Source organism: Rubrivivax gelatinosus IL144, assembly GCF_000284255.1.
GTDB lineage: Bacteria > Pseudomonadota > Gammaproteobacteria > Burkholderiales > Burkholderiaceae_C > Rubrivivax > Rubrivivax gelatinosus_A.
Window position 1 is genome coordinate 1,220,197 of record NC_017075.1, and the last position, 54,591, is coordinate 1,274,787.

Sequence of the window (54,591 nt, forward strand, 5' to 3'; positions counted from 1 at the left end):
GCCGCACCGCAAGCCGATCCCGCTGGTCGCGCCCGGCGACCGCATCGGCCAGCCGACCTTCCGCGTCAACCCGGACAAGATCGTCGCCATCGTCGAGACCCACGCCGCCGACCGCAACACGCAGTTCAGCGCGCCCGACGAGAACTCGCGCCGCATCGCCGGCCACATCCTCGACTTCCTGCAGCACGAGGTGAAGAAGGGCCGGCTGCCGCCGGAACTGCTGCCGCTGCAGTCGGGCGTCGGCAACATCGCCAACGCCGTGCTCGCCGGGCTGGAGGACGGCCCGTTCGAGAACCTCACCGCCTACACCGAGGTGCTGCAGGACGGCATGCTGCAGCTGCTCAAGAGCGGCAAGCTGGCCTTCGCCTCGGCCACCGCGGTGTCGTTGTCGACCGACGCGCTGAAGGAGTTCCGCGAGAACCTGGCCTTCTACCGCGAGCGCATCCTGCTGCGCCCGCAGGAGATCAGCAACCACCCCGAGGTCATCCGCCGCCTGGGCATCATCGCGATGAACGGCATGATCGAGGCCGACATCTACGGCAACGTCAACTCTACGCACGTGATGGGTTCGCAGATCATGAACGGCATCGGCGGCTCGGGCGACTTCGCGCGCAACGCCTATCTGTCGATGTTCATGACGCCGTCCACCGCCAAGGGCGGCGCCATCTCCTGCATCGTGCCGATGGTCCCGCACGTCGACCACACCGAGCACGACGTGCAGGTGGTGGTCACCGAACAGGGCCTGGCCGACCTGCGCGGCCTGTCGCCCAAGCAGCGCGCCGAGACGATCATCGAACGCTGCGCCCACCCCGACTTCAAGCCCGCGCTGCGCGACTACTACCGTCGCGCGCTGAAGGGCTCGCCGGGCCAGCACACGCCGCACCTGCTGGATGAAGCCTTTTCCTGGCATCTGCGCGCCCTCGCCGGGCGCGGTATGTAAGCCGCTTCGCTACAGGTCCAGCACCAGCCGCGCGCCGACGGCGCGCGAGACGCAGGGCGTGAAGTCGCCGGCCGCACGCTCGGCCGGCGTCAGGAAGGCGTCGCGGTGCTCGGGCTCGCCGGAGAGCACCCGCGTCACGCAGGTGCCGCAGACGCCCTGGCCGCAGGAGGTCGGCACGACGACGCCGGCCGCGGCCAGCGCCTGCACCACCGTCTGCCCGCGCCGCACCTGCACGCGGCGGCCGCTGCCGGCCAGCAGCAGCTCGAAGTCGGCGTCGTGCGGCGCGACCTCCACCGTGGCACCGAAGTGCTGCTGGTGCAGCCGCGCCTCGTCCCAGCCGGCGGCGCGCGCGGCGCCCAGCACCCAGGCCATGAAGCCTTCCGGGCCGCAGACGTAGAGATGGGTCTCGGCCGGGTGTGCGTCGAGCACCGGGTCCAGCGCCGTCGGTGCCGCCTGCGGGCCGTCGAGGAAGTGCCAGAAGGTGCGCGGCGCCCAGCCCGAGGCCAGGATGCGCCGCCGGAACGCCGCCCGCGCCGGCGAACGCGCGCAGTAGTGCAGCTCGAACGAGGCGTCGGCCACCGCCAGCCGGTCGGCCATGCCGACCAGCGGCGCGATGCCGATGCCGCCGGCCACCAGCACGTGGTGCGCGGCCTCGTGCGCCAGCGCGAAGCGGCTGCGTGGCGGCGCCAGCCGCAGGCGCTGGCCGACCTGCGCCTCGTCGTGCAGCCAGGCCGAGCCGCCGCGCGAGGCCGGCGCGCGCAGCACGGCGATGACGTAGCGGCCGGCGTCGCCCGGGCCGTTGCACAAGGCGTACTGGCGCGTCAGCCCGTTGGGCAGGTGCAGCTCGACGTGGGCCCCGGCGGCGAAGGCCGGCAGCGTGCCGCCGTCGTCGGCGACGAGCTGGAACACGGTCACGTCGGCGGTCTCGGCTTCGCGGTGCGCGATGCGCACATCGATCTCGGCCCCGCGGGCCGAGGCGCCGGCCGCGGGCGGCGCCAGTTCGGAGGTGGTCGGCATCGCCGCTCGCGGGCAAGCGCCGGGCCCGGATTTACGGCTTGAAACCACACCGTTCTCAACGCGCGCCGGTCCCCGGTCGAAGCACCGTGGACCGCCCACTTCCGGCTGCGGCGATCACAACAGAGAAACGGTCACCATGAGACTCCTCCCCTGCCTCCCCCGTGCCGTCGCCGCCGCAGCAGCGCTGGCCACTCTCGGCCTGGCTGCCGGACCGGCGGCTGCCGCCGACGACTGGGCGGCGCGCCGCGTGCTGGTCTCGCCGCGGGCCGGCCTGCCGGCCGGCGACTTCCGTGCGCTGCTGGCGGTGCACGGCGGCCAGGCGCGCAAGATGGGGCAGAGCGAGCTCTACGTCGTCGACCTGCCGGCCGGCGTCTCCGAACGTGCCGTGCAGCAGCGCCTGGCGCGCCACCGGCTGCTGAAGTTCGCCGAGCTCGACCGCCGCATCGCCCCGGCCTACGCCGTCAACGACCCGTATCTGGGCAGCGAATGGCATCTGGCGACGATCGGCGCGTCGGCGGCCTGGGACCTGTCGCAAGGCGCCGGCGTGACGATCGCGATCCTCGACAGCGGCGTCGACGGCAGCCACCCGGATCTGGCGCCGCGCATGGTCGCCGGCTGGAACTTCTACGACGGCAACGCCGACACCAGCGACGCCAACGGCCACGGCACCGCGGTCGCCGGCGCCGCCGCGGCGACCAGCGACAACGCCGCCGGCGTCGCCGCCGTCGCCGGCAAGGCGAACCTGATGCCGGTGCGCATCGCCGACGCCAACGCCTACGCCTACTGGAGCACCGTCGCCCAGGGCCTGACCTGGGCCGCCGACCACGGCGCGCGCGTCGCCAACATCAGCTACAACGGCGTCGCCGGCAGCTCGACCGTCGCCAATGCCGCGAACTATCTGCGCAGCAAGGGCGGCCTGGTCGTTGTCGCCGCCGGCAACGACGGCACCGACCCCGGCTTCGCGGCGACGACGGCGATGATCCCGGTGTCGGCGACCAACAGCGCCGACCAGCGCACGAGCTGGTCGAACTACGGCGCCTTCGTCGCGCTGGCCGCGCCGGGCGAGGGCATCTGGACGACCAACCGCGGCGGCGGTTATTCGGCCTGGAGCGGGACCTCGTTCGCGAGCCCGATCACCGCCGGCGTCATCGCGCTGATGATGGCCAAGCGGCCCGACCTGCCGAACACGACGATCGAAAGCCTGCTCTACGCCAGCGCCAAGGACCTGGGCGCGGCCGGCCGCGACACGACCTACGGCTGGGGCCGCGTCGACGCCGCAGCCGCCGTGGCGGCCGCCGCAGCCGCCGCGCCGGCCGCCGACACGACGCCGCCGACGGTGGCCATCGCCTCTCCGGCCAGCGGCAACAGCGTCGCGGGCACGGTGAGCGTCGACGTCTCGGCCAGCGACAACGTCGGTGTCGCGCGTGTCGAACTCAGCGTCGGCGGCAGCACGATCGGCATCGACAGCGCGGCGCCGTTCGCCTTCGCCTGGGACACGACCAGCGTCGCCAACGGCAGCCGCTCGCTCGTGGCCACCGCCTACGACGCCGCCGGCAACCGCGCCAGTTCGGCGGTGGTGACGGTGAACGTCGCCAACCCGGTGTCTGCCCCGGCGACCGACACCACGGCGCCGAAGGTCGCGCTGGTCAACCCGGTGGCCGGCAGCGTCAGCGGCACGGTGACCGTCAGCGCCAGCGCCAGCGACGACAGCGGCGCCGCCGGCATCCGCCAGCAGCTCTACGTCGACGGCAAGCTCGCCGCCAGCGGCAGCGGCGCGACCCTGTCCTATGCCTGGAACACCAAGCGCGTGAAGCTCGGCAGCCATGTGCTGAAGGCGGTGGGCACCGATGCGGCCGGCAACACGGCATCCGTCTCGGTGAGCGTGACGGTCGTCCGCTGAGCTGTCGGTCAGCTTTACACGAGGGCGCGGCCGGCGCCGCGCCGGCGCTCCTCCTCGTTTCAAGACAAAGACTTAGCGCGGCTGGCAGGCTCCTTGCAAAGTGGTGACCAAATGTCACGAATGCCAGGGATGCCAATGAAAAAGAAACTGATTGCGCTTGCGCTCGCCGCCTGCGGCGCTGCTGGCGCCTGGGCCACGCCGGTGAGCTTCAGCGGCTCGCAGCGCAACCTGTCGGCCACGGTCTCGTTCGAGAACGTCGGCAACCAGCTCCGCGTGGTGCTCTCCAACACCTCCCAGGCCGACGTGCGCGTGGCCGACCAGGTGCTCACCGCGGTGTTCTTCGACCTGGGCGGCGGCGTCTCGCTGACGCCGGTGTCGGCGATCAGCGGCGGTGCGACCTACATGGGCCGGGACAAGGTCAGCGATGCGGGCAGCAACGTCAGCGGTGAATGGGCGTTCGACGGCGCGATCCTCGCTTACGGCGCCCACATGGGCATCTCGAGCTCCGCTCTGGATTCCCTGTTCGGTGCGAAGGACCGTTTCGACGTCAACTCCAACCTGTACGGGCCGCCTTCGCCGGACGGGCTGCAGTACGGCATCACGTCGCCCGGCGATGACCGCAGCACGGGCACCAAGGGCAATGGCGGCGTCTTCAACAGCCCGCTGACCAGCGGCTCGGTGGTCTTCCTGTTCGACGTGACGGGCACGCTGGACCTGAACGCGCTGTCCAAGATCACTTTCCAGTACGGAACCGCGCTCGGCGAACCCAACTTCACCGGCACCCTGGACAACGGCGGTGGCGGTTCCGAGGTGCCCGAACCCGCGACGCTGGCGCTGGCCGGCAGCGCGCTGCTGGGCCTGGCGGCGGCACGCCGCCGTCGCCGCGGCTGACGCCCTGTCACCCCGCCCCGGAAGCCCGCGTCGCGGGCTTCTTTCATTTGCGGCCGTCGCGTCCGGCATCGGAGGGACGCGGCGCGTCGAGCGCCCGGGGGCGCTCCCTAGAATGGCCGCTCGTTTGCGTGTACGCGACGAGAGGAGATCGATGCCGACTTATGCGCAGTTGCAGGAGCGCATCGCGCAACTGCAGACCCAGGCCGAAGCCTTGAAGCGTGCCGAGCGTGCCGACGTCGTCGCGCAGACGCGCCGTGTCATCGCCCAATGGGCGTTGACGCCGCAGGAGCTGTTCGGCCGCGCCGCACCCAGCAGCGAGCCCAAGTACCGCGACGCGCAAGGGCGGGTCTGGGGCGGGCGCGGCCCGCGGCCGCACTGGCTGCGTGAAGCCATCGCCGCCGGCGCGCGGCTCGAGGACTTCCTCATCGACGACGGCGCCGAGGCGCCGCGCCGCAAGCGCGCCTGACGTCCCTCATCCGGGTGCAGCCGAGGGCGGTGCTAAGCTGCCCGGCTCGTTCACGCGCCGCCTGGCGCCCAAGGAAGTCCCATGCCCGGATTGCTGCCTGACCTCGATCCCGACGGCCTGCTCGAGTACTCGGTCGTCTTCACCGACCGCGCCGTCAACCACATGTCGCAGAAGTTCCAGCGCGTGATGCGCGACCTGTCGGCGACGCTCAAAGAGGTCTACGGCGCGCACGCCGTGGCCATCGTGCCCGGCAGCGGCACCTTCGGCATGGAAGCCGTGGCGCGCCAGTTCGCCACCGGGCGCAAGGCGCTGGTCATCCGCAATGGCTGGTTCAGCTACCGCTGGACGCAGATCTTCGAGATGGGCGCCATCCCCGCCGAACACGCGGTGCTGAAGGCGCGCCCGGTCGCCGAAGGCGCCAGGCAGCCCTTCGCGCCGGCGCCTGTCGCCGAGGTGGTGGCGACGATCCGCGCGCAGCGCCCCGACGTCGTCTTCGCGCCGCACGTCGAGACCGCCGCCGGCATCCTGCTGCCCGACGACTACCTGAAGGCGGTCGCCGACGCGGTGCACGAAGTCGGCGGCCTGTTCGTGCTCGACTGCATCGCCTCGGGCGCGGCCTGGGTGGACATGCGCGCCACCGGCGTCGACATCCTGATCAGCGCGCCGCAGAAGGGCTGGAGCGGCTCGCCCTGCTGCGCCTTCGTGATGTTCAGCGAGCGTGCGCGCGAAGCGATCGGCGCGACCACCAGCACCAGCTTCGCCGCCGACCTGAAGAAGTGGCTGCAGATCGTCGACGCCTACGAGTCCGGCGGCCACGCCTACCACGCGACGATGCCGACCGACGCGCTGACGCGCACGCGCGACGTGATGCTCGAGACGCGCGAGATCGGCTTCGCCAAGCTGCGCGACGCGCAGTTCGAACTGGGCCGCCGGGTGCGTGCGCTGCTTGCCGAACGCGGCCTGCCCAGCGTCGCCGCGCCGGGCTTCGAGGCCCCGGGCGTGGTCGTCGCCTACACCGACGACGACTCCATCCAGACCGGCAAGGCCTTCGTCGCCCAGGGTCTGCAGACCGCCTCCGGCGTGCCGCTGATGTGCGACGAGCCGGCCGGCTTCAAGACCTTCCGCATCGGCCTGTTCGGCCTGGACAAGCTGCTCGATGTCGACGCCGCGGTGGCGCGGCTGGTGAAGGCGCTGGACGCGGTCAAGCCGGCCTGAGCTCGGGCCCGGCGGGCCCGAGCCCCGGCCCGCCGGTTGCCAGCACCTGCCATGCGCCGCCTGCTTGCTCCCCTGCTCGTCGCCGCCGCCCTGAGCGGCTGCGCGGCGATGAAGCCGCCCCAGCCCGGCTGGACCGAAACGCAGACGCTGGCCCACTGGGGCCCGCCGACCTCGCGCTACGCGCTGGCCGACGGTCTGACCCGGCTGGAGTACGCCACCGGGCCTTTCGGCCGCACGACCTGGATGATCGACGTCGCGGCCGACGGCCGCGTTGTCGCGGCGAAGCAGGTGCTGACCGAAGAGAACCTGATGGCGGTGCAGGGCCGCCTGCCCGGCATGTCGCGTGACGAGCTGCTGCGCACGCTGGGCCGCCCGGGTGAACGCCGCGGCGGCGGCTGGCAGGGCGGCGAGGTCTGGTCCTGGCGCTACGCGACCAACGAATGCTGGTGGTTCCAGAGCTCGATCGGCGACGACGGTATCGTGCGCGACGGCGTTTTCAGCCCCGACCCGCGCTGCGACCACCCGTCCGACCCACGAGACTGAGCCCATGATCGTCTACGGCATTCCCAACTGCGACACCGTCAAACGCGCCCGCGCCTGGCTCGCCGAGCAGGGCCGCGACTACACGTTCCACGACTTCAAGAAGGCCGGCGTGCCCGAGGCGCGGCTGGACGCCTGGATCGCCGCGCTCGGCTGGGAGCCGCTGGTCAACCGCCAGGGCACGACCTGGCGCAAGCTCGACGAAACCGTGCGCGCCGGCATCGTCGACGCCGCCTCGGCGCGCGCGCTGATGCTGGCCCAGGCCAGCGTCATCAAGCGTCCGGTCGTCGAGTGGGACGACGGCCGCATCACCGTCGGCTTCGACGCCGCGCGCTGGGCCGGCGCCTAGAGTTCCAGCTCGAACTCCGCACCGGCGACGACGCGGCCGTTGACCTGGACGTCGACGCGGTGCGCGCCGGCGAAGTAGCGACGCGTCGTGACAGGCTTCATCGAATGGCGCCTGGCCAGCGCGAGCGTCGCGCCCGCGGGCAGTTCCAGCTGCCAGCCCTTGAAGACCTTGGGCGTGCGCCGGCCGTCGGCCTTGACGTGGTGCACCAGGTAGTCGACGACGAGGCGCTGCGCCACCGCCGTGCGGCTGGCCAGCGTCAGCGACAGCGCCAGCGTCTCGCCGACCGCCAGCCGCGGCGGCGCCAGTTCCAGCACCGCGTCGCCGACGAAGTCTTCGCCGTGGCCCCACAGCGCCAGCATCGCGGCGTCGCCCTTCTTCACCAGCGTGCGGCTGGCGTGGCGCAGCAGCGCGCGGCGTTCGCGCGTCGCGCCGGGCAGGTGTTCACGCACCCAGTCGACGACGATCTCCGGGTGGTCCTTGGCGATGTCGTTGAGGTGGTTGGCGACGCTGCGGCGCACGAATTCGCTGGGGTCGTCCTGCAGCCGGCGCAGCAGCGGCAGGCTGGGCGACGGGTCGGCCACCAGCGCCGCCAGCCGCAGCCCCCAGGGCAGGCGCGGGCGCGTGCCTTCGCTGACCAGGCGGCGCACACGTTCGTCGGGGTCCTCGGCCCAGCGCGCGAGCGTCGCGTAGACCAGCGCCGGGTGCTCGACGATGAAGGGCCGGATCGCGAACTCGGCGGTGAAACGCTGCGTCAGCCGGTGCAGCGTCGCCAGCGCACGTTCGGGGTGGGCCAGGCCGCGGCGTGCGACGTATTCGCCGACCGGCCACAGCGCCCAGCTCTCCAGCCCGTCGTCGCCGGCCATCGCCGCGTCCAGGCGGTCGGCGGCGGCGCCGAAGTCCTCGGGCAGCGTCGCTTCCAGCGCGGCGCAGAGCTGCAGCGTGCGCGCCTTCAGCTCCAGCGCGTCCAGCCCGTCGGCGGCCAGGCGCTCGAAGGCGGCGGCGTCGAAACCCGGGCCGGCGGCCGCCAGGCGCGCGGCCATCTGCGCCACGAGTGCCGGGGAGATGAAGTTCTTGAACGGTTCGGCCATGCGCCGACGATAGCCTGCCGGTGCCTGCGCTAAGCTCGGCGGCTTCGCCGCGCCCGCGGCCCCTGCCTCGCATCACCCATGTTCACCGGCATCGTCCAAGGCATCGCCACCGTCGCCGCGCTCGCCGACCGGCCCGGCCTGCGCAGCTTCACGCTGCGGTTTCCGCCCGGCTTCGCCGACGGCCTGGCGATCGGCGCCAGCGTCGCCGTCGACGGCGTCTGCCTGACCGTCACCGAACTCGTCGGCACCGACGGCGCGCGCTTCGACGTCATGCAGCAGAGCCTGTCGCTGACGACGCTGGGCACGCTGGCCGAAGGCAGCCGCGTCAACGTCGAACGCGCCGCCAAGGACGGCGCCGAGATCGGCGGCCACCCGCTGTCGGGCCACGTCGACTTCACCGCCACGGTGGCCGAGGTGCGCCAGCCCGAGAACAACCACGTGCTGCGCATCGCCGTGCCGGCGCCGTGGATGCGCTACGTCTTCCCCAAGGGCTACATCGCGATCAACGGCGCCAGCCTGACGGTGGCCGAGGCCGACCGCGAGGCCGGCTGGTTCGAGGTCTGGCTGATCCCCGAGACGCTGCGCCAGACGACCTTCGGCGAGAAGGCGCCGGGCGCCGCGCTGAACGTCGAGATCGAGCGCGCGACCCAGGTCTTCGTCGACACCGTGCGCGCGACGCTGGAAGAGCGCCTGGGCCCGCTGCTGCCGGCGCTGGAGTCGCTGCTGCGCGAGCGCGGCCTGAACCCCGAGGCGCTGGCCGGCGGCGCGCCCAAGCTGCCCGGCTGACACCCTCGCGAACCTTGCGACAATCGCGGGTCGCCCGGCCGCGCCGCGCCCCGAATCCTCTTCGTCCCTTCGAGCCCGCACCATGTCTGCCACGATCCTCCAAACCCTGCCCGTCGGCGAACGCGTCGGCATCGCCTTCTCCGGCGGCCTGGACACCAGCGCCGCGGTGCACTGGATGCGCGCCAAGGGTGCCATCCCCTGCGCCTACACAGCAAACCTGGGTCAGCCCGACGAGAGCGACTACGACGCGATCCCGAAGAAGGCGCTGCAGTACGGCGCCGAGAAGGCGCGCCTCGTCGACTGCCGCGCGCTGCTGGTCGCCGAAGGCATCGCCGCGATCCAGTGCTCGGCCTTCCACATCAGCACCGGCGGCGCGACCTACTTCAACACCACGCCGCTGGGCCGTGCCGTCACCGGCACCGCGCTGGTCGTGGCGATGAAGGAGGACGACGTCAACATCTGGGGCGACGGCAGCACCTACAAGGGCAACGACATCGAGCGCTTCTACCGCTACGGCCTGCTCGCCAACCCGGCGCTGCGCATCTACAAGCCGTGGCTGGACCAGACCTTCATCGACGAGCTCGGCGGCCGCAAGGAGATGAGCGAGTACCTCGTCGCCAACGGCTTCGACTACAAGATGAGCGTCGAGAAGGCCTACAGCACCGACAGCAACATGCTGGGCGCGACGCACGAGGCCAAGGACCTGGAGTTCCTGAACAAGGGCCTCACGATCGTCAACCCGATCATGGGCGTGGCCTTCTGGCGCGAGGACGTCGAGGTCAAGGCCGAGACCGTCAGCGTGCGCTTCGAGGAAGGCGTGCCGGTGGCGATCAACGGCCGCACGTTCGCCAACGCCGTCGAGCTGTTCGAGGAAGCCAACCGCATCGGCGGCCGCCACGGCCTGGGCATGTGCGACCAGATCGAGAACCGCATCATCGAGGCCAAGAGCCGCGGCATCTACGAAGCCCCGGGCATGGCGCTGCTGCACATCGCCTACGAGCGCCTGGTCACCGGCATCCACAACGAGGACACGATCGAGCAGTACCGCCTGAACGGCCGCAAGCTCGGCCGCCTGCTCTACCAGGGCCGCTGGTTCGACCCGCAGTGCCTGATGCTGCGCGAGACCGCGCAGCGCTGGGTGGCGCGCGCCATCACCGGCGAGGTCTGGATCGAGCTGCGCCGCGGCAACGACTGGTCGCTGCTGGACACGCAGAGCCCGAACCTGACCTACGCGCCCGAGCGCCTGTCGATGGAGAAGGTGGAGAACGCCGCCTTCACGCCGGCCGACCGCATCGGCCAGCTGACGATGCGCAACCTGGACATCGCCGACACGCGCGAGAAGCTGGGCGTCTACAGCCGTACCGGGCTGCTGGGCAGCACCAGCGACGGCGCGATCCCGCTGCTGTCTTCGCCCGAGGCCGAATGATCACGGCCTGCGCACGATGAACAAAGCCGCCCTCGGGCGGCTTTTTCTTTGCCGTGGCGGACGCCTCAGTCCTTCACGGCGTGAACGGACGATGCCGGTCGCTTCGCGCCCGGCGCCTCAGTCCTGCTGCGGCCGTCCGACGATTTGCACGTCCAGGCGGGGTTCGGCCAGCTTCTGGTCGATGCGGCTCTCGACGAAGATGTGCTTGGGGTCGACGCCGCGGTCGGCGAGGAAACGTTTGACCGACTCCAGCCGCCCCGGCGTCAGCGCACGTTCGTCGCGGTTGCTGCCATCGATCTTCCACGGGCCGGTGGGCACCAGCAGCGCCACCTCGACCTGCAGGCCCAGCGCGTCGAGCACCAGCTCGGCCAGGCGCTGGCGGCCGTCGGCCGAGAGCTTGTCGCCGTCGAACAGGCCGCGGGCGGGCAGCGACGCGGTCTGCGTCTTCACCTCGCTCTTCTGCGTGCTGGGCACGAGCGGCGGTACGGGCTGGTCGCCCGGCGCCGGCATCGCGGCGCCTGCGGCCAGCAGGCACAGCAGGGCGAGGGACAGGCGGGGGGCTTGCATCGGTGTTTCTCTCGAATGGGAAGGTCTTCCGCCCCATTCTGCACGCCCGGCGCGTGCGAGGCACGCACCGCAGCGTCGCGCGCTTGCGCATCGTTGCACGCGAAACGACGGTGCGCGGCCCGCACCCTGGCGGGCCGCGCACCTCAACGCCCTTGCGCGTCGACGCGGATCGACGCGAACCAGGCGGCCAGGTTCTCGATGTCGCTGTCCGACAGCGGCTTGGCGATGACGTTCATCACCGGGTGCTGGCGCTGGCCGTTGCGGTAGTGGCGCAGCTGCGTCTCGAGGTACGCCGCGGGCTGGCCGGCGAGGTTGGGCGCCTCCGGATGCACGGCCACGCCCATGGTCCCGTGGCAGACGCTGCAGGCCTGGGCCTTGGTGCGCCCGGCCGCGACGTCCTGCGCCGCGGCCGGGCCGGTGGCCCCCAGCACGGCCCCCAGTACGGTCACCAGCACGGCCGCCACCACGGCGGCCAGCCACCAGGGCAGCATCGTCACGGCGCCTGGTAGCTGACGCGGTAGATCGCGCCGGCGAAGTCGTCGCTGATCAGCAGCGAGCCGTCCTTGGCCATCGCCACGTCGACCGGGCGGCCGCGGTAGATGCCGCTGGCGTCCAGCCAGCCTTCGGCAAAGACCTCGGTCTTGTCGGCCGTGCCGTCGGCCTTCAGCGAGGTGAAGAGCACGCGCGCGCCGATCGGCTTGGTGCGGTTCCACGAACCGTGCTGGGCCGAGAAGAAGCCGCCGCGGTACTTCTCGGGGAAGGCCTGGCCCGTGTAGAAGGCCATGCCCAGGTCGGCCGCGTGGGCGTCGGTGTAGACCTGCGGGTCGGTGATGTTGGGCGGCAGCGGGTCCTTGTCGTAGCCGAACTCGGTGATGCGCGTGCGGCCCTGCTTCCACGGGTAGCCGAAGAACTGGCCGGGTTTGGTTGCGCGGTTGATCTCGCCGGTGGGGATGTCGTCGCCCATGCCGTCGGTCTGGTTGTCGGTGAACCAGAGGCTGCCGTCCTTGGGGTTGAAGTCCATGCCCACCGAGTTGCGCACGCCGGTGGCGAAGACCTCGCGGCCGCTGCCGTCGAAGGCGTTCATGCGCACGATGCCGCCGATGCCCCACTGGCGGTACAGGTCCAGCTTGTCGCGCGCCGGCACGTTGAAGGGCTGGCCCAGCGTGACGTAGAGCTTGCCGTCGGGGCCGACGCGGCAGGTGCGTGCGCCGTGGTTGAAGCTCTCCTCCTCGGGCGGGATCAGCTTGCCCTGGCCGACGACCTCGATGACGGCGACGTCCGGGCCTTCGTAGAAGAACTCGGCGGCCGGGAAGTTGAGCACGCGGTTGTGCTCGGCGACGATCAAGAAGCCGTCCTTGGTCCAGCAGACGCCGTTCGGGTTGTGGAACTTCAGGCTAGGCGCGAAGGACTTCACCTCGTCGGCGACGCCGTCGCTGTTGCGGTCGGTGACGGCCCAGACCGTCGTCTTGCGCGTGCCGACGAAGAGCATGTTGGTGCTGGGCGCCACCGCCATGTGGCGCGCGTCGGGCACGACGGCGAAGAGCTCGATCGAGAAGCCCGGCGGCAGCTTGATGCGCTGCAGGTTCTGCCGGATCGCGTCGGCGTTGCGCCCGGTCTGCGGCACCTGCGGGATGTTCAGGTCCGTCGTCGCCACCTTGAACTGCTTGAGCTTGTCGATCGCGGTCTGCGCGCCGGCGCTCGGCACGGCGAGCACGAACGCGGCGGCGGCGGCAACGCAGGCCAAGCGCGGCGGCTTGGGGCGCGGGTGGCGGATGGGCATGGCGGTCTCCTCTCGTGTTCTCCAATGGACGAAGGCACCGGTTTCGGCGCAAGGTCCGCCGTCTGCAACCGCCGTTCCACCGGGGGTTCACCCGCGGTCCGCTCGCCCCGCACGAGGCAGGCGGCCGTGCCCCGGGTGTCGCGCCGCGCGACACCGGTCGTTCACGGTGTCCAGAAACGAAACAGCCGGGCGTCAGCCGGCAGGAGGAGCTGTCGATGCAACAGGAGCTCTGCGCGGCCGACCCGGCGCTGGCCCGCCGCGCCGCCGCCCTGGTGGTCGAGGGCGGCCCGCCCGACACGCTGATCCTCGACAGCTGGGCGCGCTGCGCCGCCGCCGGGCTGCAGGCCGGCGCCGCGGTGCAGGTGCCGGTGGTCGACGGCGGCGAACTGGCGCGGCGCCGCGAGCGCGCCGGCGGCGTGCGCCGGCTGGCGCTGGCGCAGATGGAGGCGCTGGTGCCGCAGATCGCCGGCTCGAACTTCCTGCTCGCCTTCGCCGATGCCGACGGCGTGATCCTCGACCTGCGTACCGACTCCCGTTTTTGCATGGACGACGGCGACGGCATCGTCACCGGCAGCCGCTGGCGCGAGGCCGACGCCGGCACCAACGGCCTGGGCACCGCGCTGGCCAGCGGCCAGGCGGTGGCGGTGACCGGGGGCGAGCACTTCTTCGAGCGCCTGGGCCGCATCTCCTGCACCGCCGCACCGGTGCACGACGTCGACGGCTCGCTGGCCGGCGTGCTCGACGCCTCGTCCTACGTCGCCGCACGCCAGCGCCATACGCTGGCGCTGGTACGCATCGCCGCCGTGCAGATGGAGAACGCGCTGCTGCGCCAGCGCATGCGCGGCCGCTGGGTCGTGGCGCTGGCGACGCGGCCCGAGTTCCTGGGCACCGCCAGTGAAGGCCTGCTGGCCTTCGACGACGCCGGCCGGCTGCTGGCGGCCAACGCGCGCGCGGCGCAGCTGTTGCACGGCGCCGCCGCCGCGGGCACGGCCTGCGAGGCGCTGCTCGGCGAACGCTGGGAGGCGCTGGTCTCGCGCTGGCGCCAGGACGGCGCGGCGCCGCTGCGCGCGGCCGGCGGCCTGGCGCTGCACGCCGCCGCGGTGGCGCGCCCGCCGCAGGCGCTGCCGCGGGCCTCCCGCCCCGCCGCCGTCACCGCCGCGCCGGGCGTCGTCGCCGACGACCCGGCAGTGGCCGAGGCCTTCCGCCTCGTCGAGGCGGCGGTGCGCATCACGGCGCCGATCCTGATCCAGGGCGAGACCGGCTGCGGCAAGGAGCTGCTGGCGCGCCACGCGCACGTCGCGAGCGGGCGGCGCGGGCACTTCGTCGCCGTCAACTGCGGTGCCTTGCCCGAGGGCCTGCTGGAGGCCGAGCTCTTCGGCCACGTCGGCGGCGCCTACACCGGCGCGCGCCGCGAGGGTAGCGTCGGCCTGGTGGCCAGCGCCGACGGCGGCACGCTGCTGCTCGACGAGATCGGCGAGCTGCCGTTGGCGCAGCAGGCGGCGCTGCTGCGTTTCCTCGACGATGGCCTGGTGCGGCCGGTGGGCGGCACGGCCAGCCGGCGCGTCGACGTGCAACTGCTGGCCGCGACCCACGTGCCGCTGGCCGAGGCCGCCGCGGCACGGCGTTTCCGCCCCGACCTGCTGTACCGGCTGGACACGGTGCGTGTGGAGCTGCCGCCGCTGCGCCGGCGCGAGGACTTCTGCGCCGCGGTGCGCAGCGTGCTGGCGACGCTGGACGGCGCCTCGCGCATCGACGACGAGGCCGTCGCCCGGTTGGCGCGGCACGACTGGCCGGGCAACTTCCGCGAACTGCGCTCGCTGCTGACGCGCGCGCTGCTGCGCCGCGGCGGCGGGCGGCTGGGGCTGGCCGACGTCGAGCCGCTGCTGCCGCCGCTGGCGCCCGCCGCGGGCTCGGCGCTGCAGCAGCAGGCCAGCGAACGCGTGCGCCGCGTCTTCGAACGCTGCGGCAACGTCAGCCGCACGGCGCGCGAGCTGGGCATCTCGCGCACGACGGTCTATCGCCACCTGCGCGCACCGCTGGCGCGCTGAGACCGGACGCGCAAGGCCGGAAGGCCTTGCACGCCTGTCGAAGGCCAGAGCGCGATTTCACGCGCGAGGGCTGAGGCCGGCGGCTACGCTTTGTTGCAAGCGGGGCGGGTTTCTTGACGCGGCGTGAATGGGGCGTAATGGCGTGCGTTTGCAATGGCAGCCATCGTCGAACAACCCGGAGAACCCGCGATGAAGAACCTGTCCCTCGTCTCGCTGGCCGCCGTGCTGGCGCAGGCCGGTGCCGCCGGCAGCGCCCAGGCGCGTGAACGCGCCGTGCAACGCGAGGTCTCGCGCAGCGACGGCCACGTGCAGAGCACCGTCACCGGCGCGGAAGGCCGCAGCTTCACGCGCGACACCACGCGCGCCGACGGCGACAAGTCGACGACGATCACCGGCGCCGACGGCAAGACCGTCAGCCGCGAGGTCGACCGCAGCGGCAACGACAAGACCGTCACCGTGACCGGCGCCGACGGCAAGACCGAGACGCGCACCGTGCCGCGCCGCCGCCTGCGCCAGCCGTAAAACCGGCGCCGGGGCCGTGCACGCTCAGCCGTGCGCGGCCTCGAACTCCTTCATGTAGGCCACCAGCGCCTGCACGCCTTCGATCGGCATCGCGTTGTAGATCGACGCGCGCATGCCGCCGACGATGCGGTGGCCCTTCAGCTGCACCAGCCCGCGTTCGTCGGCGCCCTTCAGGAAGGCGGCGTCGAGCGCGCTGTCGTGCAGGCGGAACGGCACGTTCATCCACGAGCGGCAGTCGCGTGCGATCGGGCTCGAGTAGAACGAGGTCGAGTCCAGGAAGTCGTAGAGCAGCGCCGCCTTGACGCGGTTGTGCTCGGCCATCGCGGCCAGGCCGCCGCGCGCCTTGAGCCAGTTGAACACCAGCCCGGCGATGTAGATCGCGTAGGTCGGCGGGGTGTTGTACATCGAGCCGTGCTCGGCGACGACCTGGTAGTCGAAGGCCGTCGGCGTGCAGGGCAGGGCGCCGCCGAGCAGGTCTTCGCGCACGATGACGATCGTCAGCCCCGAGGGGCCGATGTTCTTCTGCGCGCCGGCGTAGATCAGGCCGTAGCGCGAGACGTCGATCGGGCGCGACAGGATGTCGCTGGACATGTCGGCCACCAGCGGCACGCTGCCGACGTCGGGCGTCCAGTGGTACTGCACGCCGCCGATGGTCTCGTTGGTGCAGATGTGCACGTAGGCGGCGTTCGGGTCGAGCTTCCAGCTGTCGCGCGCCGGGATCGCCACCGAGCCGCCTTCGGCGTTGCTGGCGACGACGTTGACCTGGCCGTAGCGGCGGGCCTCGGCGATCGAGCGCCGGCTCCATTCGCCGGTGTCGACGTAGTCGGCGCCGGCGTGGCCGCGCAGCATGTTCATCGGCACGATGGCGTTCTCGGCGATCGCGCCGCCCTGCATGAACAGGATCTTGTAGTTGGCCGGCACCGCCAGCAGCTCGCGCAGCAGCGTCTCGGCTTCTTCGGCGATGGCCATGAAGTGCTTGCCGCGGTGGCTCATCTCCATGACCGACATGCCGCTGCCGTGCCAATCCAGCATTTCCTCCGCGGCCTGGCGCAGCACCGGTTCGGGCAGGGCGGCGGGGCCGGCGCTGAAGTTGTGGACGCGGCGCATCGGAAGCATCTCCTGGCAGTGGCTTGAAGCCGGGATTATCCCGGGCGCGCGGGGCCGCCGGTCTGATCCCGGTCGGCACGGCGTCGGCGGGGCTTCGGCGGCGACGGTCCGCGTCTTGAGATTGGTCAATGTGCGCGGGGCGCGCGGACCTAGACTGGATTCGAAGCCCCGCCCCCGGGGCGCCAAGAGGAAGCGAGATGTTCAAGCACCTGCTCGTGCCGGTCGACGGCACCGAACTCTCCGAGAAGGCCGCGCAGACCGCGATCGACCTGGCCGCCAAACTGGGTGCCGCGCTGACTGCCTTCGTCGCCGAACCGATGCCGCCGCTGCCCAACATGGGCAGCAGCCCGGCGGTCTACAAGCGCGATGCCGATGCGCACATGGCGCGCACCGAGCAGCACGCGCGGCAGGTGCTGGCGCGCATCGGCGAGCGTGCCGCCGAAGTCGGCGTCAAGTACCAGGGCAAGTTCCTGCGCACCGACGCCATCGACCAGGCCATCGTCGACGCCGCCAAGGAGTTCGACTGCGACCTGATCGTGATGGCCACCCACGGCCGCGGCGTGTTCGGCGAACTGCTGTTCGGCTCGCACACGAAGAACGTGCTGTCGCGCTGCAAGGTGCCGGTGCTGGTGCTGCACTGATGAGCACCTGAGCCGCGCTCAGCGGGCCGGCGCCAGCCGGTCCAGCGGGCTCTGCACCGCGTAGCCGCCCAGGCGCAGCACGTGGGTGTAGATCATCGTCGTCGCGACATCCGAGTGGCCCAGCAGCTCCTGCACCGTGCGGATGTCGCTGCCCGACTGCAGCAGGTGCGTCGCGAAGCTGTGGCGCAGCGTGTGCGGCGTGGCCGTCTTGGCAATGCCGGCGGCCTGCAGCGCCCTGGCGAACGCACGCTGGAAGGTGCCCGGCACCAGGTGATGGCGGCGCACGACGCCGCTGCGCGGGTCCACCGAATGGCCGCCCTGCGGAAAGACCCAGAACCAGGCCCAGCTCGAACCGGCGCGCGGGACCTTGCGCTCCAGTGGGTCGGGCAGTTGAACGCCGGCGTGGCCGGCCGCCGAGTCCTCGGCCCAGACCGCATGTACGGCGCGCAACTGTTCGCGCAACGGTGCCTCCAGCGTCGCCGGCAGCGTCACGACGCGGTCCTTACCGCCCTTGCCGGCGCGCACGACGATCGCGCGCTGGGCGAAATCGATGTCCTTGACGCGAAGCTGCAGCGCTTCGGTGATGCGCAGGCCAGTGCCGTACAGCAGCTCTCCCAGCAGCCGGTGGGTGCCGTCCAGCCGGTCCAGCACGGCGGCCACCTCGGCGGGCGACAGCACCACCGGCAGCCGGCGCTTGGGCACCGGGCGGCCGATCTCGTCCATCCACGGCAGCGACTGGCCGAGCACCTTGCCGTAGAGAAAGAGCAGCGCCGACAGCGCCTGGCGGTGCGTGGACACCGACAGCCCGCGTTCGGCGGCCAGGTGGCAGAGAAAGGCCGCGACCTCGGGCCCGGCCATCGTCGCCGGGTGGCGCAGCCCGTGGAAGCGGATGAAGGCCTTGGTCCAGTGCACGTAGGCCTGCTCGGTGCGCAGGCTGTAGTGGCAGTTGCGCAGGGCGTCGCGGAGCTGGTCGAGCAGGCGGCGAGGGGCGGGGGATCCGGCGGCGGCTGCGGCCGGGGTCGTGGGCATCGGGCCTGCGCCCGAGGGCGTGGCGGCTGATGCAGGACAAGCGGTGGACGGCGCCATCTCGGCCTCCCTTGGCAAGCCGGCGAACGCCGCCCAGAATGAGCTGTAACCGACGCCGCTTTTGTCTCCACTTTTACGTCGCTGCCGGACTCGGTCAACAGGGAGAAAAGTGTGGTCCGACAGGCACTTGATGCGCCCCGCCTGGGGGCTGTTACGCGGGCGTTGGGTGTGATAAACGGCAGTGGGACGCCGCATACAACACGTTAGGCCTCGCATGCCACTTGATCAGTCACTCGTCGATGCCGCAATTCAACAGGCGCTCGCCAGGTTTCCGTCTGGCTACGCGGGCGCCGCGGCGGTCCGAACAGAGTCTGGCCAAGTACTAACCAGCGTTTGCTTCGACGCGCCCAACACTGGCGCCAGCTTGTGTCATGAAACCGGCGCGTACTGCGAAGCCAATCGGATCGGCGCTACCGTTGTAGCCTCTGTATGCGTCTCTCGCAGCGAGCCCGGTAGGCCATTCCTCATCCTTTCTCCATGTGGCATCTGCCAAGAGCGACTTGCATTTTGGGGACCCAAGGTCCAGGTTGCTGTGGCGGTGCCTGGGAAGCCCGGTCAATGGCAATCCAAGCTCCTCTCCGAGCTTCAGCCTCACTACTGGGGCAACGCTGTTGCTGACGCTGGCGAGTGAGTATTTCAGTCGCCAGGGCCACCGCCGAAAAGCGAGGCCTAACCCCTTGCTCAAGCGGAGCCCCAACGGCACGCCACCAGGCCCCGGCCACAGGTACGGTGTACATTTTCTGTGGCCGGGGCCTGGCGTCGTTCCGTCGGGCCCCGCTTAGCTCGAACGTTAGGCGTCATGAATGTAGCGCTGTGGCTCTTGCTCTACGTATCCAATACCGCGTTCGTTTTTTGGGTGGTTTGGGGTGGTGGTGCTGTCTGGTTTGAAGGTTGGCGGTCTCTTGCTATTGTCGACTGGCTTTTCGCCTACAGATGGAATTCCGAACAGATCGCGCTTTACACATTGATTTGTTGGGTTGGCCATACCGTCTGGTTCATGGTCGGGCTGTTTGTGCCCGAGGCGCGGGCGTTCTACTGGTAGCAAGAAGACTCAAATGCTGAATTCTGTTTATGCGGTACGGAATCTGCTATTCGGTGAGTATGCGGTGGCGTCGCACTGGTTCGCAAATTTTGATGCGGCGCTGACGCCTAACAAGTCGTTCGAGTGGACGTTCGCCAGCTGGCAGCCATTGAGCCACATTTCATTCTGGCCCAATGGCTGTCAGCCGGTGCCCGCCGCTTAACTCCGACGTTAGGCCCCAAAACATGTGCGCCTGCTATTTCCGTGCTCAGGGTGAAGACTTCGACGTCGATGCGTTTCTTTCCGAGTCACCTTGGAAGAACATGGCTGCTGTCTTCCGAAAGGGCGAAGCCAAATCAAGAGGCCAAGGCCAACGCGAATATTCCAATCTATCGATCATCGTCGTCGAAGACGAGAACGCCACCGTTGCACAGCAGGTTGCTGAATGTCGCAACTTCATCCGAGATCATTCGGAAGAGTTGCGAAGGCTACAACTCCACACCGGAGCTAAGGCTCGCTGGTTCAGCCTTGCATACTACCTGCCCATTGGAGAGGTGTATGCCATTTGCCCGTACTTTGAATCTGAATTCTTGGAAGAACTGGTAGGCGTCGGTGCAGAGTTCGAGTTCAACGTCTTTTGCACTTCCGTCGAGTAGCGGCAACGAAATGCGCTCACTTAGTGTCAGGTTCGGCTTGTGGCCTAACACCTCAGTCGAGGCGAAAAATTGCAGCAAGCTGCAATTTGCGCCTCACCTCGAAAGTTAGGCCGCTCTATGAAGCTGCCGTTTCCGTCAAGCTTCACGATCGTCCGGTTCACAGCCTTGGTGGTGTTCGTTGTTTCGGCGTTCTTCCTCGACAGTCGCTTCAGCATCCTCACCTTCCTTGCTTTTGTCGTCTTTCTAGGCTGCGCCGTCGTTGCTATGCGGAAGGCCCGAAAGCAATTCGATGTCCGCGGCTTGAAGCGATTGCGCGACATCTTTCCGAGGAATGGCGGCCGATGAACAATGCATGTCGATCATCGCGGGCGCGTTCGCACGGGGGCTCGCGTTGTTGGTATGTCGCCTGCGTTGATGCCGCGCGGGCTAACTTGTCATCGCAGCGGACGACCTTCAGTCGCCGTTGAATTTCAACGTTAGGCCACGGATGGAGATCACTGCAGCTCAGACAGAACCCGGTGAGCTCGCGGCGATTGCTGCAGAGGCAGCAGACTTGCTCGCTGGCCAGCGGTTTGATGACCTGTCGACAAGATTCGGATATGCCGTAGCGTTCGGTCGGGAGCTTGCTCCGGCCCTAAAGGCCGATCTCACCACCTGCCTAGACGAGCTGGGGGCTGACCGCCTGTCCTTGGTGGCGCCCACCATACGCATTAGCCGCTTCGAGCCTGGCTCGGAGTTCGTGGCTCTGGCCGAGTGCCTACTCGCGGCAGAGCCCCAAGGCCGCGTACTCTTGGAGCTCGTGGTTACTGGCCAAGGGGAGCAGCTCCACGTTACCTTGGAGCAAGTCTCGGCCGTGGCCTAACAATTCGTCCAAGCCGACGTCGCTTCGCGGCGCGGCTTAACTCAGGTGTTAGGCCTCTCAGGAAATTCATGACCACGCCAAGTTCAATCAGCCAATTTCTTGCACTTCAGCAGTCAGGGATGCTCGGAGATTTTCGGGGCGAAGGAACGACCTGCTTGATTGCGACAACACCGGCCCGCCTTGCGCAGCATTCCAAGATGTATGGCTGGTCAATTTCGCATCTGGGTGGTGTGCGACCTAAGTCTGCCGTGGTCATAAAAAAGCCTGACTCCGAGCCTGAGTTGTGGGTTCGTGCCAACTACCGAGGGTATCGCAGAGCATTTCTTCGATTCCTTGATCAACACTACGGACTTCGTGAAATCAATATTCCTAAGTCGCTGCAAGTGGATCATTTGCAGCCATCTTCTCGCTTGAATGAAGGCTCCAAGCACTACTTCGTGCGTCTCGCGCTGATAAAACGAAGTATTAATGCATCGTATGGCGCAGGCTGCGAGCGATTGCTAAACGACCGAGAACGCGAGCGAGAGTTGATTGGTGGTATTCATATGGACTGGATGGCTTATCTAAAGATCAGAGGTATTCGCCTTCCCGCCAAAGCTAGTGGCACGGATTCCTGGAAAATATGGGCGTGGCAGTGCTCAACATCTTTGGCGTCGGAAGGTTTTGACGCGATCCTTACATATGTAGGCCTTACTACTATGCTTAACCTTGCGTTCAGAGACACATGGCAACCACTTTCGCCACACTCGTCCTTCAGGGCCGAGGCAAATGCTCACCCATCCTATGCCTGTGCCCCACAACTGGCCGAGGCCTAACATATCATTCAACCGGACCGCCAAAATGCCGTTTTTCGTTCAACCGCCGTGCGTGGCGGCCAGTTAATTAAAACTACAAGGGCATCCTCGCCTGTCAAGCAAAAAGAATCCTTGATGAATCGATCACCGATTCATCAAGGCACTTTGACTGTGTGCTGCCGTTGCGCTGCCTGACGGCAAAATAACCAAGGTGCGGACTGCACAACTACAACCGGCCTTGATGCAGCGATCGATGCTGAGGGCCCTGATGAAGGACGCGCAGGGGGCCGAGTTCGGACGCAGGGCGGCCGGTGGCCGGCCTGCACCACACGAGGGGCCGGGCTACTGGCCCGGCGCGGCCTGCAAGGGCCATTCGTTAGCCGCGGTCGCCATCACTGGCGCCGCCTGGAGTTAAACGAGCACTCCCCGCGCAGGTCCAACCTTGATCCATCAACGCAGGCGTCACGCGGTGGCAGAAACGGATTCGAGGGCGCCTTTCTCCGATGAGGTTGGCGGTTGGCTTGGGCGGCGCGGCTTGTGTTCAGGCCATGGGCTTGAACTCTTCGCCCTTGGCGAGCATCGCCCAGGCCATGCGCACGTTCTTGGCGGCGATGGCGACCACGGCCTTCCAATAGCCGCGGCGCTCGGCCAGCGCGGTGGCCCAGCGGCTCAGCCGGTCGTGCTTGTTGGCTGCGGCGGCCAGCACGGCGCGCGCTCCCATGATGAACAGCGTGCGCAGGTAGGCGTCGCCGGCCTTGGTGATGCGCCCGAGCCGGTTCTTGCCGCCCGAGCTGTACTGGTCGGGTGCCAAGCCCATCCAGGCGGCGAGCTGGCGGCCGTTGGCGAAGTCGTGGCCGTAGCCGATGCTGGCCAGCAGCGCGCTGGCGGTGGTCGGGCCGATGCCGGGCATGACCATGAGAGCGCGGGCGCGGTCGTCGGCCTGGGCCATCAGCCGGATGTGCTCGTCGTACGCGGCCACGCGCTCGTCCAGGCGCTGCAGTTCGGCCAGCAGGTCGCGGCACACGGTCTGCACCCAGCCGGGCACGGTGTCGAGCTGCTCGCCGGCGCGGCTGCGCACCGTGGCGGCTTTGAGCGGCAGCACGATGCCGAACTCGCTGAGCACGCCGCGCAGGCGGTTGATGACCGCCGTGCGGGCGCACACCCAGCCCTGGCGCGCCGTATGCACCGCCAGGCGCGACTGCGCCTGCGTTGACTTGACCGGCACGAAGCGCATCGCTGGGCGCTGCAACGCCTCGCAGATCGCGGCCGCGTCGGCCGCGTCGTTCTTGCCGCGGCGCCCGCTCATCCGGGCGGGCACGACGAACTTGGGCGCCATCAGCCGCACCGTGTGGCCGAACTCCTGGAAGCGGCGCGCCCAGTGGTGCGCGCCCGAGCAGGCTTTCATGTCGATGGTGCACGGCGGCAACTTGGCCACCGCTTCGAGCAACTGGTCGCGACGCACGGCCGGGCGCACCAGCGCAGGTTTGCCGCGCTCGTCGACACCGTGCAGGGCAAACACGTTCTTGGCCAGATCGATGCCGAGAAACAGAATCGTCATGGACATCTCCTTGCGTCAGCCGGGTGGAGGATCAGATTTCGCAACCCCATCGTCGTATCGGGCGGCCGTCCTTGCCTGAGGGATAAGCTCGGGCGGGTGGGCGCTATGGGGATGTCCCTTCCATTCGTTGGGCCGCACAATCATGTTTTCGAGCGCGCCTCCGTCTATTCACGCATATACACAGTCCAATGCGATCTAGACTCATATCAGTCACAGTGATCATTGCGCTGGCCGCTGCAGTTGTAGGCTATTGGCTCAATCAACTACGACCAGAAGCAGAGGTTAAGGAAGCCGTGCGTCAACTCCTCACGGACCCGGAGTCCGCTCAATTCAGAGATATGGAACGCAACTCGAAGACAGGGGCTTGGTGCGGTACCGTCAACTCTAAGAACAGACTCGGCGGCTACGTCGGATTCAACAGGTTCGTAGTTTTGCCTGACAAGAAAGTTCTCTTGGATCCCAAAGAACTACCAATACCGGAAAAATCTAGCGACATCGTTGTGCGCGGGGCTGAAATTGTCGACTTCATTCAGCTGCTCAAAGTTCACTGCCAAAAGCTCTATGCGCAGTAGCGGTTCGGCGCGGCCTCTCAAGAAACTCCTCCCAAGTGATTGATGTAGGAGGGATTTTCTGGGCGGTGGCTGAGGCTTGGCCTGCAAATAAAGATCGATGGCAGCGAGTACGGTTATTGCGTCTTCAAGGCCGGAAGCACGGAACTCGTGGTCGAGAAAGTTGCGGAAGACGCACCCGAAGAGGAGAGGATCCTGGTCGGACGATTCACCGGCTTGTCGTTCACGGTTCAAGATGTCGAAGCCTCGCATCGAGAGCTGGCCGGGCGGGGAGTGCACTTCACCGGCCCACCGGAAAGACAGTTCTGGGGCGGTACCCTCGCGACACTGCAAGATCCGTCGGGCAATGAACTTCAAATCGTTCAGTACCCCGCCATGGCGTGAATCTCGACGGGGGGCGCTGCGGCAAGCCGGCTCAAGCCCCCGTCGCTAACGCCATGCGCCACATCCATTCCCGGGCGCTGCGCGTGCAGGACAATGCCGGCCTCAGCCCATGCACCACACCCTCTTCGACACCCCGGGTGTCAACCATTTGCTCCGCGGCCTCTCCCGTCTGATCCTGCGTCTGCAGGGTTGGACGGTCGAGGGGGCTCTTCCCAAGGAAGCGAGCAAGTGCGTGCTCATCGCGGCACCGCACACCAGCAACTGGGATCTGCCGTACACGCTGATGGTGGCGTTCTGTCTGCGCCTGCGCATCTACTGGCTGGGCAAGGCGAGCCTGTTTCGCTGGCCCTTCGGGCCGGTGATGCGCTGGCTGGGCGGCGTGCCGGTCGATCGCAGCAGGAGCAACAACCTCGTCGCCTCGGCCGCGGCGGCCATCGTCGCGGCGCAGGGCCCTTTGCAACTCGTCGTGCCGCCCGAAGGCACACGAGGCAAGACCCGTCACTGGAAGACCGGGTTCTACTTCATCGCGCTCGAGGCGAAGGTTCCTATCGTCCTGGCCTACATGGACTATGCGCGCAAGGTCAGCGGCTTGGGCCCGGTGTTCGAACCGACAGGCGACATCGACCAGGACATGCAGGAGATCAAGCGCTTCTATGCCGGAGTCCGAGGCCGCAATCAAGACCAGTTCGCATCGGACTGAAGCCATGGCAGCAGTCGCTTTGCGCGGCTCGCTTCAGCGCGGCCTGTCACGAACAGCTCGGCGTCGCGTCCGTTCCGCCTTGTCGATGCCTGCGGTTCGACGTGGTGCGGCGCCTCGCAGCTGAGACCGGCGCCGCCGCACGCCTGACTTCCCGTCTCCCGTTTCCCCACCCCGCACCATGCCCGGCCCTGACCTCGACATCCCCCGCATCTTCAACGTCATGGAGAGCGCCCACCGCATCCACAACCCGTTCACGCCCGACAAGTTCGCCACGCTGGGCGCGGCCTTGCGTCTGCAGCCGGGCATGCGCGTGCTGGACCTCGGCTGCGGCTCGGGCGAGATGATCTGCACCTGGGCGCGCGACCACGGCATCACCGGCACCGGCGTCGATATGAGCCGGCTGTTCAGCGCCCAGGCCCGGCAGCGCGCCGAGGAACTGGGCGTTGCCGACCGCGTGCGCTTCATCCACGCCGACGCAGCGGGCCATGTGGCCGAAGAGAAGGTCGACGTCGCCTCCTGCGTCGGCGCCACGTGGATCGCGGGCGGCGTCGCTGGGACCGCTGAACTCCTGGCGCGCAGCCTGCGTCCCGGCGGCATCCTGCTGATCGGCGAGCCGTACTGGCGCCAGCTGCCGCCTTCGGACGCGGTCGCCCAGGGCTGCCTGGCTCACGCGGTCTCCGACTTCCTCGTGCTGCCGGAGCTGCTCGGGTCCTTCGGGCGCCTGGGCTACGACGTCGTCGAGATGGTGCTGGCCGACCAGGACGGCTGGGACCGCTACGAGGCGGCCAAGTGGCTGACGACGCGCCGCTGGCTCGAAGCCCACCCCGACGACGAGCTGGCGCCCGAACTGCGCGCCAAGCTGGCCACGGAGCCGGTGCGGTATGCGACCTACACGCGCGAGTACCTGGGCTGGGGCGTGTTCGCGCTGATGCCGCGGCTGGGCGCTGCGGTCTGAGAGCCTAGGAGCCGAGAGCCGGAGAGGCGCGTGCCCGCGCGTTATCGTCGCCCGCTGGTCCGCAGTCGCCAGGAGTCGATGCCGTGAACGCCCGTGTCGTATCCGTCAGCCGCGACGCCGCGCACCGTTTCTCCAAGCCGGTGGTGCCGGCCATCACCTTGCTGGCCAGCCTCGGTGTGGAGGGCGACGCCCATTGCGGCGCCACGGTGCGCCATCGCTCGCGCGTGACGCAGAACCCGGATCAGCCCAACCTGCGCCAGGTGCATCTGATCCCGGCCGAACTTTTCGCCGAACTGCGTGGCCGGGGTTTCGATCTGGCCCCGGGCGATCTGGGCGAGAACATCCTGAGCGAAGGTCTCGACCTGCTGTCGCTGCCCGCTGGAACGGAGCTTTTGATCGGGCCGCAGGCCCGGGTGCGACTGACCGGGCTGCGCAACCCGTGTTCGCAGATCGATGCTTTCCGGCGTGGCTTACTTGGGGCAGTGCTGGCGCGGGCGCCCGACGGCCAGCTCGTGCGCAAGGCGGGAGTGATGGGCGTGGTGCTGGACGGTGGCGTCGTCTCTGCGGGCGATGCCATCGAGGTCCGGCTGCCACCCTTGCCGCACACTCGGCTGGACCGGGTCTGAGACCTCCTCGCCCCGGCCCCTCGCGACAACCGCGTCCGCGTGGTCGTCTCCGTCGGTGAACGCCGCCCCAGGTCCTCTGCTGCCATGCTCCGTTTCATCGTCCCCGCCGTCTCCGCCCTCGGTGTCCTCTTCGTCGTGCTGCTCGGCACGGCGCTGCCCGAGGTCGTCGCCTCGCATTTCGGCCCCTCGGGCCGGCCCGACGCCTTCATGCCGCGGCCGGTGTTCGTCGCGCTGATGGCGGCACTCGTCGGCGGCGTGCCGCTGCTGGTGTGGTGGCTGCAGCTGCGCAGCATCCGCGCCGGTCGGCTGCACATCCCCCATGCCGACTTCTGGCGCTCGCCGGCGCAGCTCGCCTCCACCGACCTCTGGCTGCACCGGCATGCCGCGGCCATGGCTGTCGTGACCACCGTCTTCCTGTGCAGCGTGTACGCGATGGTCGTGGCGGCCAACCGCCAGCCGGTGGTCGCGCTCGGCGATGCCTCGTTCTGGCTCGCGCTGCTCGCCTACATGGCGTTCATGGGCCTGTGGGTGCTGCGCCTGCACCGGCGCTTCCGCCGTCCCTGAGGCGGCCGGCGCGTCCAGGCGCCGGGCACGATTCCTGCCCTCGCGGCCGGTGGACATGGCGGCCGGTGCTGCGCCGCCGCGCGTCCACCGCCTGCAGCATGGACCGGGAACTCCAGATCACCGCCTCGCACCTGCTGGCCGCGCTGGCGGCCGGCGGGGTGATCGGGCTCGAACGCAGCTTCCACGGCCGCCCGGCAGGGTTTCGCACGCACTCGCTGGTCTGCCTGGCGTCCAGCCTGCTGATGCTGGTGACCACCTCGCAGGCGAGCTGGATGCCCGGCATCGCGCCCGAGGCGATCCGCACCGACCCCACGCGCATGGCGCAGGGCATCATGACCGGCATCGGCTTCCTGGGCGCCGGGGTGATCTTCAAGGAGGGCCTGTCGGTGCGCGGGCTGACGACGGCCGCGTCGATCTGGATCACCGCTGCGATCGGCATCCTGGTCGGCGTCGGCCTGTACGTGCCGGCGGCGATCGCCACCGCGCTCACCCTGATCACGCTGTCGGCCTTCCGCTGGGTCGAAGCCTGGCTGCCGTCGCACTTCTACGCCCACTACCTGGTGCGCTTCGAGCGCGCCCAGGCGCTGTCCGAGACCGCCGTGCGGGCGCTGCTCACCGAGCACCGCTTCTCGGTCGCCAACGTCAGTCACCGTCTGTCCGACGACGGCCGGCTGGTCGAGTACCGCATGGTCATCCGCACGCGTTCGCCGGAGAGCGTCTCCGGGCTGTCCGACGCGATGCGCGAGCTGCCGGCGGTGCACTCGTTCCGGATCTCGCCGACCGGGGACTGAGCGCGCGGCTGCCCCGGCGGCCCGCGGCCGTCAACTGCGCCGCGCGAGCAAGCGCAGGCGAATCGCTTCGTTCGCGGCCGTGGGCGCCGTCGGCAGACTCGCCGACTTTTCACGATGTCCGCCGCCCCGCCCGTCTTGCACGCCCCCACCGCCGACGCGAAGCACGGCGGCGCTTCGCCAGCCCCGAGGCCCCAGCTCGACGTGCGCCACGCGGTCGCGGTCTGCGTCGGCATGGTCATCGGCGCCGGCATCTTCAAGACCTCGCCGATGGTGGCGGCCAGCCTCGCCAGCGACACCGCGGTGTACGCCGCCTGGGTGCTGGGCGGCGTGCTCTCCTTCATCGGCGCGCTGTGCTTCGCCGAGCTGGCCTCGGCCTTCCCCGACCCCGGCGGCGACTACCACTTCCTGCGCCTGGCCTATGGCCGCCGCGTCGGCCTGCTGTTCGCCTGGTCGCGCTTCGCCGTCATCCACTCGGGCTCGATGGCGCTGCTGGCCTTCGTCTTCGGCGACTACCTCGACCAGCTGGCGCACCTCGGGCCGTATGGCAGCGCGGTCTTCGCCGCGGCGGTGATCGTCGTGCTGCTGCTGCTCAACCTGCGCGGCATCCGCGTCGGCGTGGGCACCCAGCTCGGGCTGATGCTGCTGGTCGTCAGCGGCTTGCTGGCCGTCGGCGCGGCCGGGGCGGTGCTGGCATGGCAGGGCGTGGCACCGGCCACGCCGCTGACGGCCGCTGCCGGCGCGGGCCGCCCGGCCTGGGGCGAGGCGCTGGTCTTCGTGTTCCTGGCCTACGGCGGCTGGAGCGACGCCGCCACGCTGTCGGCCGAGATGCGGGACACGCGCCGCGGCATCGTGCAGGCGCTGCTGCTGGGCCTGACGCTGGTGGCCGCGCTGTACCTGCTGGCCAACTGGGCCTTCCTGCGCGGTCTGGGGCTGGCCGGCATGGCCGCCAGTTCGGCCCCCGCCGCCGACCTGCTGCGCCGCGCGGCCGGGCCCTGGGGCGAGGCGGCGATCGTCGGCGTCGTCGCGGTGACCTCCATCACGGTGATGAACGCGGTGCTGATCGCCGGCGCGCGCACCACCTACGCGGCCATGCGCGACCTGCCGCGCCACACGCCGCTGGGTGACTGGGATGCGCGCCGCGGCACGCCGCGCGCGGCGCTGCTGGCGCTGGGCGCCGTGGCGCTGGCCCTGGTGGGCCTGGGCACCGCCACGCGCGGCGGCTTCGCGACCATGGTCGACTACCTGTCGCCGGTCTACTGGTTCTTCCTGCTGCTGTCCGGGGGCGCGCTGATCGTGCTGCGTCGCCGCCGTCCCGAGGCGCCGCGGCCTTTTCGCGTCCCGCTCTTCCCGCTGCTGCCGCTGCTGTTCATGTCCGGCAGCGCCTACCTGCTGTGGTCCAGCCTCGTCTACGTCAAGGCCGGCGCCGTCGCCGGGCTGGTGGTGCTGGCCGTCGGCGGGTTGCTGCTGTGGCCGCTGCTGCGGCCCGGCCGCGGGGTTCCCGACGATTCGACCCACAGGAGCTGAAGCGATGACTCTCGCCCATCCGCAGTCGCGGCGCCGCCGCGCGATCCTCGGCGCCAGGCCGCCGGTCCTGGCGCCGCTGGCGCTGGCCCTGGCGGCGCTGTCCCCGCCGCTGCAGGCCCAGTCTGCTGCCGACGATCCCGAGCAGATCACGATCGTCGGCTCGCGCGTCAAGGGCCGCACCGTGTTCGACAGCCCGGTGCCGATCGACCGCTACACCGCGCGCGAGGTCGAGCAGGCCATCGTCGGCAGCGGCGAGCTGGGGGCCGCGCTGCAGGCGCTGTCGCCGTCGATCAACCAGCCGCGCGCCTCGGTCAGCGGCGCCGTCGATTCGGTGCGCGTGGTGCAGCTGCGCGGCCTGGCGCCCGACCAGGTGCTGGTGCTGGTCAATGGCAAGCGCCGCCACACCAACGCGGTCGTCGACCTGGAAGGCATCTTCCAGGGCACGGTGCCGGTGGACCTGAACACCATCCCGGCCAGCGCGATCGAGCGCATCGAGATCCTGCGCGACGGCGCCGGCGCGCAGTACGGCAGCGACGCCATCGCCGGCGTCATCAACATCGTGCTCAAGGGCGGCGGCCAGGGCGGCGGCGCCTCGCTCAGCTACGGCGCCAACCACACCGACTTCAAGCCGCTGGGCCGCACGCTCACCGACGGCCAGACCCTGCAGCTGGCGGGCGACCAGGGTTTCACGTTCGCCAACGGCGGCACGCTGCGCGTGGGCGCCGAGCTGCAGCGCAAGGCCGGCACCAACCGCGCCGGGCTGCGCGACCCGGACGCCGCCTGGTGGGCGCTGGAACCCCAGGATCTGGCGCTGGACGGCTCGGTGCGCTTCAAGACCGGCGACCCCGAGGTGCGCGCCGTCAACAGCTTCGCCAACGCGACGCTGCCGCTGGCCGGCGGCGCCGAGGCCTATGCCTTCGCGACGCTGGCGCGCCGACGCAGCGAGGGCGCGGCCTTCTTCCGCTACCCCAGCGAAGACAGCAACGTGCCGGCGATCTATCCGGAGGGCTACCGCCCCGAGACCACCGGCCGCCTGACCGACATCGGCGCCGTCGCCGGCGCCCGGCTGAACGCGGGCGACTGGGCGCTGGACACCAGCCTGCGTCTGGGCCGCAACGACTTCGACTACGGCGTCGACCACTCGCTCAACGCCTCGCTGGGCGCGGCCAGTCCGACCCGCTTCCATCTCGCCGACTTCCGCTCCGAGCAGTGGAGCGCCAACCTGGACGCCACGCGCACGCTGGCGCTGCCGGGTCTGGCCAAGCCGCTGAACCTGGCCGTCGGCGCCGAGTGGCTGCGCGAGGGCTACCGCACGCAGCCGGGCGACGCGGCCTCGTACGCCGCGGGCCCGGTGACCGGCGTGACGCCCGGCGCGCAGGCCGGCCCCGGCCTCAGCCCGCAGGACGCGGTCGACATCTCGCGCCACGTCGCCTCGGTCTATGTCGATGCCGAGGCCGACATCGCCCGCGACTGGCTGCTGGCGGCAGCGCTGCGCTACGCCGACTACTCGGACGCCGGCAGCTCCACGACCGGCAAGCTGGCCGCGCGCTACGCGCTGACGCCGCAATGGCTGCTGCGCGGTTCGGTCAGCACCAGCTTCCGCGCGCCGGCGCTGGCGCAGCAGGGCTTCCGCTTCTCGTCGCTGAACTTCAACAGCGACGGCAGCGGGCTGCAGAACCGGGCGCTGCTGCCGGCCTCCGACGCGCTGGCACAGGCCTTCGGCGCGCAGGACCTCAAGCCCGAGAAGTCGCACCACCTGAGCGTCGGCACCGCCTGGCGGCCGACGAAGGAGACGACGCTCAGCGTCGACGCCTACCGCATCCGCGTCGCCGACCGCATCACGCTGTCGAGCAACCTGGAGAGCGCCGCCGTCAGCGCCTATCTCGCCAGCATCGGCCGCAGCGACATCCAGAGCGTGGCCTTCCTCACCAACGCGCTCGACACCACGACCCGCGGCGTCGACGTCGCCGCCAGCCACGAACTGGCCTTGGCCGAGGGCACGCTGACGCTCAACGCCGCGCTGAACTACAACCGCACGCGGCTGGACGCGGTGCGCAACAGCTCGGCGGCGCTGGCCGCGATCGACCCGACGCTGACGCTGGTCGGCGGCGAGGCGCAGCTGCGCGTCACCCACGGCTCGCCGCGCAGCAAGCTGATCCTGGGCGCCGACTGGCAGGGCCAGCGCTGGGGCGTGACGACACGCGCCACGCGCTACGGCAGCGTCTGGGCCTATTCGTACGACGATCGTGCCGACACCGTCGACGGCACGCTGGCGCAGAAGCTGGGCGGCACCTGGGTCGTCGACCTGGAGCTGCAGTTCAAGCCCGAGCGCGGCCTGACGCTGGCGCTCGGCGCCAACAACCTGTTCGACCGCTATCCGTCGCGCACGCTGGCGGGCAGCAGCTATGCCGGCGTGCTGCCGTACAACTTCCTCGACCCGACCGGCACCAACGGCGCCTACTACTACACGCGCGCCAACTGGCGCTGGTGACGCCGGCGCGTGCCGCGTCCTTGCGCCAGCCCCGCCGTCCGCGGTGTGGCGGCTGGGCATACTCGCCGCATCGACGAACGGATGCGGAGCGTGGTGATGGCAGCGGGCGGCAAAGGCATGGTGGGCCGGCTGGGTTGGTCGGCTTTCGCGGCGGCGCTGGCCGTCTACTCGGCCTTCCTCGGCGTCAGCGCGGGGGCCGTCAGCTATTTCGCGACGGCGATCGCCTGGGTGCTGTTCGCGGTGTCGTGGTTCCAGCCGCCGACGCCCGAGAGCGCCAAGCTGCGCAACACGACGGCGATCGCGGCGGTCGTGCTGCTGGTGCTGAGCCTGGGGGTGCGCTGGGCGTTCAAGGTCTGACGCGGCCGGGCGAGGGCCCGGGCTGCTGCATCGTCGCCCGTTCGCGGCGACACTGCGCCCGCAGCCACCACCCGGAGACCGCTTGAGACGCCACCATGAACGCCATCGCCTGCAGCGCATCGGCTGGCTGCGTGCCGCGGTGCTCGGGGCCAACGACGGCATCGTCTCGACCGCCAGCCTGATCCTCGGCGTCGCCGGCGGGGGCGGCGGGCGCGACGCGGTGCTGATCGCCGGTGTCGCCGCGCTGGCCGCCGGCGCGATGTCGATGGCCGCCGGCGAGTACGTCTCGGTCAGCTCGCAGGCCGACACCGAACGCGCCGACCTCGAGGTCGAGCGCCGCGAACTCGCCACCGACGGCGCCGCCGAACACGAGGAACTGACGCGCATCTACGTCGGCCGCGGCGTCGAGCGTGCGCTGGCTTCCCAGGTCGCGGCGCAGCTGATGGCGCACGACGCTCTCGGCGCCCACGCACGCGACGAGCTCGGCATCAACGAGATCACCCAGCCGCGCCCGGTGCAGGCGGCGCTGGCCTCGGCGGCGGCGTTCGCCGCCGGCGCGCTGGCGCCGCTGGCCGTCGCCTGGGCGGTGTCGCCGGCGGCGACGGCCGGCGCGGTGACGGCGGCGTCGCTGGCGCTGCTGGTGGCCCTGGGGGCGCTCGCGGCGCGGGCCGGCGGCGCTCCGGCGGGCGCCGCGGCGGTGCGTGTCGGCTTCTGGGGCGCGCTGGCGATGGCCGTCACCTACGGCGTCGGGGCGCTGGTCGGGCACACGCTCTGAGCGCCGGCTGCCGCGCCGAGCGGCCGCCGGGTCTGCTGCGGCGCGCTCAGGCGCCCGGCATCACCGGCACCGGCAGCGCCTCGAAACCCGGGCGCGCGAAGAGGTAGCCCTGGTACAGGCGCACGCCCTGGGTGCGCAGCCAGCGGTACTCGCCGGGCGTCTCCACGCCTTCGGCGACGACGTCGATGCCCAGCAGCTCGCAGGTCAGCAGCAGGCCGCGCAGGATGGCCTGGCGCGGGCCGTGGGCCTCGATGCCGTGGATCAGGTGGCGGTCGACCTTGATCATGTCCGGCTGGAAGTCGGCCAGCAGGTTGAGCCCCGACTGTCCGGCGCCGAAGTCGTCGATGGCCAGCAGCAGCCCGTCGCTCTTGTGGCGGTTGACCAGCGCGGCGAAGCCGCAGGGGTCGGCGATGGCGTCGCTCTCGGTGACCTCGAAGACCAGGCGCTCGGGCGGCAGCCCGGCCTCGCGCGCGGCGCGCAGCGTGGCGTCGATCGCGTCCTCGTCGGCGAGCACGCCGTGCGGCAGCAGGTTCAGGTTCAGCAGGCAGGGCAGGCCGAGCTGGGCGGCCATCGCCAGCGCGCGCGCCCGGCTGGCGCGGTCGAAGGCGGCGCGCTGGGCCTCGGGCACGCGGCTCAGCACCTCGAAAGCCGGTTCGCCGGCGGGTCCGCGCACCAGCGCCTCGTACGAGACGACGCGCCGTTCGACCGCGTCGATGATCGGCTGGAAGGCGTAGCTGAACGGCGGCGTCGTCGACGGCTGGGGCATGGGTTCAGGCGGCCAGCGGCGCGAAGTCCGACAGCCGCTGGCGCCAGCGCCCGGCGCCGAAAGCCGCCAGCAGCTTGCGCGCGCGGCCCACGTCCAGCTGCGCCAGGCAGCCGGCGCTGCCGAAGAAGTCGTTGAAGCCGGGCAGCTGCGACAGGTCCTCGCTGTCCGTCGGAAAGCCCATCGACCAGTTGCCGAAGCTGCGGCGCGGGATGGGTTCTTCGATGATGCGCGTGACCTGCTCGTGGCGCGGGTCGGCCGCGATGCGCGCGAACAGCTCGCTCACCGCCTGGGCCGGGCCCTCGATCACCTGGAAGAAGCTGCCGTCGGCGTAGAGCAGCATGCCGGTGATGCCGTTGCGCTCGTTGCGCAGGCGCGAGTCGGCCAGCATGTCGCGCAGCGTGGCGGCGTCGAAGGGCTCGCAGGCGGCGCTGGCGTAGATGCAATGCGTGAGATGGGTCATCCGTCGTCTCCAGACAGCCCGCATCGGGCGGGCACGTCTTCGGCGCCCGGTGACCGGCATTCTCGAGGCCTGGCCACCGACAGCTCGACGCCGTCGCCGCCGGCCCTGGAGGCTGGCGGGTCGGGATCATTGTTCTCCGCGCCTTGCCTTCTGTCATGTGGTGGAACGCGGGAAATCGGGCCCAGTTCACACCGTCTTGACAATGCGCAAGCGGTCGAGCGCCGGCCGCTCGAGTCGAGGCGCGCGCGCCACCGGCGTGTGGAGCTGGTCCTGCGTTGAGCGGCCGTTGCGTCCTTCGATGGCACGGTGCGCTGCGCCCGTGCCACCGCTAGACTGGGCCGCACGATGGATACCGACACCGCCCGCCGCGCCGGCGACGCCCTGATCGAAGGCGCACGCCAACGCCGCCTCGCCGAGCGCGAGGCGCGTGCGCCGCGGCTGCCCTGGGTCTACCGCGTCGACGGCATCGAGCGGCTGTCGCGGGTCGAGCAGGCCGAGCGGCTGGAGGCGGCGCGCCGGGAGGTGACGCGCAGCCCGGCTGTCATCGCGGTGACGTTCGCTGCGCTGGCCGTCATCGTGGGCGCTTTCTTTTGGGCCGGAGCCTCCGGCCTCAGCTGGCTCATGCTCGGCCTGGGCGCCCCGGTTCCGCTGCGCATGCTGCTCGTGCGCCGGGCCCTGCGCCGCCAGCTCGCCCGCGCCGCCGACGAGGTCTCCCCCGCGCGCTGATTTCGCCCGGCACGCGCCGCGTGGCAGGATGTTCCGGCGCCGGTCTCGGCGCCCGAACCAGGAGGCCGCATGCTCGTCCCACCGGGTTTCCACACCGTCACGCCCTACCTCGTCGTCGACGGCGCCGCGCGCCTGATCGACTTCCTCGTGCAGGGCCTGGGCGGCAGCGAGGAGCTGCGCCACGTCGATGGCGACATCGTCGCGCACGCCCAGGTGCGCCTGGGCGACTCGATGCTGATGCTCTGCGACGCCACTCCTGCCTGGCCGGCGACGCCGTGTGCGCTCTACCTCTACGTCGACGACGCCGACGCGGCGATGGCGCGGGCCGTCGCCGCCGGCGCGACGGTGATCATGGAGGTCGGCGACAAGCCTTACGGCGACCGCCAGGGCGGCGTGCGAGACCCCGGCGGCAACGTCTGGTGGCTGTCGCAGCGGTTGGTCGACGGGCCGTACTGAATCACCGGCACGGTCCGCGGGATCATCCGGCCATCGTCGCGGCCGGCAGCGGCTTGCGCCAAGGATTGCGCCGGTTGCCTGCAACCGGCCACCGCGCCACCGGGCACCGGGCACTGGGCTTGCCGAAAACGGCTTCCACCACGGCCACCGTCTCGCCCGAATGCCGTCTCCCACGCGGTTCACCCGGCTCAACATCGGTTGCGGCCCCGAGCCCGCACCCGGCTGGCTCAATGCCGACCGCCAGCCCGCCGCCGGCGTCGATCTGGTCGGTGATCTCTGCACCGGGCTGCCGCTGGCCGACGCCTCGGTCGACTACGCCGTCGGCATGCACCTGCTGCAGGACATCGCCTGGCCCGAACTGCCGGCGGCGGTGGCCGAGTTGCGCCGCGTGCTGCGTCCCGGCGGCGTGTTGCGCCTGGGGCTGCCCGACCTGGATCGTGCGATCGACGCCTACCGCCACGGCGACGCCGGCTACTTCTTCGTGCCCGACGAACACGCCCGCGACATCGGCGCCAAGCTCGTCACGCAGATCATCTGGTACGGCTCGGTGCGCACGCCGTTCACCTGGGGTTTCGCCCGCGAACTGCTGCAGGGCGCCGGCTGGCGCGAGGTGACGCGCTGCGCCTTCGGCCGCAGCGCCAGTGCCTGGCCCGGGATCGCCAGCCTGGACAACCGCGAGCGCGAGAGCCTCTACGTCGAGGCGCTGGCGTGAGGCGCCTGCCGCCGTCGGGGCCGGGCCTCGTGATCTCGCCGCATCTGGACGATGCCGTCTTCGGCTGCGGCGTCTGGCTCGCCACGCGGCCGGGCAGCCGCGTCGCGACGGTCTTCGCCGGCGTGCCTTCCGACCCGGCGCTGGCCACCGACTGGGACCGCCGCTGCGGCTTCGCCAGCGCCGGCGAGGCGGTGACGATGCGGCTGGACGAGGACCGGCGCGCGCTGGCGCGCGTCGGCGCCGAACCGACCTGGCTGGACTTCGCCGACGCCCAGTACGGCCGCACGCCGGCGCGCGAGGACATCGCCGACGCGCTGCGCCGGCTGCTGGAGACCGAGCGCCCGCACTGGCTGCTGCTGCCGCTGGGACTGTTCCATTCCGACCATCGCCTGGTGCACGAGGCCGCGGTCGAGGCCTTCGGCACACGCAGCGACGGCGTCGACCTGGTGTTCTGGGAAGACGCGCTGTACCGCGCGATGCCGGGCGTGCTGCAGGCGCGGCTGGCCGAGTTGCTGGCCGCCGGGCAGGTGGGCACGCCGCTGTTCGACGTGCCGCCGACGCCGGCGGCCTGGGGCGCCAAGCGCAAGGCGGTGGCGGCCTACTCCAGCCAGCTGCGCGCCTTCGGCCCCGGCGGTGCCGAGGACGTCGAACGCCCCGAACGTTTCTGGCGCTTCGGGCCGGCGGGGGCTGCGGCATGAACGGCGAGCCGCGCGTGGGCGTGGTCGTGCTGACGCACGAACGTCCGGCCGAGCTGGCGCACTGCCTGGCGCAGCTCGTGGCCCTGCCCGAACGGCCGGTGATCGTCGTCGTCGACAACGGCACACGCGGCGGCGTCGCCGAGGTCGTGGCCCGCCATCCCGGTGTGACGCTGGTGCGCAGCGACCGCAACCGGGGTGCGGCCGGCCGCAACCTCGGCGTCGGCGCGCTGGACACGCCTTACGTCGCCTTCTGCGACGACGACACCTGGTGGGCGCCGGGGGCGCTGGCGCGGGCGCTCGCGCTGCTCGACGCCTTCCCGCGCATCGGTGCGCTGTCGGCGCGGGTGCTCGTCGGGCCCGAGCAGCAGCCCGACCCGACCTGCGCCGTGATGGCCGACAGCCCGCTGGCGCGCGAAGGCCTGCCGGGGCCGCGGCTGGTGTCCTTCATGGCCGGCGCGGCGGTGATGCGCACCCAGGCCTTCCGTGAAGCCGGCGGCTACGAGCCGCGCTTGTTCCTCGGTGCGGAGGAGCCGCTGCTGGCGCTGGAGATGGCGGCGCGCGGCTGGGTCATCGTCTACGCCGACGAGGTGGTGACGCACCACCATCCGTCGGCCGCGCGCGACCTGCTGTCGCGGCGCCGGCTGCTGGCGCGCAACCGGCTGTGGCTGGCCTGGCTGCGGCTGCCGTGGCCGCTGGCGCTGCGCGACACGCTCGCCGTGCTGCGCGAAGCGCGTGCCGCGGGTGTTGCCGCGGTCGCGCTGCGCGCCGCGCTGGCCGGGCTGCCGTGGGTGCTGGCCCAGCGCCGCCGGGTGCCGGCGGCGGTGGCCGAGGACTGGCGCCGCGTGCACCACGGCGCCGGGGCGGCGAGCGTCAGCCGCCGCGGATCAGGCCTTCGGCCCGCATCGCCTGCTGCACCGCCGGACGCGCGCCGACACGTTCGATGAAACGCGCCAGGTGGGCGAAGCGCGACAGGTCCACGCCGACGTGCTTGGACCAGCCGGCGACGACGAAGAGATAGGCGTCGGCGACGCTGAAGTCCTCGCCGAGCAGGAAGGGCTGCTCGGCCAGGGCCGCGTCGACATAGGCGAAGCGGTCGCCCAGCTTGCTGCGGAACAGCGCCTTGGCTTCTTCGGGCATGCCCGGCGTGAACAGCGGCGAAAAGCCCTTGTGCAGCTCGGTCGAGATGAAGTTCAGCCACTCGACGAGGCGGTAGCGCGCCATCGTGCCGGCGGCCGGCGCGAGCTTCTTCTCGGGCACCTGGTCGGCGATCCATTGCACGATCGCCGGGCCTTCGCTGAGGCGCTCGCCGCTGTCGAGCTCGAGCAGCGGCACGTAGCCCTTGGGGTTGATCGTGTAGTAGTCGGTGCCGTCGGCCAGACGGTGCGTCTTGGTGCTGGCCATCACCGCGTGGAAGGCCAGGCCGGACTCGAGCAGCACGATGTGCGGCGACAGCGAACACGCGCCGGGGCTGTAGTAGAGCTTCATGGGATCTCCGTCAGATAGGTGGCGCGATGCTGCCGCGGCGCGCGGCGGCAAGGCGCCGGCGCGATTGAACGCCGGATTCGAAAACGCTGCACGGCCGGGGGCGTGCCCGGCTCAGGCGATGACCGCGTCCAGCGGCCGCCGCAGCGAGTCGGGCAGGCGTGCGCCGCGGCCGATGCGCACGACGAGATCCGGCCGCAGCGTGCCCAGGCCGAAGGCCGCGGCCAGCGGCGCGCGCAGCGCCGCCACCTCGACCGGCGGGTTCAGCAGCGACAGCTGCAGCCCGGCGGCGGTGGCTTCCAGCGCCAGGCGCTGGAAGGCGCGGCCGACCTCGACCCAGCGCGCCGGCCCGCCGGCGGCATCGGAGGCGAGGATGACGACACCGGCGCTGCTGCGCAGCTGCTCGGCGCTGCGCCGGGCTTCGCTGTCGGCGTGCAGGAAGCGCCGCACCAGGCGCCGCGCCAGCCACGGCGGCATGCTGGGCTGGCCGTTGCAGCCGATGAACAGGCCGTCGCCGCTGCGCGCCGCTTCTTCGGCGTCGAAACGCAGCCAGCGCACCAGCTCGTCGACGAAAGCGCGGTTGGAAAGCTGCGTGCGCAGCCCGGCGACCACGGCCGCCAGCAGCCGCTCCAGCCCGGCGGTGTCGGTGATCAGCCGCGCCGCCACGCCCTCGGCTTCGGCGGCGTCTTCGAGCTGGCGCCAGGTGGCCGCCGGCAGCGGCCGGCCGTCGAAGACGCCGCGTGTCGTCTGGCGCTGCACGATCGCCGTGTAGCGCGACGACAGCCGCGGCCGCGTCGGCGCCAGCGCGACGCTGATGCGGCCGTCTGCGCCGACCTGGGGCTCGGCCATCAGCCCGTGGGCCAGCGCCGCCTGCACCAGGTTCTCGGTGGCGCAGCCCAGCGAGACGAGGAGGTGGTGGTCGTCGGGGTCGACGGCGGGGCAGCGCCGCGTGGTGTCGGGCTCGATGCGGATCTGCTCGCGGCCGAGCACGAAGCGCCAGCACTGCGTGTTGTGGCTGGACGGCGCCAGCGTCGCCGCCTGCACCAGCGCGCGCAGCCGCTCGCGGCCGTCGACGCTGCCGGGCAGCACCAGGCGGCGCTGCAGCCGCGCCGTCGCCTGCTGCACGGCGCTCTCGTCGCAGCCGGCGAGCGTGGCGCCGCCGGCCAGCAGGGCGCCGTACGCCATCACGCGTCGACGACTTGGCATCGCATCCTCCCCGAAGCGGTCCCGGTGATCACCTTAGGGCGCGCCCTCGGCCCGGCGATTGAGCCGCATCAGCGCCCGCGTGTCGCCCCGTCTTGTCGCTGCCCGTGGGCGGTGCCAGCATCGGCGCTCCACCACAGGAGCAGACGATGGCCAAGCCGATGTTCGATGCCGAGGCGCTGATCGCGATGTTCGAGACCGCCACCGCCCAGCAGGGCGCGCAGCTGCGTCAGGCGGTGACGCAGACCGCGCTCGGGGCGCTGCAGGGCCGCGAGCTGACGCTGAAGAACCTGCGCGCGACGATCAAGGCCGTCGGCGACGCCGCCAGCCTGGGCGTGGCGCGCAATGCGGTTGCCGGCGTCGACCCGACGGCGCTGCTCGACAGCGCCGTCGCCGGGCTGGACGCCGCGGTGCTGAAGGCCGTCGAGGCCAACCGCGTCGCGCTGCAGCGCCTGGTGCAGCAGGGCGCCGACCTGCGCGAGAAGCATCTGCAGAAGGCGCTGGACGACCTCGACAAGATGGAGGACACGCTGTTCGCGGCGCTGAAGAAGAGCGCCGCCGGCAGCGGCAGCAGTGTCGCGGCGGCCTGGGGCCCGGTGCTCGAACGGCTGCAGGCCGGCGGCACGCTGTCGGGCGTGCAGGCCTCGCTGACCGCCGAGCAGGTGGCCGAGCAGATGCAGGCGGCGATGCGCACGACGCGCCACGCCTCGGTGCGCGCCGCGCAGGCGCTGGCCGACAGCTACACGGCGATGGTCAGCGGCGTGCTGATGGGCCTGGCCGAGGCGCTGCAGTCGGCGCCTGCGGCGGCCGCAGCCGCCGAAGCCCCGGCGCGCAAGACCGCGGCGCGCAAGCGCACGGCCTGACCGGCCGTCGGGGCGCCGTGGGCGCCCCGGCGCAGACGATGCGCTATCGTCCCGCGATGGCTGAGACCACCTTCTTCTGGCACGACTACGAGACCTTCGGCCGCGTGCCGCGGCGCGACCGGCCGGCGCAGTTCGCCGGCATCCGCACCGACGCCGAACTCAACGAGATCGGCGCCCCGGCGATGTGGTTCTGCCAGCCGCCGACCGACGCGCTGCCCGACCCCGAGAGCTGCCTGCTGACCGGCATCCTGCCGCAGCAGGCGCTGGCCGAAGGCGTCGCCGAGCGCGAGTTCGCCTCTCGCATCGAGGCCGCGCTGGCCGCGCCCGGCACGATCGGCGTCGGCTACAACAGCATCCGCTTCGACGACGAGGTCACGCGCTTTCTCTTCTGGCGCAACCTGATCGACCCCTACGCGCGCGAATGGCAGAACGGCTGCGGCCGCTGGGACCTGCTGGACGTCGTGCGCTGCTGCTGGGCGTTGCGCCCCGAGGGCATCGAGTGGCCCAAGCACGAGGACGGCCGGCCTTCGTTCAAGCTCGAGCACCTGACGGCGGCCAACGGCCTGGCGCATGAGGCCGCGCACGATGCGCTGTCCGACGTGCGCGCGACGATCGCGCTGGCGCGGCTGATCCGCCAGCGCCAGCCGCGGCTCTGGGACTTCTGCCTGAAGTTGCGCCACAAGGACGCGGTGCGCGCCGAGATCGGCGTCGGCCGGCCGTTCCTGCACCTGTCGGGCATGTACGGCGTCGAGAACGGCTGCATGGCCATCGTCTGGCCGCTGGCGCCGCACCCGACGAACCGCAACGAGCTGATCGTCTGGGACCTGGCGCAGGACCCGGCCGAACTCGCGTCGCTCGACGCCGAGACCGTGCGCCGGCGCCTGTACACCAAGACCGAGGAACTGGCCGCCGCCGGCGAGACCCGGCTGCCGATCAAGACCATCCACCTGAACAAGTCGCCGGTCGTCATCGGCAACCTGAAGACGCTGGGCCCGGCGCGCGAGCGCTGGGGCCTGGACCTCGAGCGCGCGCTGGTGCACGCCGAACGCGCCGCCGCGCTGGGCCGCACGCTGGAGCCGCTGTGGAGCCTGGTCTTCGCCAAGCCGGCGGCCGGCGCCCCGGTCGATGTCGACGAAGACCTGTACGGCGGTTTCCTCGGCGACGAGGACCGGCGCCAGCTGCAGCGCCTGCGCGGCCTGGACGGCGCGGCGCTGGCCTCGCGCCGCCCGGCTTTCGACGACCCGCGGCTGGACGAGCTGCTGTTCCGCTACCGCGCGCGCAACTTCGCCGACACGCTGGACGCCGAAGAGCGCGAGCGCTGGGCGGCGCACCGCCACGCACGCCTGATCGACGGCGCCGGCGGCGCGCTGACGCTGCAGGCGTATGCCGAGCGCATCGACGAACTCGCCGAAGCGGCGGCCGAGCGCGACGACGAACGCGCGCAATCGCTGCTCGAAGCGCTTGTCGACTGGGCCGAGCAGCTCGCGCCGCAGGACTAACGGACGCCGCGGTCTTGGTGGCGTCTGTTCGCGTCAGAATGGCAGGTCGCGCCCCAGCGTCGCGCTGTAGTAGCGGTCCCAGAACGCCAACTGGCTCTGGAACGGCACCGTCGTCGGTGCAATGCGGTCGCCGATCTCCATGGTCTGGCTCGTGGGCCCGGTAAAGCGCGGCCATGTCGGCAGCCCCTTGCCATTGGGATCCCCGCTGCGTGCGAAGTTGATCAGGTAGCTCGACGCGGTGCTGGCGATCTTCCGGTCGACGTCGGTGTAGTCACGTGCCGGCGCGCTGACATCCAGGTTGTCGTAGAAGTAGACCTGCTCCAGCGTGTGGTGCGCGCCGAACTTGTAGGCCGGCGACAACCCAGTGAAGCTTTGATCGGAGAAGTACGAGGGGCGCCGTGTGAAGAAGTACAGATACGTCGGTGCTTGCGCCAGTGCCGCGTGCGCGCGTGCCAGCGTCCAGACGTTCCAGGCGAACGTGCCGTCGCGCATCGGCTCGTAGGCCATGGCCTGAACGTCGTCGTCGCTGCTCGCCGGATAAGCAGCCTTGAAGTCTTCGGCGAAGCTGCCGTAAGTCGCCGCCACCTTGCTGGTGTAGCCGGCCAGCGTGGTCGCGAACGCCGGATACGGTGTGCCTTCGTCGGCGTTCCAGCCGGCCAGCAGAGGCACCGCGTTGACTCGGCCGGCCTTGATCAGCAAGTCCAGTTGGTCAGGCAGCACGGCCCCGTCGACGATGGGCTGGGAGATGGCGCCGCTGCCGGCCATGATCTCGGTTGCACTCTTCGCGCGCAAGGCGGCCAAGTCGGCAGCACCGAGATTGGCGGCGAAAGTGCTGCCGGCGGCCTCGGCCTGCGCCAGCGTCGGGGTGTCGCTGCCCGCCGGCAATGCGGCCAGACTTTCGAGCACCAGCTTGTGGAACAGGCCGCTTGCCAGCGGCGAAGCGTAGAGCACGCTGGCCAGGCCGGCACCTGCCGACTCGCTGTATATCGTAACGTTGTCCGGGTCTCCGCCCAGTGCCGCGATGTTCGACTTGATCCACTTCAGAACGGCGATGGCGTCGTACAGCGCGTAGTTGCCCGAAGTGCCATCTGCGGACTCGGCGCTGAGTTCCGGGTGCGCGAGGAATCCGAGCGGTCCTAGGCGGTAGTTCATCGTCACCACGACCGCGCCCTTCGCCGCCAGGCCCTTGCCGTTGTAGTTCGGCTGGGAGCCCGCGCCGATCAGGTAGGCACCGCCGTGCAGCAGCAGCATGACCGGACGCTTCTCTCCCGCGGTCGCAGCGGCGGTCCAGACGTTGAGATACAGGCAGTCCTCGCTTTGCGACTCCGTCTGCTGGTACAGGATGGAGCCCACGCGCCCGGCCGGACGGTCGGCCATCACGCAAGCGGCGGAGAAGTTGTCGCTGCGGCGCACGCCGCTCCAGGCCGTGACCGGCTGAGGTGCTTTCCAGCGCAGGCTGCCGACCGGCGGTGCGGCGAACGGGATGCCGCGGAACACGCGCATGTCCGCAGTCGAGTCGGCGGCCGCGACGACGGTGCCGCCGGTGACGCTCACCATGTCGCGGGCGGCCACGTAAGCCGACGCTTGGTCGTCGTCGCTGTCGCCGCCGCACGCGCTGAGCAGCGACAGCGCGATCGCGGTGGTGGCGCAGACTCTGGCGGCGATCTTTCGGCGCGTGCGACGCAGATCGCGACGAGAGTCGGTCGGCGCGCAATGCTGCGCGCGCGAGGCGCGGGTCTCGACCCGTGCCTTCGAAAGGCTGGACATCTATCTCTCCTATGACGGGCGGTCGCGCTTCGGATCGGCTGCGACCTTCTTCTTCGTTCGGTGTTCGCGTGCCTTGTGGCACGTCTTTCAGTCAGCGGCTCCTCCGGCGGGTGCTCCCTCGGGCTCCCCGGAGTGCCGTGTCTGCGCGATCGACTTTAGGGAGGCGTACTGATGTCCGTAAGATGCAGAAACTGTGACCGTGATTCACTTTCTGCATCCCTCGGGTGGCGTCGATGAGCTTGAAGCTTGAGCAACTGCATCACCTCGTGGCCGTCGTGGAACACGGCAGCCTGCGGGCCGCTTCACGCCGGCTGGGCGTTCCCCAACCGGCGCTGACGCGGAGCATTCGGGCGCTCGAACGTCAGCTCGGGGCCGAACTCTTTACTCGCGCGTCGCAGGGCATGACGCTCACCGAACTGGGGCGGCGATTTCACCATCGCGCCAGCGCCATCGTTCATGAGATGCGGCGCGCGCACGACGAACTCGCCCAGGGGGGCGGTGACGAACATGGTCAAGTCGTCGTCGCGTTGTCGATCCTGCCGCACCTCTTGATGCTGCCCCGGGCGTTGCCCGTCTTTCGGCGGCGTTATCCCAACGTCCGGCTGCATCTGATCGAAGGGCTATTTCCCGACGTCGAGGAGCGCCTGCGAACTGGCCAGGTCGATTTCTATCTGGGCGCCGCGCCGCGCCGGCTGCCCGCGCCGGGGCTTCGGGTCCGTCCGCTGTTCGCCCACCCGCGCTCGGTCGTCTGCCACCCGGGGCATCCCTTGCGCGAGGCGAGGTCGCTGGAGTTGTTGGTCGAGGCCGCATGGGCCACGACCGCGATCGACTATGACGCCGAGCGAGACCTGGGCGAAATCTTCGCTCAGTACGGGCTACGTCCCCCGCGCGTGATGCTTCAGGCGCGCACTGCCACCTCGCTAGTCGCGGCGCTGACCGGGGACCTTCTGGCGCTGGTGCCTATGCAATGGCATCAAAGCCCGCAGTTCCGCGGCCTGCTTCAGGCCGTTCCCGTCAGCGAGCCTCTTCCACCCGTGGAGATCGCGCTTCTGACTCGCGATGGCTTGCCGATGACCCCGGCGGCCGAGTACTTGTGCGACGTACTGCTGCGCGAGCTGCCCGCTCCGGCCTCGCCGCCTCAGGTGTCTGGGCTCATCGCATGACGCGCCAGCGCCTCGTAGGCTGGGCGGCAGGCGTCGGCGGCACGCGCCGCGTCGCCGGACAGCTCGACGCGGCGCTCGCGCGGCGGCTCGAAGCCGGTGGACTTCCAGACCGCGTCGTACCAGTGCGGCGCCCAGACGCCGTCGCTGGCGCGCGGGCCGGCCGGCCAGGCCAGCATGCGTTCGGTGAAGGGCAGGGCGAGGCGCGCGCACAGCGCACGCAAGTGCGCTTCAGGCGCGAGCAGGAAACGTTCGGCGTCGATCACCGGCGGCGCAGCGCCGAGCCGGTCGGCGATCTCGTCGAACAGCCGGGCCTGCTGCAGCAGGCCGATGTCCTCGGGCGCGACCGTCGCACGCGACTTCAGGTAGCTGGCGACGACCAGCGCCGGGTCGCGGATCAGGAACACGTTCTCCAGCCGGTGCACCCAGCCCAGCTCCATGCCGGGCAGCAGGTGGTGGGTCATGTGCTTCTGGTACCAGACGGCGGCGCCACCCGGCGCCGGGCCGTCGGCCAGCGCGGCGGCGACGCGCCGCCAGTCGGTGTCGCCGGCGGCGATGACCTCGTCGCGGCCCGGATGGTCGAGCTGCGTCGCCTGCAGGTAGTGCGCGTACAGCGGCTCGTCGCTGACGGCGCAGTCGGGGCGGTTCTCCCAGGCGCGCATCATCGCCGTCGAGATGTTGCGCGGGCCGCTCCAGGCGGCGATGCGGCGTGGGGCGTTCATGCCGCCCGGCTGGCCGCGCGGGCGGCGACGTCGCGCTGCACCAGGCCGGCGTACAACTCGCGCAGCCGCGCCAGCATGGGCCCGGGCTTACCGTCGCCTATCGTGCGGCCGTCGACCTGCCGCACCGGCGCCAGCCCGGCGAAGGTGCCGGTGACGAAGGCCTCGTCGGCGCCGTAGACCTCGGTCAGGCTGAAGTTCTTCTCGCGCACCGTGATGCCGGCTTCGCGGCAGACCTGGATGACGTTGGCGCGCGTGATGCCGCCCAGGCAGTAGTCGCCGGTCGAGGTCCAGACCTCGCCGCGGCGCACGATGAAGAAGTGCGTCGAGTTGCAGGTGGCGACGAAGCCGTGCGGGTCCAGCATCAGCGCCTCGTCGGCGCCGGCCGTGTAGGCCTGGATGCAGGCCGTGATGCAGTTGAGCTTGCTGTGGCTGTTGAGCTTGGGGTCCTGCACGTCGGGGAAACCGCGGCGCACGTGCACGGTGAAGAGCGACAGGCCCTCGGCCAGCGTCTCGGGCTTGGCGGTCTTGAACTCGGCGATGATGACCACGGTGGCGCGGCCGACGGTGACGCGCGGGTCCTGGTAGGGCGTGCGCTTGACGCCGCGCGTGACCATCAGCCGCGCGTGCACGCCGTCCGTCATGCCGTTGGCGGCCAGCGTCGCGTAGATCGCGTCGGTGAGTTCGGCGCGGCTCATGCCGATGTCCATCGCGATCGCCTTCGCGCCTTCGTAGAGGCGGTCGAGGTGGGCGTCGAGGAAGGCCGGGTGGCCGTTGAAGACGCGCAAACCCTCCCAGACGCCGTCTCCGAGCACGAAGCCGCTGTCGAAGACCGAGACGACGGCCTCGTTGCGGTGTTTCAGCTCGCCGTTGACCCAGATGCGGATGTCGGCGTTGCGCGGGTCGTCGTGGAAGTCCTGGATGCTCTGTGCCATCGGGCCAGTGTACGCAGCGTGAGGTTTCTCCCCGATACGGCGTTGTGCGTAGGCCCGGCGGCACAATCGTCCGCATGGAAGACGTGCCCACCCTGCAGACCCAAGAGGTCTCCAAGATCCATCTGATCGGCGGCGAGAAGGGCGGCGTCGGCAAGTCGATGGTCTCGCGGCTGCTCGCGCAGTACTTCATCGACCACGAACTGCCGTTCGTCGGCTTCGACACCGACCGCTCGCACGGCGCGCTGCTGCGCTTCTATGCCGAGTACGCGTCGCCGGCGCTGATCGACCGCTACGAGGCGCTGGACCGCATCGTCGAGACCGCCGTCGAGCAGCCCGGCCGGCGCGTGCTGGTCGACCTGGCGGCGCAGACCCAGGAGCCGCTGGTGCGCTGGATGGACGAGTCCGGCGTGCTCGACATGGCCGACCTGTCGGGCATCGCGCTCTACGCCTGGCACGTGATGGACAGCGGCCGCGACTCGGTCGACCTGCTGGCGCGGCTGCTGGAGCGTTTCGGCCAGCGTGTGCAGTACGTGATCGTCAAGAACGAGCTGCGCGGCGACGACTTCGGCCAGCTCGAACGCTCAGGCCAGCTCGAACGCGCGCTGGGCCTGGGCGCCAAGGTCGTCTCGCTGCGCCGGCTGCACGACGCCGTGGTGCAGAAGATCGACGCGCGCAACGCCAGCTTCTGGGCGGCGAAGAACGTCTCGGCGATCGACGGCCCCGGCCTGGGCATGATGGAGCGCCAGCGCCTGAAGCTCTGGATGGCGCACGCCTACGGGCAGTTCGATACCGTCCAGCCCTGATTCAGCGCGAGGCGGCCGAGGCCGGCGCGGGCGCCGAGGCCGCGACCGGCGGCGGTGCCGACGCGGCAGCCGACGCCGCCGGGGCCCCGGCCTCGACCTCGCCGCCGTCGTGCAGCCGGGCCACCGGCGCGTGCTCGGCCCACTCGGTGTAGCGCCAGTCCTGCGCGCCGCGCACCACGCCTTCGGGCGGCTCGAGCATCGTCACCGGCACGCCGCGCAGCATCACCTGCATCGCGTCGATCCAGACCGGCAGCGCCAGGCCGCCGCCGGACTCGCCGCTGCCCAGGCTGCGCGGCTCGTCGTAGCCGATCCACGCGACCGCGACGACGCTCGGCTGGAAGCCGGCGAACCAGGCGTCGACCGCGTCGTTGGTCGTACCGGTCTTGCCGTAGAGGTCGGGGCGTTTGAGGCTGGCCTGGGCGCGCGCCGCGGTGCCGACACGCGCGACGTCGTTGAGCAGGCTGTCGACGAGGAACACGTTGCGCGCCGGCACGGCACGTGACTCCTCGTCCAGCGCCGGCGGCGGCGGCGCCTGCCAGATCGTCTTGCCGTCGGCGTCGGCGATGCGCTCGATGACGGTGGGCGTCACGCGCCAGCCGCCGTTGGCGAGCACCGCGTAGGCGCTGGCCAGCTGCATCGGCGTCGTGCTGCCGGCGCCCAGCGCCAGCGTCAGGTTGTCGGGCTGGCGCTTGGGGTCGAAGCCGAATCGCGAAGTCCACTGCAGCGCCTCGGCGATGCCGACGTGGCGCACGACGCGCACGCTGACCAGGTTCTTGGAGCGCGTCAGTGCCTCGCGCAGCGTGATCGGGCCGTCGTAGCGGCCGTCGGAGTTCTTCGGATCCCAGCCGCCGGGGTTGCCGTTGGCGTCGGTCCCGCTCCAGGGCTCGTCGTCGACGACGCTGTCGGGCATCAGCCCGGCTTCGAAGGCCGCCGAGTACAGGAAGGGCTTGAACGACGAACCCGGCTGGCGCCAGGCCTGGGTCACGTGGTTGAACTGCTGGGCGCTGAAGTCGAAGCCGCCGACCAGCGCGCGCACGCGGCCGGTCTTCGGGTCCAGCGCGACGAACGCGCCTTCGGCGCGCGGCCACTGGGTGATGCTCCACTCGGTGCGCTCGCCGCGCGTGCGCCCGGCCAGCCGGATCACCGAGCCACGCGTGATCGCCAGCGCCTCCTTGGCCTTGGGCTGCAGCCCGGGCGCCGCGGCACGCAGGCCGGCGCCGGTGACGCGCACCGTCTCGCCGCTGGCGAGCACGGCGACCACTTCCTTCGGGTTGGCCGAGGTGACGACGGCGACGCGCAGGTCCTCGTCGTCGTTGTGGTCGCGCAGCGCCTGGGCGGCGGCACGTTCGAGGTCGCCGTCGGCGGGCAGGTCCTCGTGGCCTTCCGGGCCGCGCCAGGCCTGGCGCGACTCGTGGGCGATGACGGCGCGGCGCAGCGCCTTGTACGCGGCTTCCTGGTCGGCGGCGCGCAGCGAGGTGTAGACGCGGATGCCCTGGGTGTAGGCCTTGTCGCCGACACGTTCGACGACCGCCTGGCGCGCCATCTCGGCGACGTGCGCGGCGTGCACCTCCACCTCGCCGGGCTTGCGCACCGCCAGCGGCTCGTCCAGCGCCTTGCGGTAGGTCTTCTCGTCGATGACGCCGGTGTCCAGCATGCGCTGCAGCACGATGGCCTGGCGGCGCTTGGCGCGTTCGAGGTTGGTGATCGGGTTCGCGTAACCCGGGTTCTGCGGCAGGCCGGCGAGCATCGCCGCCTCGGCGACGTCGAGCTCGTCCAGATCCTTGCCGAAATAGACCTGGGCTGCGGCGCCGAAGCCGTAGGCGCGCTGGCCGAGGTAGATCTGGTTCAGGTAGAGCTCGAGAATCTGGTCCTTGGACAGCCGGCGCTCGATCTCCAGCGCCAGCAGCGCTTCCTTGATCTTGCGTTCGGGCGTGCGCCGGGTCGACAGGAAGAAGGTGCGTGCGACCTGCTGCGTGATCGTGCTCGCGCCCTGCGGCATGCCGCCGGTGAGGTTGGCCCACAGCGCGCGCAGCAGCGCGCGGCCGCTGATGCCGCCGTGCTCGCGGAAATGCCAGTCCTCGACGGCCAGCACCGCGTCCTGCATCAGCTTGGGCGCCTTGTCGATCGGCACGAAGACGCGGCGCTCGCTGCCGAACTCGGCGATCTCGACGCCGTCGGCGGTGAACACCTGCAGATGCTGGCGCGGGCGGTAGTCCAGCACCTCGTCCAGCGGCGGCAGCCGCGTCGAGTACCAGACGACCGAGGCGATGAACAGCAGGACCAGCGCGCCGACGACGGCGCCCGCGCCGAGCGCGATCTTCTTCACCAGCGGCGTCATCAGGACCTCGGGGCGGAAAGGCGGATGGGCAGGGCGGGGCCGGTGGCGAAGGACGGACGGATCACGACTCGGGGTGCGCCGCGGCGGCGGGCCGCGCGACGGCACGTTGGGGCGAAAACGGCGAGGGTAACAAACCGCGTGATGCCGCCCCGGCGCGCGGTGTCATCGGCGGCACAAGAAAAAAGGCCCGCCATCGCCGGCGGGCCTTCATGCGGAGCGTGTCCGGTCAGACCGCGACCGTCTTCGCCGTCTCCGCGTATTCGGCGATCTGGTCGAAGTTCATGTAGCGGTACACGCTGGCGGCGTCCTGGTTGATGATGCCCATCGCCTCGTGGTACTCGGCCAGCGTCGGGATGCGGCCCAGGCGCGAGCACACCGCGGCCAGCTCGGCCGAGCCGAGGAAGACGTTGGTGTTCTTGCCCAGCCGGTTGGGGAAGTTGCGCGTCGAGGTCGACATCACCGTCGCGCCTTCCTTCACCTGCGCCTGGTTGCCCATGCACAGGCTGCATCCGGGCATCTCGGTGCGCGCGCCGGCGGTGCCGAAGGTGGCGTAGTGGCCTTCCTTGACGAGTTCGTTCTGGTCCATCTTGGTCGGCGGCGCGACCCACAGCTTGACCGGGATGTCGCGCGCCCCGCCCAGCAGCTTGGCCGCGGCGCGGAAGTGGCCGATGTTGGTCATGCACGAGCCGATGAAGGCTTCGTCGATCTTCGTGCCGGCGACCTCGGACATGAACTTGGCGTCGTCCGGGTCGTTCGGGCAGCAGACGATCGGCTCCTTGATGTCGGCGAGGTCGATCTCGATGACCGCGGCGTACTCGGCGTCGGCGTCGGCTTCCAGCAGCTGCGGCTTGGCCAGCCAGGCCTCGACGGCCTGGATGCGGCGCTCCAGCGTGCGCTTGTCCTGGTAGCCGTCGGCGATCATGTTCTTCATCAGCACGACGTTGCTCTTCAGGTACTCGATGACCGGCGCCTGGTCGAGCTTGATCGTGCAGCCGGCGGCCGAACGTTCGGCCGAGGCGTCGGAGAGTTCGAACGCCTGTTCGACCTTCAGCTCCGGCAGGCCCTCGATCTCGAGCACGCGGCCGCTGAAGATGTTCTTCTTGCCCTTCTTCTCGACGGTCAGCAGGCCGGCCTTGATGGCGTACAGCGGGATCGCGTGCACCAGGTCGCGCAGCGTCACGCCGGGCTGCATCTTGCCCTTGAAGCGCACCAGCACCGATTCGGGCATGTCCAGCGGCATCACGCCGGTGGCGGCGCCGAAGGCGACCAGGCCCGAACCCGCCGGGAACGAGATGCCGATCGGGAAACGCGTGTGACTGTCGCCGCCGGTGCCGACGGTGTCGGGCAGCAGCAGGCGGTTGAGCCAGCTGTGGATGACGCCGTCACCCGGGCGAAGCGCGACGCCGCCGCGGCTGGAGATGAACTGCGGCAGCTCGCGGTGCATCTTCACGTCGACCGCCTTCGGGTAGGCGGCGGTGTGGCAGAAGCTCTGCATCACGAGGTCGGCGCTGAAGCCCAGACAGGCCAGGTCCTTCAGCTCGTCGCGCGTCATCGGGCCGGTGGTGTCCTGGCTGCCGACGGTGGTCATGCGCGGCTCGCAGTAGGTGCCCGGGCGGATGCCCTGGCCTTCGGGCAGGCCGCAGGCGCGGCCGACCATCTTCTGCGCCAGCGTGAAGCCGCGGCCGCTGTCCTTCGGCGCGACCGGCAGGCGGAAGGTGGTGGAGGCGCTCAGGCCCAGGAACTCGCGCGCCTTGGCGGTCAGCGAGCGGCCGATGATCAGGTTGATGCGGCCGCCGGCACGCACCTCGTCGAGCAGGACTTCGCTCTTGAGCTGGAACTCGGCGACGGTCTCGCCGTTCTTCAGCAGCTTACCGTCATAGGGCAGGACCTCGATGACGTCGCCCATCTCCAGCTTGGAGACGTCGACCTCGATCGGCAGGCTGCCAGAGTCTTCCTGCGTGTTGAAGAAGATCGGCGCGATCTTGCCGCCCAGCGTGACGCCGCCGAAACGCTTGTTCGGCACGAACGGGATGTCCTGGCCGGTGGCCCAGATGACGCTGTTGGTCGCGCTCTTGCGCGACGAGCCGGTGCCGACGACGTCGCCGACGTAGGCCACGAGGTGGCCCTTGGCCTTGAGCGCGTCGATGAAGGCCATCGGGCCGCGCTTGCCGTCTTCCTCGGGCTTGAAGGCCGCATCCGGGCGCGTGTTCTTCAGCATCGCCAGGTAGTGCAGCGGGATGTCCGGGCGGCTCCAGGCGTCGGGCGCTGGCGACAGGTCGTCGGTGTTGGTCTCGCCGGGCACCTTGAAGACGGTGACGGTGATCGACTTCGGCACCTCGGGGCGGGTGGTGAACCACTCCGCGTCGGCCCAGGACTGGATGACTTCCTTGGCCCGGGCGTTGCCGGCGCGCGCCTTCTCGGCGACGTCGTGAAAGTAGTCGAACATCAGCAGGGTCTTCTTCAGGCCCGCGGCGGCGACGTCGGCGACCTCGGCGTCGTCCAGCAGTTCGATCAGCGGATGCACGTTGTAGCCGCCGACCATCGTGCCCAGCAGCTCGGTGGCCTTGGCCTTGGACACGAGGCCGACCTTCAGGTCGCCGTGCGCGACGGCGGCCAGGAACGAGGCCTTGACCTTGGCGGCGTCGTCGACGCCCGGCGGTACGCGGTGCGTCAGCAGGTCCAGCAGGAAGGCTTCCTCGCCGGCGGGCGGGTTCTGGATCAGCTCGATCAGCGCGGCGGTCTGCGCGGCGTCCAGCGGCAGCGGCGGGATGCCGAGCGCGGCGCGTTCGGCGGCATGTTGGCGATAGGCGGTCAGCACGGGCGTTCTCCTGCGGCAGGGCGGGTTTCGGGGCGGGCCCCCGGCCTCGCCTCCTGTATTTTATGTCTTATATAAGACTTGAGGTGAGGCTCGGGGTGATCGACGGCACGGTTCAGGCGTCGGCGAAGAAGGCGCGGCGCACCTCGGCGGGCAGCTGCGCGCCGTCGCGGGCGGAAGTCTGGTGGGCACGCTCCAGCACCTGCCAGAAGTAGCGGTAGCTGGCGCGGTCGTGCAGCGTGTCGCGGTGGCGGATCGGCGCCCAGCCGGCGGCCTGGGCGGCGAACACGATCTCGATCGCCTGGTCGACCTCGGCGGTGGTCGGCGCGAAGGCGTCGACGATGGGCCGGATCTGCGACGGGTGGATGCTCCACATGCGCGTGTAGCCCAGCCGGCGCGCGGCCTTCTCGGCGGCCGCGGCGATCGCCTTCTCGTCCTTGAACTCGGTGACGACGCAGTGCGAGGGCACCTTGCCCCAGCCGTGGCAGGCGGCGGCGATCTCGAGCTTGGCGCGCAGCACCAGCGGGTGCTCGAACTGGCCCTCGACGCCCATCGCGCTCTGCGGGATCGCGCCGCGGTGCGCCGAGACGAAGTCCATCAGCCCGAAGGACAGCGACTCGACGCGCGGGTGCGCGGCCAGGGCCTGCACCTCGCGCAGCGCACCGTGGGTCTCGACCATCGCGTGCAGCGGGATCGTGCGCGCCAGGCCGTGGCGGCGGGCGGCCTCGTCGACGACGGCGGCGGCGCGTTCGAAGTCGGCCAGGCCGCGCGGCTTGGGGATCATCAGATAGGCCAGTCGAGCGCCGACGCGGCCGACGACGAGCTCGGCCACCTGCTCGAAACGCGGGTGGTCGATGGCCTGCAGCCGGATGCCGACGCGGCCGTAGCGGTTGTCCGGCCCGGCGACCAGCTCGGCCATCAGCTCGGCGTGCTCGAGTTCGCCGCCGACCGGCGCGCCGTCCTCGCCGTCGAGCGTGACGTCGAAGATCGGGCCGAGTTCGGCCTGCAGCGCCAGGCTCTTCCTCATGCGCGCCTCGACGCCGCTGTAGTGGTCGCAGACCGGCAGGGCGGGGGCGACGAGTTCGTCGGGGTCGAACAGCGCCTGGCGGGGGTGGACAAGCTCGGTCATCGCGTCTTCCAGTCGTGGAAACGAAAACGGCGCCCGTTGCCGGGCGCCGTCGATTGTTGGGGGCGCGGCGCGTTCCGCGCAAGCGCCCGCCCGATGCGTCAGAGCAGGTGCTGGACGCCGTCGCGCTCGCCGATCAGTTCGGCCAGCGTCTTGTCGATGCAGGCTTGCGAGAACTCGTCGATCGGCAGGCCTTCGACGATCTTGTATTCGCCGTTGGCGCAGGTGACCGGGAAGCCGAACATGACGTCCTTGGGGATGCCGTATTCGCCGTTGCTGGGCACGCCCATCGTCACCCATTCGCCATTGGTGCCCAGGGCCCAGTCGCGCATGTGGTCGATCGCGGCGTTGGCGGCCGAAGCGGCGGAGGACACGCCGCGTGCGGCGATGATCGCCGCGCCGCGCTTGCCGACGGTCGGCAGGAACACGTCCTGGTTCCAGACCTGGTCGTTGATCGTTTCCTTGACCGAGGCGCCGTCGATGGTCGCGAAGCGGTAGTCGGCGTACATCGTCGGGCTGTGGTTGCCCCAGACGGCCAGTTTCTTGATGGCCGACACCGGCTTGCCGGTCTTGGCGGCGATCTGGCTGGCGGCGCGGTTGTGGTCCAGGCGCAGCATGGCGGTGAAGTTGCCGGGCTTGAGGTCCGGCGCGCTCTTCATCGCGATGTAGGCGTTGGTGTTGGCTGGGTTGCCGACAACCAGCACCTTGACGTCGCGCGAGGCGACGGCGTTCAGCGCCTTGCCCTGGGCGGTGAAGATCTGGGCGTTGGCGGCCAGCAGGTCGGCGCGCTCCATGCCGGGGCCACGCGGACGGGCGCCGACGAGCAGCGCGTAGTCGGTGTCCTTGAAGGCGGTCATCGGGTCGGAATGGGCTTCCATGCCGGCCAGCAGCGGGAAGGCGCAGTCCTCGAGTTCCATCATCACGCCGCGCAGCGCTTCCTGGGCCTTCTCGATCGGCAGTTCGAGGAGCTGGAGGATGACGGGCTGGTCCTTGCCCAGCATCTCGCCCGAGGCGATACGGAACAGCAGGGCGTAACCGATCTGGCCGGCGGCGCCGGTAACGGCCAC

The 54,591-nt window shown here is 70.5% G+C and carries 56 protein-coding genes (2 of these 56 cut by a window edge); 37 read left to right on the forward strand and 19 right to left on the reverse strand.

Translation table 11 applies throughout. The features are described from left to right. Positions 1 to 940: the 3' portion of an acetyl-CoA hydrolase/transferase family protein gene (locus RGE_RS05730; RefSeq protein WP_014427378.1), read on the forward strand. 575 nt of this gene lie to the left of the window's left edge; 940 of the gene's 1,515 nt are visible here — the last part of the coding sequence; the start codon falls outside the window, past its left edge; it ends in the stop codon at positions 938 to 940. Positions 941 to 949: 9 nt separating this feature from the next. Here RGE_RS05730 and RGE_RS05735 read toward each other — a convergent pair whose 3' ends face one another. After that, positions 950 to 1,957: a PDR/VanB family oxidoreductase gene (locus RGE_RS05735; protein ID WP_014427379.1), complete on the reverse strand. Its 1,008-nt coding sequence runs from the start codon at positions 1,955 to 1,957 to the stop codon at positions 950 to 952. A 136-nt stretch (positions 1,958 to 2,093) separates the two neighbouring features. On the opposite strand from RGE_RS05735, the gene RGE_RS05740 reads away from it, so the two are divergent. The 6 genes from RGE_RS05740 to RGE_RS05765 all read left to right on the forward strand — a co-directional run bounded on the left by RGE_RS05740 (position 2,094) and on the right by RGE_RS05765 (position 7,318). Next, positions 2,094 to 3,857, forward strand: a complete 1,764-nt coding sequence (locus RGE_RS05740) for a S8 family serine peptidase (RefSeq protein ID WP_014427380.1) — start codon at positions 2,094 to 2,096, stop codon at positions 3,855 to 3,857. 135 nt (positions 3,858 to 3,992) lie between these two features. Next, positions 3,993 to 4,748: an XDD4 family exosortase-dependent surface protein gene (locus tag RGE_RS05745; RefSeq protein ID WP_148280122.1), complete on the forward strand. Its 756-nt coding sequence runs from the start codon at positions 3,993 to 3,995 to the stop codon at positions 4,746 to 4,748. Positions 4,749 to 4,899: 151 nt separating this feature from the next. Continuing rightward, a complete protein-coding gene (locus tag RGE_RS05750) occupies positions 4,900 to 5,214 on the forward strand; it encodes an H-NS histone family protein (protein WP_014427382.1) in 315 nt (104 codons plus the stop codon). An 81-nt stretch (positions 5,215 to 5,295) separates the two neighbouring features. Continuing rightward, positions 5,296 to 6,429, forward strand: a complete 1,134-nt coding sequence (locus RGE_RS05755) for an aminotransferase class V-fold PLP-dependent enzyme (RefSeq protein WP_014427383.1) — start codon at positions 5,296 to 5,298, stop codon at positions 6,427 to 6,429. A gap of 51 nt (positions 6,430 to 6,480) precedes the next feature. Continuing rightward, positions 6,481 to 6,972 (forward strand): hypothetical protein, encoded by a 492-nt coding sequence (locus RGE_RS05760; protein ID WP_014427384.1) that lies wholly within the window; start codon positions 6,481 to 6,483, stop codon positions 6,970 to 6,972. Between the two features lie 4 nt (positions 6,973 to 6,976). Further along, positions 6,977 to 7,318 (forward strand): ArsC family reductase, encoded by a 342-nt coding sequence (locus RGE_RS05765; protein WP_014427385.1) that lies wholly within the window; start codon positions 6,977 to 6,979, stop codon positions 7,316 to 7,318. On the opposite strand, the gene RGE_RS05770 is transcribed toward RGE_RS05765, so the two are convergent. Further along, positions 7,315 to 8,406, reverse strand: coding sequence for a DNA alkylation repair protein (locus tag RGE_RS05770; RefSeq protein ID WP_014427386.1), 1,092 nt, complete (start codon positions 8,404 to 8,406; stop codon positions 7,315 to 7,317). The two genes, RGE_RS05765 and RGE_RS05770, sit on opposite strands and share 4 nt — an antisense overlap. Before the next feature lie 78 nt (positions 8,407 to 8,484). Here RGE_RS05770 and RGE_RS05775 point away from each other — a divergent pair, with 78 nt between their 5' ends. Next, positions 8,485 to 9,192: a riboflavin synthase gene (locus RGE_RS05775; protein ID WP_014427387.1), complete on the forward strand. Its 708-nt coding sequence runs from the start codon at positions 8,485 to 8,487 to the stop codon at positions 9,190 to 9,192. A gap of 82 nt (positions 9,193 to 9,274) precedes the next feature. Beyond that, complete coding sequence (argG, locus tag RGE_RS05780) at positions 9,275 to 10,618, forward strand: argininosuccinate synthase (RefSeq protein WP_014427388.1); 1,344 nt, start codon at positions 9,275 to 9,277, stop codon at positions 10,616 to 10,618. 117 nt (positions 10,619 to 10,735) lie between these two features. Here the strand turns inward: argG and RGE_RS05785 are convergent, their stop codons facing one another. The 3 genes from RGE_RS05785 to RGE_RS05795 all read right to left on the reverse strand — a co-directional run bounded on the left by RGE_RS05785 (position 10,736) and on the right by RGE_RS05795 (position 12,965). Continuing rightward, positions 10,736 to 11,185, reverse strand: a complete 450-nt coding sequence (locus tag RGE_RS05785; protein WP_148280123.1) for a hypothetical protein — start codon at positions 11,183 to 11,185, stop codon at positions 10,736 to 10,738. 143 nt (positions 11,186 to 11,328) lie between these two features. Continuing rightward, positions 11,329 to 11,676 (reverse strand): c-type cytochrome, encoded by a 348-nt coding sequence (locus RGE_RS05790; protein WP_014427390.1) that lies wholly within the window; start codon positions 11,674 to 11,676, stop codon positions 11,329 to 11,331. Between the two features lie 2 nt (positions 11,677 to 11,678). Then, on the reverse strand, positions 11,679 to 12,965 hold the full coding sequence (locus tag RGE_RS05795; protein ID WP_014427391.1) for a PQQ-dependent sugar dehydrogenase: 1,287 nt from the start codon (positions 12,963 to 12,965) through the stop codon (positions 11,679 to 11,681). 215 nt (positions 12,966 to 13,180) lie between these two features. On the opposite strand from RGE_RS05795, the gene RGE_RS05800 reads away from it, so the two are divergent. Both RGE_RS05800 and RGE_RS05805 read left to right on the forward strand, forming a co-directional pair. Beyond that, complete coding sequence (locus tag RGE_RS05800; RefSeq protein WP_014427392.1) at positions 13,181 to 15,013, forward strand: sigma-54-dependent Fis family transcriptional regulator; 1,833 nt, start codon at positions 13,181 to 13,183, stop codon at positions 15,011 to 15,013. Between the two features lie 189 nt (positions 15,014 to 15,202). Beyond that, entirely contained in the window at positions 15,203 to 15,535 is a 333-nt protein-coding gene (locus RGE_RS05805) for a hypothetical protein (protein ID WP_043783846.1), read from the forward strand. Positions 15,536 to 15,559: 24 nt separating this feature from the next. Here RGE_RS05805 and serC read toward each other — a convergent pair whose 3' ends face one another. After that, entirely contained in the window at positions 15,560 to 16,642 is a 1,083-nt protein-coding gene (gene serC, locus RGE_RS05810) for a 3-phosphoserine/phosphohydroxythreonine transaminase (protein WP_014427394.1), read from the reverse strand. Between the two features lie 197 nt (positions 16,643 to 16,839). Between serC and RGE_RS05815 the strand changes: the two genes are divergently transcribed. Beyond that, a complete protein-coding gene (locus RGE_RS05815; protein WP_014427395.1) occupies positions 16,840 to 17,283 on the forward strand; it encodes a universal stress protein in 444 nt (147 codons plus the stop codon). An 18-nt stretch (positions 17,284 to 17,301) separates the two neighbouring features. On the opposite strand, the gene RGE_RS05820 is transcribed toward RGE_RS05815, so the two are convergent. Beyond that, positions 17,302 to 18,312 carry an integron integrase gene (locus RGE_RS05820; protein WP_014427396.1) on the reverse strand — a complete coding sequence of 337 codons (1,011 nt, stop codon included), beginning with the start codon at positions 18,310 to 18,312 and terminating at the stop codon, positions 17,302 to 17,304. 271 nt (positions 18,313 to 18,583) lie between these two features. Here RGE_RS05820 and RGE_RS24990 point away from each other — a divergent pair, with 271 nt between their 5' ends. The 5 genes from RGE_RS24990 (at position 18,584) to RGE_RS23955 (ending at position 21,723) form a co-directional block, all read left to right on the forward strand. Further along, entirely contained in the window at positions 18,584 to 19,000 is a 417-nt protein-coding gene (locus RGE_RS24990) for a cytidine deaminase (RefSeq protein ID WP_081487572.1), read from the forward strand. Between the two features lie 168 nt (positions 19,001 to 19,168). After that, the gene (locus tag RGE_RS23555) at positions 19,169 to 19,411 is read left to right on the forward strand and encodes a hypothetical protein (protein ID WP_081528208.1); all 243 of its coding nucleotides are present in this window, start codon (positions 19,169 to 19,171) and stop codon (positions 19,409 to 19,411) included. Positions 19,412 to 19,635: 224 nt separating this feature from the next. Beyond that, positions 19,636 to 20,046, forward strand: a complete 411-nt coding sequence (locus RGE_RS23950) for a hypothetical protein (protein WP_014427401.1) — start codon at positions 19,636 to 19,638, stop codon at positions 20,044 to 20,046. A gap of 117 nt (positions 20,047 to 20,163) precedes the next feature. Then, positions 20,164 to 20,391, forward strand: a complete 228-nt coding sequence (locus tag RGE_RS05825; protein WP_043783848.1) for a hypothetical protein — start codon at positions 20,164 to 20,166, stop codon at positions 20,389 to 20,391. A gap of 585 nt (positions 20,392 to 20,976) precedes the next feature. Continuing rightward, positions 20,977 to 21,723 carry a hypothetical protein gene (locus RGE_RS23955; RefSeq protein WP_148280124.1) on the forward strand — a complete coding sequence of 249 codons (747 nt, stop codon included), beginning with the start codon at positions 20,977 to 20,979 and terminating at the stop codon, positions 21,721 to 21,723. Positions 21,724 to 22,243: 520 nt separating this feature from the next. On the opposite strand, the gene RGE_RS05835 is transcribed toward RGE_RS23955, so the two are convergent. Continuing rightward, positions 22,244 to 23,260: an IS110 family RNA-guided transposase gene (locus tag RGE_RS05835; RefSeq protein ID WP_014427406.1), complete on the reverse strand. Its 1,017-nt coding sequence runs from the start codon at positions 23,258 to 23,260 to the stop codon at positions 22,244 to 22,246. Positions 23,261 to 23,475: 215 nt separating this feature from the next. On the opposite strand from RGE_RS05835, the gene RGE_RS23960 reads away from it, so the two are divergent. The 11 genes from RGE_RS23960 to RGE_RS05885 all read left to right on the forward strand — a co-directional run bounded on the left by RGE_RS23960 (position 23,476) and on the right by RGE_RS05885 (position 32,996). Further along, positions 23,476 to 23,832 carry a hypothetical protein gene (locus tag RGE_RS23960; protein ID WP_148280125.1) on the forward strand — a complete coding sequence of 119 codons (357 nt, stop codon included), beginning with the start codon at positions 23,476 to 23,478 and terminating at the stop codon, positions 23,830 to 23,832. Between the two features lie 93 nt (positions 23,833 to 23,925). Then, on the forward strand, positions 23,926 to 24,213 hold the full coding sequence (locus tag RGE_RS23565; protein ID WP_409077217.1) for a VOC family protein: 288 nt from the start codon (positions 23,926 to 23,928) through the stop codon (positions 24,211 to 24,213). 109 nt (positions 24,214 to 24,322) lie between these two features. Beyond that, complete coding sequence (locus RGE_RS05845) at positions 24,323 to 24,913, forward strand: lysophospholipid acyltransferase family protein (protein ID WP_043783852.1); 591 nt, start codon at positions 24,323 to 24,325, stop codon at positions 24,911 to 24,913. A gap of 178 nt (positions 24,914 to 25,091) precedes the next feature. Further along, entirely contained in the window at positions 25,092 to 25,868 is a 777-nt protein-coding gene (locus RGE_RS05850; RefSeq protein WP_014427409.1) for an SAM-dependent methyltransferase, read from the forward strand. Positions 25,869 to 25,951: 83 nt separating this feature from the next. Then, a complete protein-coding gene (locus RGE_RS05855) occupies positions 25,952 to 26,494 on the forward strand; it encodes an MOSC domain-containing protein (protein ID WP_014427410.1) in 543 nt (180 codons plus the stop codon). Positions 26,495 to 26,578: 84 nt separating this feature from the next. Then, a complete protein-coding gene (locus RGE_RS05860; protein WP_014427411.1) occupies positions 26,579 to 27,058 on the forward strand; it encodes a DUF1648 domain-containing protein in 480 nt (159 codons plus the stop codon). 98 nt (positions 27,059 to 27,156) lie between these two features. Further along, a complete protein-coding gene (locus RGE_RS05865) occupies positions 27,157 to 27,849 on the forward strand; it encodes an MgtC/SapB family protein (RefSeq protein ID WP_043784827.1) in 693 nt (230 codons plus the stop codon). Between the two features lie 135 nt (positions 27,850 to 27,984). Further along, positions 27,985 to 29,373, forward strand: coding sequence for an APC family permease (locus tag RGE_RS05870; RefSeq protein WP_232504992.1), 1,389 nt, complete (start codon positions 27,985 to 27,987; stop codon positions 29,371 to 29,373). A 4-nt stretch (positions 29,374 to 29,377) separates the two neighbouring features. Further along, a complete protein-coding gene (locus RGE_RS05875) occupies positions 29,378 to 31,864 on the forward strand; it encodes a TonB-dependent receptor plug domain-containing protein (RefSeq protein ID WP_014427414.1) in 2,487 nt (828 codons plus the stop codon). Between the two features lie 96 nt (positions 31,865 to 31,960). Then, positions 31,961 to 32,221, forward strand: coding sequence for a hypothetical protein (locus tag RGE_RS05880; protein ID WP_148280127.1), 261 nt, complete (start codon positions 31,961 to 31,963; stop codon positions 32,219 to 32,221). Between the two features lie 82 nt (positions 32,222 to 32,303). Then, positions 32,304 to 32,996 (forward strand): VIT1/CCC1 transporter family protein, encoded by a 693-nt coding sequence (locus tag RGE_RS05885; protein ID WP_014427416.1) that lies wholly within the window; start codon positions 32,304 to 32,306, stop codon positions 32,994 to 32,996. Between the two features lie 46 nt (positions 32,997 to 33,042). Here RGE_RS05885 and RGE_RS05890 read toward each other — a convergent pair whose 3' ends face one another. After that, positions 33,043 to 33,762 carry an EAL domain-containing protein gene (locus RGE_RS05890; RefSeq protein WP_014427417.1) on the reverse strand — a complete coding sequence of 240 codons (720 nt, stop codon included), beginning with the start codon at positions 33,760 to 33,762 and terminating at the stop codon, positions 33,043 to 33,045. Between the two features lie 4 nt (positions 33,763 to 33,766). Further along, positions 33,767 to 34,222 (reverse strand): BLUF domain-containing protein, encoded by a 456-nt coding sequence (locus tag RGE_RS05895; protein ID WP_014427418.1) that lies wholly within the window; start codon positions 34,220 to 34,222, stop codon positions 33,767 to 33,769. A gap of 345 nt (positions 34,223 to 34,567) precedes the next feature. Between RGE_RS05895 and RGE_RS05900 the strand changes: the two genes are divergently transcribed. The 5 genes from RGE_RS05900 (at position 34,568) to RGE_RS05920 (ending at position 37,758) form a co-directional block, all read left to right on the forward strand. Then, positions 34,568 to 34,948 (forward strand): hypothetical protein, encoded by a 381-nt coding sequence (locus RGE_RS05900; protein WP_014427419.1) that lies wholly within the window; start codon positions 34,568 to 34,570, stop codon positions 34,946 to 34,948. Positions 34,949 to 35,017: 69 nt separating this feature from the next. Beyond that, positions 35,018 to 35,404, forward strand: a complete 387-nt coding sequence (locus RGE_RS05905; protein ID WP_014427420.1) for a VOC family protein — start codon at positions 35,018 to 35,020, stop codon at positions 35,402 to 35,404. 160 nt (positions 35,405 to 35,564) lie between these two features. After that, the gene (locus RGE_RS23060) at positions 35,565 to 36,116 is read left to right on the forward strand and encodes a class I SAM-dependent methyltransferase (protein ID WP_014427421.1); all 552 of its coding nucleotides are present in this window, start codon (positions 35,565 to 35,567) and stop codon (positions 36,114 to 36,116) included. Next, entirely contained in the window at positions 36,113 to 36,814 is a 702-nt protein-coding gene (locus RGE_RS05915; protein ID WP_014427422.1) for a PIG-L deacetylase family protein, read from the forward strand. The genes RGE_RS23060 and RGE_RS05915 overlap by 4 nt, the downstream gene beginning before the upstream one ends. After that, positions 36,811 to 37,758: a glycosyltransferase family 2 protein gene (locus tag RGE_RS05920; RefSeq protein WP_014427423.1), complete on the forward strand. Its 948-nt coding sequence runs from the start codon at positions 36,811 to 36,813 to the stop codon at positions 37,756 to 37,758. The genes RGE_RS05915 and RGE_RS05920 overlap by 4 nt, the downstream gene beginning before the upstream one ends. On the opposite strand, the gene gstA is transcribed toward RGE_RS05920, so the two are convergent. Together gstA and RGE_RS05930 are read right to left on the reverse strand one after the other, a co-directional pair. Further along, a complete protein-coding gene (gene gstA, locus RGE_RS05925) occupies positions 37,685 to 38,299 on the reverse strand; it encodes a glutathione transferase GstA (protein WP_014427424.1) in 615 nt (204 codons plus the stop codon). The two genes, RGE_RS05920 and gstA, sit on opposite strands and share 74 nt — an antisense overlap. A 111-nt stretch (positions 38,300 to 38,410) precedes the next feature. Continuing rightward, entirely contained in the window at positions 38,411 to 39,481 is a 1,071-nt protein-coding gene (locus RGE_RS05930; protein ID WP_148280129.1) for an Acg family FMN-binding oxidoreductase, read from the reverse strand. 167 nt (positions 39,482 to 39,648) lie between these two features. On the opposite strand from RGE_RS05930, the gene RGE_RS05935 reads away from it, so the two are divergent. Both RGE_RS05935 and sbcB read left to right on the forward strand, forming a co-directional pair. Then, positions 39,649 to 40,362 (forward strand): DUF6781 family protein, encoded by a 714-nt coding sequence (locus tag RGE_RS05935; protein ID WP_014427426.1) that lies wholly within the window; start codon positions 39,649 to 39,651, stop codon positions 40,360 to 40,362. A 56-nt stretch (positions 40,363 to 40,418) separates the two neighbouring features. Beyond that, positions 40,419 to 41,861 (forward strand): exodeoxyribonuclease I, encoded by a 1,443-nt coding sequence (gene sbcB / locus RGE_RS05940; protein WP_014427427.1) that lies wholly within the window; start codon positions 40,419 to 40,421, stop codon positions 41,859 to 41,861. Positions 41,862 to 41,894: 33 nt separating this feature from the next. On the opposite strand, the gene RGE_RS05945 is transcribed toward sbcB, so the two are convergent. Next, positions 41,895 to 43,628, reverse strand: a complete 1,734-nt coding sequence (locus RGE_RS05945) for a carboxylesterase/lipase family protein (RefSeq protein WP_014427428.1) — start codon at positions 43,626 to 43,628, stop codon at positions 41,895 to 41,897. Positions 43,629 to 43,861: 233 nt separating this feature from the next. On the opposite strand from RGE_RS05945, the gene RGE_RS05950 reads away from it, so the two are divergent. Next, positions 43,862 to 44,791, forward strand: coding sequence for a LysR family transcriptional regulator (locus RGE_RS05950; RefSeq protein WP_014427429.1), 930 nt, complete (start codon positions 43,862 to 43,864; stop codon positions 44,789 to 44,791). Here the strand turns inward: RGE_RS05950 and RGE_RS05955 are convergent. Both RGE_RS05955 and RGE_RS05960 read right to left on the reverse strand, forming a co-directional pair. Further along, on the reverse strand, positions 44,767 to 45,510 hold the full coding sequence (locus RGE_RS05955) for a sulfotransferase-like domain-containing protein (protein ID WP_014427430.1): 744 nt from the start codon (positions 45,508 to 45,510) through the stop codon (positions 44,767 to 44,769). The genes RGE_RS05950 and RGE_RS05955 overlap by 25 nt on opposite strands. Further along, positions 45,507 to 46,442, reverse strand: a complete 936-nt coding sequence (locus RGE_RS05960) for an aminotransferase class IV (RefSeq protein ID WP_014427431.1) — start codon at positions 46,440 to 46,442, stop codon at positions 45,507 to 45,509. Before RGE_RS05960 ends, RGE_RS05955 begins: the two co-directional genes overlap by 4 nt. A 74-nt stretch (positions 46,443 to 46,516) precedes the next feature. Between RGE_RS05960 and RGE_RS05965 the strand changes: the two genes are divergently transcribed. Then, complete coding sequence (locus RGE_RS05965; protein ID WP_014427432.1) at positions 46,517 to 47,245, forward strand: P-loop NTPase family protein; 729 nt, start codon at positions 46,517 to 46,519, stop codon at positions 47,243 to 47,245. Between the two features lies 1 nt (position 47,246). On the opposite strand, the gene RGE_RS05970 is transcribed toward RGE_RS05965, so the two are convergent. From RGE_RS05970 to RGE_RS05985, 4 genes are all read right to left on the reverse strand, one after another. Further along, positions 47,247 to 49,583, reverse strand: coding sequence for a penicillin-binding protein 1A (locus tag RGE_RS05970; protein ID WP_014427433.1), 2,337 nt, complete (start codon positions 49,581 to 49,583; stop codon positions 47,247 to 47,249). A 226-nt stretch (positions 49,584 to 49,809) separates the two neighbouring features. After that, the gene (acnB, locus tag RGE_RS05975; protein ID WP_014427434.1) at positions 49,810 to 52,401 is read right to left on the reverse strand and encodes a bifunctional aconitate hydratase 2/2-methylisocitrate dehydratase; all 2,592 of its coding nucleotides are present in this window, start codon (positions 52,399 to 52,401) and stop codon (positions 49,810 to 49,812) included. A 112-nt stretch (positions 52,402 to 52,513) separates the two neighbouring features. Next, positions 52,514 to 53,527: an HpcH/HpaI aldolase/citrate lyase family protein gene (locus RGE_RS05980; RefSeq protein WP_014427435.1), complete on the reverse strand. Its 1,014-nt coding sequence runs from the start codon at positions 53,525 to 53,527 to the stop codon at positions 52,514 to 52,516. Positions 53,528 to 53,625: 98 nt separating this feature from the next. After that, a protein-coding gene (locus RGE_RS05985) for a malate dehydrogenase (RefSeq protein ID WP_014427436.1) crosses the window boundary here: on the reverse strand, positions 53,626 to 54,591 show its 3' portion. The gene runs 21 nt beyond the window's last position; only the last 966 of its 987 coding nucleotides appear in the window; its start codon lies off the right edge, out of view — the gene reads right to left on this strand; it ends in the stop codon at positions 53,626 to 53,628.

Bases quoted from the DNA above. Each gene is read 5' to 3' on its own strand.
- RGE_RS05735 (WP_014427379.1), bottom strand. From the start codon at position 1,957: ATGCCGACCACCTCCGAACTGGCGCCGCCCGCGGCCGGCGCCTCGGCC.
- RGE_RS05740 (WP_014427380.1), top strand. From the start codon at position 2,094: ATGAGACTCCTCCCCTGCCTCCCCCGTGCCGTCGCCGCCGCAGCAGCG.
- RGE_RS05745 (WP_148280122.1), top strand. From the start codon at position 3,993: ATGAAAAAGAAACTGATTGCGCTTGCGCTCGCCGCCTGCGGCGCTGCT.
- RGE_RS05750 (WP_014427382.1), top strand. From the start codon at position 4,900: ATGCCGACTTATGCGCAGTTGCAGGAGCGCATCGCGCAACTGCAGACC.
- RGE_RS05755 (WP_014427383.1), top strand. From the start codon at position 5,296: ATGCCCGGATTGCTGCCTGACCTCGATCCCGACGGCCTGCTCGAGTAC.
- RGE_RS05760 (WP_014427384.1), top strand. From the start codon at position 6,481: ATGCGCCGCCTGCTTGCTCCCCTGCTCGTCGCCGCCGCCCTGAGCGGC.
- RGE_RS05765 (WP_014427385.1), top strand. From the start codon at position 6,977: ATGATCGTCTACGGCATTCCCAACTGCGACACCGTCAAACGCGCCCGC.
- RGE_RS05770 (WP_014427386.1), bottom strand. From the start codon at position 8,406: ATGGCCGAACCGTTCAAGAACTTCATCTCCCCGGCACTCGTGGCGCAG.
- RGE_RS05775 (WP_014427387.1), top strand. From the start codon at position 8,485: ATGTTCACCGGCATCGTCCAAGGCATCGCCACCGTCGCCGCGCTCGCC.
- argG (WP_014427388.1), top strand. From the start codon at position 9,275: ATGTCTGCCACGATCCTCCAAACCCTGCCCGTCGGCGAACGCGTCGGC.
- RGE_RS05785 (WP_148280123.1), bottom strand. From the start codon at position 11,185: ATGCAAGCCCCCCGCCTGTCCCTCGCCCTGCTGTGCCTGCTGGCCGCA.
- RGE_RS05790 (WP_014427390.1), bottom strand. From the start codon at position 11,676: ATGCTGCCCTGGTGGCTGGCCGCCGTGGTGGCGGCCGTGCTGGTGACC.
- RGE_RS05795 (WP_014427391.1), bottom strand. From the start codon at position 12,965: ATGCCCATCCGCCACCCGCGCCCCAAGCCGCCGCGCTTGGCCTGCGTT.
- RGE_RS05800 (WP_014427392.1), top strand. From the start codon at position 13,181: ATGCAACAGGAGCTCTGCGCGGCCGACCCGGCGCTGGCCCGCCGCGCC.
- RGE_RS05805 (WP_043783846.1), top strand. From the start codon at position 15,203: ATGAAGAACCTGTCCCTCGTCTCGCTGGCCGCCGTGCTGGCGCAGGCC.
- serC (WP_014427394.1), bottom strand. From the start codon at position 16,642: ATGCGCCGCGTCCACAACTTCAGCGCCGGCCCCGCCGCCCTGCCCGAA.
- RGE_RS05815 (WP_014427395.1), top strand. From the start codon at position 16,840: ATGTTCAAGCACCTGCTCGTGCCGGTCGACGGCACCGAACTCTCCGAG.
- RGE_RS05820 (WP_014427396.1), bottom strand. From the start codon at position 18,312: ATGCCCACGACCCCGGCCGCAGCCGCCGCCGGATCCCCCGCCCCTCGC.
- RGE_RS24990 (WP_081487572.1), top strand. From the start codon at position 18,584: ATGCCACTTGATCAGTCACTCGTCGATGCCGCAATTCAACAGGCGCTC.
- RGE_RS23555 (WP_081528208.1), top strand. From the start codon at position 19,169: ATGAATGTAGCGCTGTGGCTCTTGCTCTACGTATCCAATACCGCGTTC.
- RGE_RS23950 (WP_014427401.1), top strand. From the start codon at position 19,636: ATGTGCGCCTGCTATTTCCGTGCTCAGGGTGAAGACTTCGACGTCGAT.
- RGE_RS05825 (WP_043783848.1), top strand. From the start codon at position 20,164: ATGAAGCTGCCGTTTCCGTCAAGCTTCACGATCGTCCGGTTCACAGCC.
- RGE_RS23955 (WP_148280124.1), top strand. From the start codon at position 20,977: ATGACCACGCCAAGTTCAATCAGCCAATTTCTTGCACTTCAGCAGTCA.
- RGE_RS05835 (WP_014427406.1), bottom strand. From the start codon at position 23,260: ATGACGATTCTGTTTCTCGGCATCGATCTGGCCAAGAACGTGTTTGCC.
- RGE_RS05845 (WP_043783852.1), top strand. From the start codon at position 24,323: ATGCACCACACCCTCTTCGACACCCCGGGTGTCAACCATTTGCTCCGC.
- RGE_RS05850 (WP_014427409.1), top strand. From the start codon at position 25,092: ATGCCCGGCCCTGACCTCGACATCCCCCGCATCTTCAACGTCATGGAG.
- RGE_RS05860 (WP_014427411.1), top strand. From the start codon at position 26,579: ATGCTCCGTTTCATCGTCCCCGCCGTCTCCGCCCTCGGTGTCCTCTTC.
- RGE_RS05865 (WP_043784827.1), top strand. From the start codon at position 27,157: ATGGACCGGGAACTCCAGATCACCGCCTCGCACCTGCTGGCCGCGCTG.
- RGE_RS05875 (WP_014427414.1), top strand. From the start codon at position 29,378: ATGACTCTCGCCCATCCGCAGTCGCGGCGCCGCCGCGCGATCCTCGGC.
- RGE_RS05880 (WP_148280127.1), top strand. From the start codon at position 31,961: ATGGCAGCGGGCGGCAAAGGCATGGTGGGCCGGCTGGGTTGGTCGGCT.
- RGE_RS05890 (WP_014427417.1), bottom strand. From the start codon at position 33,762: ATGCCCCAGCCGTCGACGACGCCGCCGTTCAGCTACGCCTTCCAGCCG.
- RGE_RS05895 (WP_014427418.1), bottom strand. From the start codon at position 34,222: ATGACCCATCTCACGCATTGCATCTACGCCAGCGCCGCCTGCGAGCCC.
- RGE_RS05900 (WP_014427419.1), top strand. From the start codon at position 34,568: ATGGATACCGACACCGCCCGCCGCGCCGGCGACGCCCTGATCGAAGGC.
- RGE_RS05905 (WP_014427420.1), top strand. From the start codon at position 35,018: ATGCTCGTCCCACCGGGTTTCCACACCGTCACGCCCTACCTCGTCGTC.
- RGE_RS23060 (WP_014427421.1), top strand. From the start codon at position 35,565: ATGCCGTCTCCCACGCGGTTCACCCGGCTCAACATCGGTTGCGGCCCC.
- RGE_RS05920 (WP_014427423.1), top strand. From the start codon at position 36,811: ATGAACGGCGAGCCGCGCGTGGGCGTGGTCGTGCTGACGCACGAACGT.
- gstA (WP_014427424.1), bottom strand. From the start codon at position 38,299: ATGAAGCTCTACTACAGCCCCGGCGCGTGTTCGCTGTCGCCGCACATC.
- RGE_RS05930 (WP_148280129.1), bottom strand. From the start codon at position 39,481: ATGGCGTACGGCGCCCTGCTGGCCGGCGGCGCCACGCTCGCCGGCTGC.
- RGE_RS05935 (WP_014427426.1), top strand. From the start codon at position 39,649: ATGGCCAAGCCGATGTTCGATGCCGAGGCGCTGATCGCGATGTTCGAG.
- sbcB (WP_014427427.1), top strand. From the start codon at position 40,419: ATGGCTGAGACCACCTTCTTCTGGCACGACTACGAGACCTTCGGCCGC.
- RGE_RS05945 (WP_014427428.1), bottom strand. From the start codon at position 43,628: ATGTCCAGCCTTTCGAAGGCACGGGTCGAGACCCGCGCCTCGCGCGCG.
- RGE_RS05950 (WP_014427429.1), top strand. From the start codon at position 43,862: ATGAGCTTGAAGCTTGAGCAACTGCATCACCTCGTGGCCGTCGTGGAA.
- RGE_RS05955 (WP_014427430.1), bottom strand. From the start codon at position 45,510: ATGAACGCCCCACGCCGCATCGCCGCCTGGAGCGGCCCGCGCAACATC.
- RGE_RS05960 (WP_014427431.1), bottom strand. From the start codon at position 46,442: ATGGCACAGAGCATCCAGGACTTCCACGACGACCCGCGCAACGCCGAC.
- RGE_RS05965 (WP_014427432.1), top strand. From the start codon at position 46,517: ATGGAAGACGTGCCCACCCTGCAGACCCAAGAGGTCTCCAAGATCCAT.
- RGE_RS05970 (WP_014427433.1), bottom strand. From the start codon at position 49,583: ATGACGCCGCTGGTGAAGAAGATCGCGCTCGGCGCGGGCGCCGTCGTC.
- RGE_RS05980 (WP_014427435.1), bottom strand. From the start codon at position 53,527: ATGACCGAGCTTGTCCACCCCCGCCAGGCGCTGTTCGACCCCGACGAA.